This window comes from Methanosarcina sp. DH1 (assembly GCF_020804205.1).
Taxonomy (GTDB): Archaea; Halobacteriota; Methanosarcinia; order Methanosarcinales; family Methanosarcinaceae; genus Methanosarcina; species Methanosarcina vacuolata.
Genome location: NZ_WJBJ01000003.1, coordinates 57672 through 108458, shown reverse-complemented (window position 1 = coordinate 108458; position 50787 = coordinate 57672). Strand labels below are relative to the sequence as shown.

General features: G+C 35.4%; 33 protein-coding genes and 4 pseudogenes. 18 read left to right on the top strand and 19 right to left on the bottom strand.

Going from position 1 to position 50787, the window contains the following annotated elements; genetic code table 11:
- On the top strand, window positions 1–918 hold a 918-nt coding region (locus FXW07_RS01730; protein WP_229393482.1), incomplete at its 5' end, for a transposase.
- Window positions 919–1286: 368 nt separating this feature from the next.
- On the opposite strand, the gene FXW07_RS01725 is transcribed toward FXW07_RS01730, so the two are convergent.
- The 3 genes and pseudogenes from FXW07_RS01725 to FXW07_RS01715 all read right to left on the bottom strand — a co-directional run.
- Window positions 1287–2198 carry a class I SAM-dependent methyltransferase gene (locus tag FXW07_RS01725; RefSeq protein ID WP_229393481.1) on the bottom strand — a complete coding sequence of 304 codons (912 nt, stop codon included), beginning with the start codon at window positions 2196–2198 and terminating at the stop codon, window positions 1287–1289.
- Window positions 2199–2439: 241 nt separating this feature from the next.
- Window positions 2440–3477 (bottom strand): annotated as a pseudogene (locus FXW07_RS01720) (IS66 family transposase); the annotation flags it as partial.
- Between the two features lie 289 nt (window positions 3478–3766).
- Window positions 3767–4192, bottom strand: a pseudogene (locus tag FXW07_RS01715) (DUF6444 domain-containing protein); the annotation flags it as partial.
- A gap of 136 nt (window positions 4193–4328) precedes the next feature.
- On the opposite strand from FXW07_RS01715, the pseudogene FXW07_RS01710 reads away from it, so the two are divergent.
- A pseudogene (locus tag FXW07_RS01710) lies at window positions 4329–5881 on the top strand (IS1182 family transposase).
- A gap of 203 nt (window positions 5882–6084) precedes the next feature.
- Window positions 6085–7262 (top strand): annotated as a pseudogene (locus tag FXW07_RS01705) (IS256 family transposase).
- 801 nt (window positions 7263–8063) lie between these two features.
- Here FXW07_RS01705 and FXW07_RS01700 read toward each other — a convergent pair.
- From FXW07_RS01700 to FXW07_RS01675, 6 genes are all read right to left on the bottom strand, one after another.
- A complete protein-coding gene (locus FXW07_RS01700) occupies window positions 8064–9020 on the bottom strand; it encodes a glycosyltransferase family 2 protein (RefSeq protein WP_229393480.1) in 957 nt (318 codons plus the stop codon).
- A gap of 798 nt (window positions 9021–9818) precedes the next feature.
- Entirely contained in the window at window positions 9819–10802 is a 984-nt protein-coding gene (locus FXW07_RS01695; protein ID WP_229393479.1) for a glycosyltransferase family 2 protein, read from the bottom strand.
- The gene (locus FXW07_RS01690; protein ID WP_229393478.1) at window positions 10799–12016 is read right to left on the bottom strand and encodes a polysaccharide pyruvyl transferase family protein; all 1218 of its coding nucleotides are present in this window, start codon (window positions 12014–12016) and stop codon (window positions 10799–10801) included. Before FXW07_RS01690 ends, FXW07_RS01695 begins: the two co-directional genes overlap by 4 nt.
- Window positions 12017–12034: 18 nt before the next feature.
- Window positions 12035–13426, bottom strand: a complete 1392-nt coding sequence (locus FXW07_RS01685; protein WP_229393477.1) for a Coenzyme F420 hydrogenase/dehydrogenase, beta subunit C-terminal domain — start codon at window positions 13424–13426, stop codon at window positions 12035–12037.
- Window positions 13404–14978 (bottom strand): oligosaccharide flippase family protein, encoded by a 1575-nt coding sequence (locus FXW07_RS01680; protein WP_229393476.1) that lies wholly within the window; start codon window positions 14976–14978, stop codon window positions 13404–13406. Before FXW07_RS01680 ends, FXW07_RS01685 begins: the two co-directional genes overlap by 23 nt.
- A 398-nt stretch (window positions 14979–15376) precedes the next feature.
- Window positions 15377–15553 carry a hypothetical protein gene (locus FXW07_RS01675; RefSeq protein ID WP_229393475.1) on the bottom strand — a complete coding sequence of 59 codons (177 nt, stop codon included), beginning with the start codon at window positions 15551–15553 and terminating at the stop codon, window positions 15377–15379.
- Between the two features lie 1305 nt (window positions 15554–16858).
- On the opposite strand from FXW07_RS01675, the gene FXW07_RS01670 reads away from it, so the two are divergent.
- The 10 genes from FXW07_RS01670 (at window position 16859) to FXW07_RS01625 (ending at window position 30065) form a co-directional block, all read left to right on the top strand.
- Entirely contained in the window at window positions 16859–17827 is a 969-nt protein-coding gene (locus tag FXW07_RS01670; protein WP_229393474.1) for a glycosyltransferase family 2 protein, read from the top strand.
- A gap of 317 nt (window positions 17828–18144) precedes the next feature.
- Window positions 18145–19296, top strand: coding sequence for a UDP-N-acetylglucosamine 2-epimerase (non-hydrolyzing) (wecB, locus tag FXW07_RS01665; RefSeq protein WP_229393473.1), 1152 nt, complete (start codon window positions 18145–18147; stop codon window positions 19294–19296).
- Between the two features lie 51 nt (window positions 19297–19347).
- Window positions 19348–20289, top strand: coding sequence for an NAD(P)-dependent oxidoreductase (locus FXW07_RS01660; RefSeq protein WP_229393472.1), 942 nt, complete (start codon window positions 19348–19350; stop codon window positions 20287–20289).
- Between the two features lies 1 nt (window position 20290).
- Window positions 20291–21289, top strand: coding sequence for an NAD-dependent epimerase/dehydratase family protein (locus FXW07_RS01655; RefSeq protein WP_229393471.1), 999 nt, complete (start codon window positions 20291–20293; stop codon window positions 21287–21289).
- 13 nt (window positions 21290–21302) lie between these two features.
- Window positions 21303–22481 carry a glycosyltransferase gene (locus tag FXW07_RS01650; RefSeq protein ID WP_229393470.1) on the top strand — a complete coding sequence of 393 codons (1179 nt, stop codon included), beginning with the start codon at window positions 21303–21305 and terminating at the stop codon, window positions 22479–22481.
- Window positions 22482–22500: 19 nt separating this feature from the next.
- Window positions 22501–23532, top strand: a complete 1032-nt coding sequence (locus FXW07_RS01645; RefSeq protein ID WP_229393469.1) for a DUF362 domain-containing protein — start codon at window positions 22501–22503, stop codon at window positions 23530–23532.
- Window positions 23533–23553: 21 nt separating this feature from the next.
- Window positions 23554–24702: a glycosyltransferase family 4 protein gene (locus tag FXW07_RS01640; RefSeq protein WP_229393468.1), complete on the top strand. Its 1149-nt coding sequence runs from the start codon at window positions 23554–23556 to the stop codon at window positions 24700–24702.
- A gap of 68 nt (window positions 24703–24770) precedes the next feature.
- Window positions 24771–25913: a glycosyltransferase family 4 protein gene (locus FXW07_RS01635; RefSeq protein ID WP_229393467.1), complete on the top strand. Its 1143-nt coding sequence runs from the start codon at window positions 24771–24773 to the stop codon at window positions 25911–25913.
- Between the two features lie 1062 nt (window positions 25914–26975).
- Window positions 26976–28697, top strand: coding sequence for a hypothetical protein (locus tag FXW07_RS01630; protein ID WP_229393466.1), 1722 nt, complete (start codon window positions 26976–26978; stop codon window positions 28695–28697).
- Window positions 28698–28937: 240 nt separating this feature from the next.
- Complete coding sequence (locus FXW07_RS01625; RefSeq protein ID WP_229393465.1) at window positions 28938–30065, top strand: hypothetical protein; 1128 nt, start codon at window positions 28938–28940, stop codon at window positions 30063–30065.
- A gap of 414 nt (window positions 30066–30479) precedes the next feature.
- Here the strand turns inward: FXW07_RS01625 and FXW07_RS01620 are convergent, their stop codons facing one another.
- The 7 genes from FXW07_RS01620 to FXW07_RS01590 form a co-directional block, all read right to left on the bottom strand.
- On the bottom strand, window positions 30480–31808 hold the full coding sequence (locus FXW07_RS01620) for a polysaccharide biosynthesis C-terminal domain-containing protein (protein WP_229393464.1): 1329 nt from the start codon (window positions 31806–31808) through the stop codon (window positions 30480–30482).
- A gap of 13 nt (window positions 31809–31821) precedes the next feature.
- Window positions 31822–32370, bottom strand: a complete 549-nt coding sequence (locus tag FXW07_RS19180; RefSeq protein ID WP_276573340.1) for a hypothetical protein — start codon at window positions 32368–32370, stop codon at window positions 31822–31824.
- Window positions 32357–33319 (bottom strand): UDP-N-acetylmuramate dehydrogenase, encoded by a 963-nt coding sequence (murB, locus tag FXW07_RS01610; RefSeq protein ID WP_229393463.1) that lies wholly within the window; start codon window positions 33317–33319, stop codon window positions 32357–32359. The genes FXW07_RS19180 and murB overlap by 14 nt, the downstream gene beginning before the upstream one ends.
- On the bottom strand, window positions 33312–34574 hold the full coding sequence (locus tag FXW07_RS01605) for a UDP-N-acetylglucosamine 1-carboxyvinyltransferase (RefSeq protein ID WP_229393462.1): 1263 nt from the start codon (window positions 34572–34574) through the stop codon (window positions 33312–33314). The genes murB and FXW07_RS01605 overlap by 8 nt, the downstream gene beginning before the upstream one ends.
- Before the next feature lie 47 nt (window positions 34575–34621).
- Entirely contained in the window at window positions 34622–35557 is a 936-nt protein-coding gene (locus FXW07_RS01600; protein WP_048118570.1) for an SDR family oxidoreductase, read from the bottom strand.
- Between the two features lie 68 nt (window positions 35558–35625).
- Window positions 35626–36558: an SDR family oxidoreductase gene (locus FXW07_RS01595; protein WP_229393461.1), complete on the bottom strand. Its 933-nt coding sequence runs from the start codon at window positions 36556–36558 to the stop codon at window positions 35626–35628.
- A 32-nt stretch (window positions 36559–36590) separates the two neighbouring features.
- Window positions 36591–38330: a nucleotide sugar dehydrogenase gene (locus FXW07_RS01590; RefSeq protein WP_229393460.1), complete on the bottom strand. Its 1740-nt coding sequence runs from the start codon at window positions 38328–38330 to the stop codon at window positions 36591–36593.
- A 1357-nt stretch (window positions 38331–39687) separates the two neighbouring features.
- Here FXW07_RS01590 and FXW07_RS01585 point away from each other — a divergent pair.
- The 4 genes from FXW07_RS01585 (at window position 39688) to FXW07_RS01570 (ending at window position 42736) form a co-directional block, all read left to right on the top strand.
- Entirely contained in the window at window positions 39688–39855 is a 168-nt protein-coding gene (locus FXW07_RS01585) for a hypothetical protein (RefSeq protein ID WP_229393459.1), read from the top strand.
- A gap of 74 nt (window positions 39856–39929) precedes the next feature.
- Window positions 39930–40967 carry an acyltransferase gene (locus FXW07_RS01580; protein ID WP_229393458.1) on the top strand — a complete coding sequence of 346 codons (1038 nt, stop codon included), beginning with the start codon at window positions 39930–39932 and terminating at the stop codon, window positions 40965–40967.
- 198 nt (window positions 40968–41165) lie between these two features.
- Window positions 41166–41771: a GyrI-like domain-containing protein gene (locus tag FXW07_RS01575; RefSeq protein ID WP_229393457.1), complete on the top strand. Its 606-nt coding sequence runs from the start codon at window positions 41166–41168 to the stop codon at window positions 41769–41771.
- A gap of 404 nt (window positions 41772–42175) precedes the next feature.
- Window positions 42176–42736 carry a hypothetical protein gene (locus tag FXW07_RS01570; protein WP_229393456.1) on the top strand — a complete coding sequence of 187 codons (561 nt, stop codon included), beginning with the start codon at window positions 42176–42178 and terminating at the stop codon, window positions 42734–42736.
- 153 nt (window positions 42737–42889) lie between these two features.
- On the opposite strand, the gene FXW07_RS01565 is transcribed toward FXW07_RS01570, so the two are convergent.
- Window positions 42890–46741 (bottom strand): AAA family ATPase, encoded by a 3852-nt coding sequence (locus tag FXW07_RS01565; RefSeq protein WP_229393455.1) that lies wholly within the window; start codon window positions 46739–46741, stop codon window positions 42890–42892.
- A complete protein-coding gene (locus tag FXW07_RS01560) occupies window positions 46731–48044 on the bottom strand; it encodes an exonuclease SbcCD subunit D (protein ID WP_229393454.1) in 1314 nt (437 codons plus the stop codon). Before FXW07_RS01560 ends, FXW07_RS01565 begins: the two co-directional genes overlap by 11 nt.
- A 321-nt stretch (window positions 48045–48365) precedes the next feature.
- On the opposite strand from FXW07_RS01560, the gene FXW07_RS19175 reads away from it, so the two are divergent.
- Window positions 48366–48488, top strand: coding sequence for a hypothetical protein (locus tag FXW07_RS19175; RefSeq protein ID WP_255678545.1), 123 nt, complete (start codon window positions 48366–48368; stop codon window positions 48486–48488).
- 351 nt (window positions 48489–48839) lie between these two features.
- On the opposite strand, the gene FXW07_RS01555 is transcribed toward FXW07_RS19175, so the two are convergent.
- Window positions 48840–50246, bottom strand: coding sequence for an ATP-binding protein (locus FXW07_RS01555; protein ID WP_229393453.1), 1407 nt, complete (start codon window positions 50244–50246; stop codon window positions 48840–48842).
- Between the last annotated feature and the right edge of the window lie 541 nt (window positions 50247–50787).

Genomic DNA, 50787 nt, shown 5'->3' with positions numbered 1-50787 from the left:
AAACTGTTTGTTGTTAAGTGTTTCAGGCAACTCTCATATGATAAAACCATTTCTTCCTTAACAGAAGAAGAAGCTATCCTGCTTTCTTTTTATGATGAAAATGGCCAGATTAAACTTCCTTCAGGTGGAACCCTTCATCATTTTGTGAAGTATAGACTTGGAGAAAAAGGAGTCAATGAGATAATGATGCTTATAGGTGAGAAAATTCTCAAACTTTCTCAGGAAAAGGAAGCAAAAATTGATTCCACTCCACTTGAAGCTTCAAGATACGACAAACATGCTGATTATAATCCTCATTATGAATGCAAAATGGATAAGGCACATATTACAATGGTTGGAACTTATCCAATTTTCATGACTCATACAAAAGGACTTTCTGGTGACTCTCCAGAACTCATCGACCATATTGAAGCTCTAAAGAACATGAACGCTAATCTGGAATTTTATTCTGCTGACGGAGGTTATGATTCATTCCTCAATCATTCTGATATTTGGTATCATCTAAACGCAAAACCGATTATTTCCTACGCTTCAAATGCAGTAATCAATCAAGAAGGTGAAGAGGAACGAATCGATCACTGGGTGAATAAAAAGTGGAAACTCGGTGGAGATATTCACGCACCAATGGAAAACAAACTCAGATTTCTATATGAAATTGGAAGGAAAGAACAGGTAGGAATGTACCTAAGAAACCAAAATATTAGAGATGAGACTTTTGATGATCAGTATAAAAAGAGAGCTGAATGTGAAAAGATACATGGACATATTAAAGGTACAGTAAAGTTCGATATCAGAAGAGTGAGAAATCAGAGTAGAAAACTCTACTCTCTATTGAGTTTCATAGCATATCAACTACTGGTGTTGACAGAAATGCAAAATAAAGTTGAGGATAAAAATTCGTTTGGGAGATACTTTTAAAAAAGTGAGTATCAAATTAGATTTGAGATTTTAAAAGCTAATTTGAGATTCTCGATACACAGAAGGCACTTGATGAGAATAATAAAAGTACTATATCACCAAAGTACACGGATGCACAAAAGAATATTTATTGGCTCTCAATGATTACAATGCAGCTGGAAAATCCATGATAAATGTTACAAATGGGGAGACATATCCAGACAGTGATAATGATTATACGAAATTCATGACCAAATCAGGTTCCGTTGCAAAAATATTTTCCTCATACTTTAAGGGGTTCTGTAAAGTTGACGGGTGTTGGGCACTTTATAGGCTCAACCGCATATGGAAAAATTCTTAACACCCGTAGACTTGACAGAACCCCTAAATTATCTCGTTTTTACAATCCAGAAACTTGAAGGTTTTACCTTATCTCTCTTGTACGAACTAAATGTTTTTTCTATTTTATCAGGATATGTTAGACACATATAATTTCCCGCCCACAACACTTTAAAACTTTCATTAAAAGTCAGGAATGCTTGGAGTAAATATTGTTCATTCCAAAATCTGTGCATATCTAATACCCAATCTTTTCTATATTCTTCTGGTAAGAATATATCATGTATATGAATAATGACTCCCTTTTTAAGACGTGGTAATACTTCCAGATATTCATATTGTACATCATTACCTATCTTCAGCACATGGCTAGAATCTATAAAAAGGATATCATTTTCCTCTAGTGAATCAAAAAGGGACAAAGGTAAATCTTGAACTTTTTGAGTGATTAGTTGTGACAGTCCAGGAAAGCCTCTTTTCAATACATTGTTTGGGTATGGTTCAATTGACACCATTTCGCATTCATAACCATCTTCTGTCTTATTCTTTAAAGCAGCTTGAGCTGATAAATAAGTTGAATTTCCTGAACCAATTTCAATAATTTTTTGAGGTTTAAATTGCCGTATCATACAATATAGAATATCCCCATCTACTGATTCAAAAGCACCATTATAAGAGAAATACTGATAAGGACATTCAGTTCTGTTTCTAGGAAAAGAGTCTAATTCTTCTTTATACTTTAAACCAAACTCAGAGAGAAGATAAATTTGCTCTTGTTCATTAAAATCAATTCCAACTAACTCAGAACACTTTAACCATAAATTAACATTTAATGTCGAAGTATCGGGGATTGGCTCATAAAAATGATTAGCTGTGATATGCAGCCCTAACGTTTGCCATAAAGAAAAAGTTTTTTTTAAAATTAAGCGTTGCATGTAATTAAAAGCGCGATGGACTTCCATAATTTATTCACCAACTTAATATTTTGACAATATTTAGAAAACATATAAGTCCAACTTATTATATATATCAATCGTAACGGTTCCGTTGTGTTGTATCCTGAAATGATTTCGCAGACTCACAACCATTTGGAAGTCTAATTCATAATACAATCGCAGGAGACGCAAAAGGTTAAATGTTGAATAAATGTAACTATTCAGCTACTGATAAAAAAGTATGTTTTGGAGCAAAATGCTTCAATTCTCAGGCTAATAACGGCGCTCCCTTGAGCGCCGTTAGAATAGCCTCCATAACATTCATTTCATTCTTTTTAATCGATGATATGTATGCCCTAATTCTGCAGAAAGCTACCGCTCCTTCTATACTTCRGAAAGTTCCCGAAATTTTCTGTTGTAGCTTCACCATCCTGATATCCCGCTCTGCTTGATTGTTATCAAACGCAACTCTCAGGTCATTAAGAAACTTCAGAATCTGTTCCTTGTGTGCTATGAACCTATCAAGGAGATTCTTTGCTTTTGTTTGTGCTGTTCTTCCTCTCTTTTTGACCTTCTCTTTTGACGGATCAGGTGGTGGATTTTCTTTAATTCCTTCTTGCATTATTGCATCATATATTTGCTCAAATTCCCTGACTTTTTCAGGATCTATTTGAATTTCCATCTCTCTACATTCATCAGTATACTTCTTCATCTCACTGAGAAGTTCATTTATCTTTTTAGCCCACTGCTGCTCAAAATTCTCTTCAATCCCAGTAAGTTCCCGCTTAAGATGAGCATTACACAGAGCATGTTCACATCCATACTTGTTGTATGAAGAATATCCATCATGAACTGCTACTCCCTTATATTGCGGAAGGAATCCCAGAGCATCCATTGCTTCTGTCCCTCTTTTAGGATGAGGAAAATAATATGTCCACAAATTGTTTGAGACAACATGAAGCCACCATTTAGTCCCCAAAACTCTCATTCCTGTCTCATCACAATGGGCAGAATGGGAAGTTAATAGATGTTCCATAGCAGCTTTCTCGAAAGGTTCCAGGTTCTGGAAACATTCTTTTTCCGCTCTTCTTATGGTAGCTGGGCTGATACGTATACCGTAGAAGTCCTCTACTAAATCACAAGTCCTTTCATATGGAAGCAATTGATAGTTCCTCAAATACAGAATTGAGGCTAAAAAACGAGGTCCATATTGAATCGGGAATTTTATAGACTCTGGAAAAGAACCCTTGTTAACTTTCCCGCAGTGAGGACACTTCTTGATTTCACAACGATATTCAGTATATATTTTACATTTCGACCCCCTCCAAAAAAATACAACTTAATTTTTTTATTCACACAGTTTATTACTAATYTTGCGCTTACTTCCGTATTAATCACGTATTATTTACTATGTGTCTTCATAAATGCCTAAATTTTTAATTTGTTTTCTAAATTTAAACTGGATTTTTTTGAACATTGTGAGATTCAAGTTAAAATCATTGATTTTGTTGAGCATGTGCCCACATCTGATTCAATAAGTTTGTTCAGTTGTTGCGAAAATCACCTTATTTTTGAGAGGGGGGTCGAAATGTAAAATATATGATTTGCACAGGAGGAATTTCAATTTCTTGTCTGCGTTCATAATCCTGAACTTCAGTATTTTCAAGATGATAACCACAATTTTCACAGCAGTCAGGAGAATGGCATATGATCTAATCAGGGTTTTCAATCATTTCAAGAGTCTTTCCAGGATGGCCTTTTTGGCCACCAGCTTTTTTGCCACTACTCTTGCGGAGACCCTTAGGTTTAGGTYTTTCGTTACAAAAAACATCAGTAGAAGGAGGTTTACTGCTATTTTGGCTGTTTTGATTCAAACGAGACTCTAAAACTCTTACACGTTCTTCAAGTTCAGCAATCTGAGAATCTTGTTTCTCTATGATAGACTCAAGTCTCTGGATAACAGCAATAACTGCTTCAGGACCAGATTCATAAATTTCAAGGATCTCTTCACGTGTAAGCATGATATTGAAAAAAGAAGCTTATTTCAGTCGAATGCCCCGCTAGCTTGGAGGCTGTCCGACAATTACCTTAGGTAATTGAGGTTTTTGCTTTGAATATATTAAKTATTATATAATATTTCYACTAATTTTTTGGTTTATGGTTTTCATTAAATCTTTAAAGAATCAAGTTTGGACTTTACCTCCAGATATCCGAGATCTTATTCCTTCAGATCATATCTGCTATTTGGTTGAGTCTTTTGTGGATGAGATGGATTTTAGTGAATTTGAAACCAGATATGAAGGTTCTGGACACCCTGCTTATCATCCTTGCATAATGTGTAAGATTTTGATTCAATCTATGCTTGATAGAGTTCGATCATCGCGAGCKATAGCTCGCAATGTTCGAGAAAATATAGTTTACATGTATTTAGCTGAAAACCTACARCCTGATTTTAGAACAATCAGTGATTTCAGAAAAGAGAATGAAAAATTGATTACTGCAATGTTCAAAAATACAGTTAARGCAGCCARAGATCTAGGAGTAATAGGTCTTGAACAATTAAGTATTGACGGATCCATAGTAAAAGCCTCTGCGTCAAGAAAAAGTACGGTTATGAAAAATGTCTTGGAAGTAATTGAAGAATATGTCAAGAATGAATTAAAAAAAGGTATTGAAAYARACAAAGTTGAGGATGAGCATTTTGGAAAATGCCGTGGTTATGATCAGTTGAATGAAAGTGAAAAAYATAAAGTAAAAGCTGTAGTCGTGAAGTACATAAAGCAAGTCAATAAGGATGAATCTGGAGATAGAAAAAGGGATATTGAAAATACGATTAAAAAAGCACTTAATGAATTTGAAAAAGACAGTATTGATAATGTGAGCTTGACTGATCAAGAATCTCGTTTTATGCTTAACAAAAAAGGAACGATTGAACTGGCATATAATACTCAAATAACGGTCGATCATGAACTAGGAGTTATAGTTGCAAATGATGTATGCCAAGACAGAAACGACATGTATCAATTGAAGCCTCAAATTGAAATGGTGGAAGAAAATTGTGGTTTATTAAAAGTAGGCACTAAGCTATGTGCAGACACTGGATACCAGACACTGGATACTATAGTGGAAACAACATACATTATTTGAAYGATAAAAAATTGGATCCATATATTCCAGAGAAARAAGTAACTAAAACAATAACAGAAAACGTCGAAGATGTTAGGTTCGATATTAGTAATTTTGAATATAATGAAGAAATTGATGAATTTATTTGTCCTGAAAATCAAAGATTGAAGTTTTTGCGTGAAGGTTATGAGAAAGAAAGGAGGAGAAAGTACAGAATTTACAAGGGAACAGAATGTCAAAAATGTRAATTTACCAAAAATTGTACAAAAAGAAAGGATGGAATTAGACAGTTRAAAATAGCTGAATTTTCAAAAGAAAGAAAGCAATTAGCAGAGAAAATGAAAACAGAAGAAGCAAAAGARATATACAGGCAAAGGCAGCAGGTAGTAGAACCTGCAATTGGAAACTATAAAGAGAATCTTGGGTTTAGRGAATTTCTSACAAGGGGAATAAAATCAGTCAGAAATGAATTTAATTTGATATGTACAGCAGTTAACTTAARGAAAATATGGATTTACTCAAATAAAAACGAGATCATTAGARAGGTAAATGGAATAAATGGAACTTTTCACTTTAAGACCTGAGTAATAAGGAATAGAAAAAAATCTCATAAGGAAGTTCTAATTCACAGAAGACGATATTATTTTTATTACTAAAAGTAATTGTCGGACAGCCTCCTTGCAGCGGGGTGCGCCAGCGCAACTTTGATTTTATATGCAATTTTTCCTCGGAAAGAGGAAAAATTGCTTTTAACAAGGCAGTGTAGCGAAAGTTCTGTAAAATATGATTGACTCTATATCCTTTTTCTTCACCACAAAAAAATAGGATGTAGAGTCAATGGTTAATCTATTTTCATTTATAAAAGATTATCTTGTCGATCAGGAAGATGGAATTCGCCAGTTAATTACCTGGTTTTTAAACCTTGTCATGGAGGAGGAAGCCCTCCTCCAATCTTGTGCACAACGTTATGAGCGTACTGCTTCACGGAAAGCCAGTAGAAACGGCTACAAACCCCGAGCTCTCCTTACCAAATATGGAGAACTTGAATTGTTAAAGCCCCAATTCCGTGAATTTCCTTTTGAAACTCAGGTATTTGAAAAGTATTCCAGGGTTGAAAAGTCTATACTAGCTGCTGTAGCGGAATCTTACCTTCAAGGTGTTTCCACCCGACGGGTGGAAAAGGTCATGACTGCTTTAGGAGTAGATGGAATCTCAGCTTCTTCTGTTTCCAGAATTACTAAAGACCTTGATGAGAAAGTTGAAGAATTTCTCTCAAAGCCAATAGAACATGAAATTCCTTACCTTTTTGTTGATGCGACTTATCTTAAAGTAAGAGATGGACTCCATTATGAGAATAAAGCTCTTTTTGTAGTTGCTGGAATCAGAGATGATGGTTTACGTGAGATTCTTGGAGTAAGATTGGCAGACAGTGAAGCCTCTCTATTCTGGGAAGATCTATTCGAAGACCTTAAAGAAAGAGGGTTAAGAGGCGTAAAGTTAGTTGTTTCTGATGGCCATAAAGGAATACAAAAAGCAGTAAGAGAATCCTTTATTGGATCAAGCTGGCAGATGTGTCACGTTCACCTGATAAGACAAGTTCTAAAAAAGGTTCCAAAAAAGAAACAGAAAGAAGTATCAGAGAAAATAAAAGAAGCATTGTTAGACCATCAGATGTTACAGGATTTGATAAGGGAACTGGATAATATGGGATATAAAAGTGCAGCTGATACTCTTGAACATTTTCAGTATGATGTAATGAACTACATGCAGTTTCCACAGAGTCATTGGAGAAGAATAAGGACAACAAATATGATGGAGAGAACTAACAAGGAAATAAAAAGAAGAAGCAGAGTTGTGGGAGCATTTCCGAGTCAGGAATCAGTATTGAGACTGGTAGTCTCAATACTGATTGATATAAATGAAGACTGGATTACAGGAAACAGGTATATAGTAATGGAGCAGTAATCAAAAAAGAAGAATTAGGGGTGTATAGAGTAAAATTTACAGAAGATTAGGCACACTGCCTTTAACAAAGCTATGGCTGAATAGTTTCTAATTATATTTGAATTGTCAAAGTCCAGATTCAACATAAGAATGCATTGGTCATCGGTTAAGGAGAAACCGTTATCAATTGCATTGATTTCCACAAAGTTTGTTAAACCATTCAGTGATATTAAGCTGGAGTTTGATATCAATTTCAGTTTAAACGCTCAAAATTTGGGCTTGATTTTTTGTTGAAATCGAGGTCCGCGGCAAGAGAATTTCTTAACCGGTGACCAATGCATAAGAATGTAGTAGAATCTCTAGTAAAATTAAAGTTTAGATAAGTTTAGATAAGTTACGAGGACAAGAAAGTTTCAAAATCAAAGTTGCGGTGGCGCACCCCGCTGCAAGCTAGCGGGGTATTCGAATGAAATCAACTCGTTTGATTAAAAAACTGCTGCCTGATACAGAAAGGGTTATAGAATGCTTGAGCCGTATGAAAGTAAACTTTCACGTACGGTTCTTAGAAGAGGGAGAGCGAGTAATCGCTCTTTCTTATTCAACGTCTAATTTAAATTTAATAATTTTTGATGATAACGATTTTGAGATATAATGCCCCATGAATATTTGAAGCTATATGGTTTACATATAACCAACTATTAATCTCTCATATTAAACTTCACTAAAAAAATGAATTAATGTTTATTTTCACGCCAAAGTAAACCATTGTGCATAGATGTATACGAATATTCAGAATCTTTTAGGCCAGAATCTTTTAGGCCTTTAGGATTGATGCACACTATTCTTTATCTTTATTAGAAAGATTAACATATTATATGAAACTGTATGAGGCATATATGCAAAAAAATACCAAAATATTTTATTCCATCTAAATAATTTAGTTTTACAATTTTTTAAATTACATTTAGCTAATTCACGATTCCCACTAATTATATTTCGTTTTGCAGAATGTAATTGATATTTTGCAATGCATTCCATCAAGTCATCATAAATTTCTTTTTGAACATCTCCTTTGTCAATAGCGTCTCTAGCAGATTTCACAAAAGGATGCTCCTCTATTTTAGATTCTAACTTACAAGCTCTATTTACAGTATCATTATGATATATAGCACCGATCTCACGACTAAATGCAATTGGGTGTTTTAAAGCAATTCTACCCCATAAATCAACATCTTCTCCATATCTGACACCAACTTTAAACATTCCTATCTCAAAGAATATTTTTTTTGGAATACATACGGCGGACGAACATACCGGATGATCTCCAGTAGCATCAGATAAAAAGTAACTAGGGAGAAAACCTTCCCACGGTACTGGAGGGACTGCACAATATTTTGCAGCTTTTAATCTTCCATTTTTCAAAAAATCATATGCAGTTGCATAAATCCCGGCTTCAGGTAATTTTTCAGTTAGTCTCAACACTGTTTCTAAAAATATTGGAGTCCAGTTATCGTCTGCATCTAAAAATGCGATTAAATCAGCTTTTGCCTCTTTAATTCCTCGATTTCTTGCTGCAGATACTCCCATATTCTCTTGCTGAATCAATCGAATCCTGGGATCTGTGAATCCTTTGACTACCTCGGCACTTTTGTCTGTTGAACCATCATCCACTATAATAATTTCAAAGTCCTGAATTTTCTGAGTTAAAATTGAGTCTATTGCCCTCTTGATGTGGGGTTCTTTATTGTAGAGGGGAATAACTACCGAAATAAGCGGCATCGTTTGTAGCTCCTTTTTAATTTTGATTCTAAGCAGCAAAATTATCATGTGATTACATCGCTTAAAAATCAACTAATTTCGCAGTGTCTGTTACAAATTTGACAGAGAGTTTTTGGAGAATTGCTGGATTTATCCAAAGTCATTGATTTTGTTGAGCTTGTGCCCACGATAAATATAATAAGTTTAATCAGATGTTACAAAAATCATCTTGAAGATATTTTTCATGTATTTTTCATATTTTGATAGCTATCAATTGGCCCAACAGATGCATCTCATATTATCTACGTTCCACTTTTTTAGACACATAAGCTATTCTATGATATAGAATATGTGCTTAAACTTAAGCATAGGAACCGCAAACTATAATTTCAAAATCATAATCATCTGACATCTCAGACTTGTGAAATTAAGTGTCTGTGATTAAAATTTGGTCGTACATTATTACCTAGGTTATATTTCATCCTATAATGCACTTAATTCAATCGAACTCGTTTTCAAGACTTAACTACATACATTCCAAGAATCAAAACCTGCACCGCGTTGAAAATGAGACGTAGAGCGCAAGTATGTGATCTTTCGGTATAAACCTCAGCTCATTATTAATGGGTTATTAATGGGTTACCTAAAATTTGGGAACTTAAGATATTATATTGGTTGTGGGGGGAAGTTATTGAAAAACGTAAGCATAGTAACCCCTTCATTTTTTAAACATGGATAATGTACTCATTTTTGTAGAATTGAAATAACTCATTAACAAGACGTAAGATTCAATGAGCAAATTTTGATTTTTGCTGTAACTCAGCTATTGTAATATTTCAATTTATTAAATGACATTCTATGTTTTAATAATCTTCTAATTTTAAGTATTCTTTGAAATATAGGACTTGGGATGGCAGTAGCTATCATAAAAGTTAGTTTTGTATATCGATGGTATTTTGTTTTATGACCTTTAAGAATTTGCATTGCAACTTCTTTTTTACCAGCACTCAAATGTTTCCCTGCTCTATAGATTTCTTTTATTGCAATATATTCATTTAAATCTTCGACTTTATCTGGAGGAACAAGATTCTCTTTTATTGCTTTTTTTGCTGTTTTTACAAAGGGTTCTTCTTCTAGTGGAGTTTGTCGGTTACAAGCCCTATTTACCGCATCATAATGATATATTCCTCCCATATACCAACTAAAAGCTATAGGGTACTTCAGTGCAATTTTTCCAAATATATCTGCATCTTCCCCATACCATACTTTTTCTGGAAAACCTCCTATTTCATTAAATATATTTCTTGGGATGCACACAACAGAGGTCCAAACTGGATATTCCCCAAGAGCTCCTGATTTGAAATAATTTGGAATCAAGCCTTCCCAAGGCTCAGGAGGAATTGCCTTATATTTTGCCCATCTTAGCCTGCCGTTTTCTTCCTTAATTTTATATGCCGTTGTATATGCTCCTGCGTAGGGATACCTGTCCTTCAACTTTAAAATAGTTTCTAAGTGTTGAGGCTTCCACTCGTCATCAGCATCTAAGAAAGCAATCAGATCTGCTTTACTGGCTTCGACTCCTTGATTCCTTGCTGCAGAAACACCAGTGCCCTTTTGTTTAAAGAAAATGATCCTGTTATCGCTAAAACTTCTTACAACATCTGGTCCATTATCAGTTGATCCACCATCAACTACAATTATCTCAAAGTCCCGAACTGTTTGGTTTAATGCGGACTTTAAGGCTTGCCTAATATGTGGACCTTTATTTAGTAATGGGATTATTACAGATATCTTTGGTTTCATAATCCATCAACTATATTTTTTAGGTATTTTCCCGCATTAAATGCCCGTTCCTGAACTTTTGGGATTTCTCTTGCAAGATTTTTTCGTATATTTGTTTCATCCTCTAGTAGTTCTGCAATAGAGTTACAAATTAGTTCAACTGTGATCTTTTCTGGTTGTAAACAAAAGTTATCAGATCCAAAGATATCAGCATTGATTCCTTTAGCCTTGATACTATATGCAAGAGATAATGTAGGTACACATGAAGATAAAGCTGCAATGTTAGAGTGCATCCGTGAACCCATAAATATGTTCATTTTCCCAATAATCCATTTTGATTCAGCAGCATTAAGATTCGGTGGAATTAAATATATTTCTTTATTAATATCAATTTTAGATAATACGTATTTTAAGAAAGTATGGTCATTATCCGTTGGTACTGGTCTGGTTACGTGGGGAATTAGATAGATGGGTCTCTCAAATGTATCATGTATACGTGTGATCAATTTAGCACTTATCTCTGCCCATCGTTCTTTATCTCCATTGGCAACATACCTAGCCATCAGAGTACTTAAGTTTATTCCAATTGCGTCATCCTCTATTGTTGATGCTAAACCTTCAGCGGGTCTTGATGGATCCATCACAAATGCCGGATCTCCGACATGGTAGATATTTTCATTAAATCCTTTTTTTTCTAGATATTCTATTGTTTCTGGTTCCCTAACAAAGAGACCATCCACTTTTTTAAGATGATCTAGAATATAGTTCTCATATTCAGGGCTCTTATTGAATGGACCTATCGAAGCGCCCCAGATGATTAATGGTTTGTTTTTTTCCATGACAATGTCATCTAAATCTGTATATAATTTAGGGATACCCCAGTCAAGCGCGTATGTGTCACCACCAACCGAAAGCACTGCACGTGCTTCATCAAGGGTTGGAATCATCTCTTTGTATTCGTATCTTTTTCGGATCTTGGGGCTGAAACTATCCAATGCTCGAAAAGCTATTGATGTGATTTTTCTTGGTATATGTATTTGTCTATGCACTACAGATTTATCTGTTTCTTGTAATGATTGCATCCGGAAAAAATCTTCATTCTCGAATGTACTATAGCATTGAAAATTTGGATTTTTAAAATATTTTCTAATTATTTTTGCAGTTCCACGTACAATTGCTTCGCATCCTTTATTTCCATAGGATCCGTTTCCTGCAAGAAGAAATGTTTCACTCATGATTTGTCCTCAATATTTTTAATGTAATCTACTCTTTAAGATTTTGTTTATAATCCTTTTTGGAAGTGATATCACGGTTTGTATTCTATTTATCCGAACAGACTTCTTTAAGTAAGGTTCCATAATTTCTTTGACTTGAACGGCGCTAACATCTTTATTTGAGTGGATACTTCGTGATATCTTCGTACTTTCTTTTTGCATTTCCATTTGAAGTTTTGTGAAATCTCTTCGTAGTGGATTATTTGCTTTTTTTGCATTAAATCTCTTAGTAGGTACTTTTTTGTCGTTATATTTGAGGTTATATTTTATCCTGTAGGGGAGTAGAGTTCTTTTATGATAAATCACTTCTTTTTGGCTTCTTATTACTTGATTGATGGGTATTTCCTTAAGGTGTAATTGATTGTTTTGAATTCCTTTTCTAATTAATTGATTAATAAGTTGAGAGCGAATTATCACTAGATTATTGCCTTCAGGTTCGTTCCAATATTCGGGTAACCATGCATCCATACAGTTAACATCTGCACACTCTGCGAAGACATCATCACAGTAGTTACATGCATTATATGTAAACCAACGATTTAACCAAGCTTCTCCCATGCCTGTACTAATGAATATTCTTTTTCCAATTTGGCTGCTTGAATCTTTACAAACAAAATGATAGTCTGCTGCAGGTTTTTCTGGTAATTTCTGATGATATCTTACCCATATTGGATTTTGTATACCTGAAAGTGATGCTAAATAAGTTGTGTAGTGTTTGCTTTTTAGCTGGCCGCAAGTCAATCCCAAGGTTACTATAATTCTTTCCCTTAATTTTTTGTTAATCTGTTGTGCACACCTAATCGCTTTAATAAAACACGGAAGTCCTGTAATGGCGTATCTCCCTGGCGTTGAAAGTATATAGTTGATTACCTCAGACATCTCTACCGGATAATAAGCCGATCCTGCTCCTTCCCGCACATTATCCGCGGTGTCAAAGACCTTGAATGCGAAGAGTTTCTCAGGGTCATCAACGGGTGAGACGCAAATTACATGGTCAGCTATCCTCTCTGTAAGCAGATTCTCAAGTATCCACGTAGCTATTCCGCCTGAAGCACTTGTCAGGCGGTATTTTTCCGAGTACCCAACGTAGGAAGTAAGGTAGTACCCCGTCTCTGAAGTGTGCATTATTTCTGTGGAGTGTCGATAAAATTTATATCCTATAGTGTCTTCGTTCTCTTCTGTATCTGCGAATGGGCATACTTTTAGACAGAGGCCGCATTCTAATGTGCAGTCTTGTATTTTATAGGCTGCATATTCTCCGCACTCACTCTCTTGAATTATCAGGGACTTTTGTGGGCATATTCCTACGCAAACTCCGCAGCCTATACACAAGTCATTTTTTACTATCTCATCTATTACATTTGACTTCAAGACTCAACCCGCTCCTTAATTTTACTGGTATAGATGATCCTACAATTTGCTTTTCTAATTTATTTAATCCAAATCCCCATATTACTGATAGATAAACTGAAGTCAAAATAATTCCATAAGTTACTAAAGAAATTATTCCTGAAATTTGTAGATAATTCCCAAATAAAAAAGATACTCCAGCAGTCACAACCATTGCAAAAACTCCTGGCACCATAGAGTTCACAAACGTAATTCTAGAAATTCCAAGTACCTTGGTTGCATACCATGGTGTGAAAAATGCATTTTTAAGCGTTAGCATAATAGCCCCTGCCAATGCAACTCCATAATAGTTCCAACCTGTAATATAGGGAATCGTTATTGCCAGCAAAAAGTTTCCAATCCCCATTAAAAATGTGACAATACCTGGAATCTTTACTTTATTGTATGCAAAATTGATTGCAAAGAGAGACATTATTGGCAAATTAATTACAAGATGACATAACATTAAAACCATCAGTAATGAGAGTTTTGCAAATTTCGGGCCTATCCATAACGTAAGAAGTTGAGGAGCAAAACCGCATATGTAACCTATGGGTAATGCCATTGCAAGGCCTATAAGCTTTACAGTGAATTTTGATATGTTTATCAGTTCATTGATTCTACCCGTTGCATAATATGTGTAAATTATAGGTGTAATGACTCCCACTAGCATTCCTGCGACAGCACGTAACATTGTACTCCAAGTCAACACTACCGAGTATTCCCCACCAGCAATAGTACCAAATAACTTGTTTACAACAATTAAATCAATCTGAAGATATAATAATGAACCAATCTGATCAATTATAACCCAGCCGCCCATACTCGTAATTTCATTGACTTTCGATCTACAAAAATCTTTTACATTAACTTTTAGATGGGGATTTATCTTGCGTGAGAAAAATATAGATAAAACAAGAGCAGCTATAGCTCCAATTAAATAAGCTAATCCGATATAAACAAGATTTGGGGAATATAACTTGAATAATATTACTATTAAGCTTGTTTGAACAATAATATTTACAGCATTCACAAGGTTCTGGAGATCGAGTCTATTATAGGCAAAAAGAGAAACTCCAAAATTACTTCCCCACGCCCGCAATAAGAATGAACCTATCACTCCAAGAAAAAGTATTCTTGCATCATTTTCCTGGCTAGTGGGAATTTTAAAGAAGGAAGGCGAATAATATGAAATTAAGACAACAAAAGGAAGCATTATTAATATAATTCCAAGCGTTCCAAAAAGAGCAGTATTAAATGTTATACTGGCTTTTTTGAATTCTCGTTTCTGTAAATCTATAGTCAAATACCTTGACACGGATGTATTGAGTGATTGTACAACTAAATTTACATAACTGGTAATAGAGGTGGCTAAAGGAACAAGTGCGTAACTTGCTACACCAAGAGAATCAATAAAATATGGTACCAGAAGCAAACCAATTATCACATTCAATATAAAATACAAAATATTGGCCAGTAAATTCTTAGGCACTTGCTTGCTGAAAATTTCCTGATGCTCTGTTAAATTAAGCAACGTTTTACCTCTTGAAAAATTATTAAATATATATGATTCTTTTTATCTGCTCTAGTTGGTAGAGTAATTCATTTTCCAAATATGACAAAACAACAGGTACATTTATCTTGTCCCATTATTCTGTTTTATAGTTATTTTTAAACAAATTCCTAATGATCTACATGGCTTCTAAAATGTTTACTCACAAAATATTTTTGTATTTAACTCTTATTATCTATTATCCAAAACCAATTTTTCTCAAAACTCGGTAAGGTTTCAGAACAATTTCTCATAATTTGAAGCTCAATAACTATTCAGAGTATGGGATTCAGAGAAGAAATTTTGAGTTTTGGGACCAGCTCACAAAATCGCCAGTTACAAGCAGTAAGAACATGAAAAAATATTGAATCGTCCAGTTTTCACCCCAAAATAATTAATATTCGTTTTGCTTTTGAAAGACTATCTGCATTCCCAAACCTGACACAAATTCTCCCATTTGGTTTCTGGTCTATATCGAGATTAAGCAGATAAGCAATTATTACACCAGCCATCATAGCAAATGCAATAAAATAATAGTAAATATCACGCAGACCCAATTTTGCCTACTCCTTAAAAAGATCCCTGTTAGAGATCTCTCTTATATCGTTATTTTGCTACTCAGGTAGTATTACCCTGAATTTTTTGCTCATAGTTATCTTACACAATTTATTTCAGTCGAATACCCCGCTAGCTTGCTGCGGGGATGGAAACTTCCCCGGTAACCGTTGATGACTATATAATTATCAATTCCATTTTTCGGTTGTTAACTTCTGCTCAAACTAAACCGTTTAGGGTTACTATTTCCTTTGACGGAATTTCGAGCGGTGGCGCGAACATACCCCGTTGCTTGCAGCGGGGTGCGCCAGCGCAACTTTGATTAAATCGAAGAGGCATAGAGTTTTTAATCTCTGTTTGCAAATTTTTGTAGCAAATTTAAATATCTCAGTAACTTAATTATTATTTAACTTTATATATATGTCGATTCAGTTAGAATCCTCGCTTTAAAGAGACGTATCTGTTGAAAGATTTCTCAGTAAAAGTGGCTAAACTTGTTAGAAATGGCAGGAACTAACCAGTTTGGCTAACATTCCAGCAGAAGCTTTAATTCCGTATCTACCCTTTTGATGATCCCGCTTACTCTGGCCGAGACTTTTATCGCTGTTACAGGAAATCTTAGGCAGTGTTGCGAATTTGCTGTAAATTCAAAGTTCATTTTTTGTGTACTGATTATAATTCCGTTCTTTCGATATTGGATTTTCAAACTACCAACTTTTTAAGAGTTATGATTTTACAGAAAAATCAGCACATTGCCGAATCTTATTGCCTTTAAGATCAGGCTTGATTAAATATGCCATAAAAAGCCGTAATTCCGACTGAAGCTGCCTGACTAATCCTCGTGTTTTTACTCCGGCCTTTACCCTTATATTCATATATTGCCTCAAGCGACCCCGTATCCGACATATTTTGGAGAGACGCCACCAAATGCGAATTTTATCTGCAAAATATAGAAAAACGTGCCCTAAAGTTTACAGGATAGCTTTTTTGGAGTCTTGATTTATGCTTTGCAAGATATCATTCACGGAAAATTTATATTTATGGAGCTATGTATACATGACTTTATCTAAATAACTTAATTTTATATTCATTTGTACAAAAAAGGATGACTAATAAGATTATTCTCCAATTATTTTCATTCATTAAAAGAATTGCAGTAAATTTATATGATAGTTTTTCATATTAGTCTCCAAAAAGTTAATATCGCAGTATATATTAGACACTTATAATATTATCGGAATTAAATGGCCTTTTAGGCTCATAGGCAAATTCACTTTAAATTGCATAATATCCAGGGGTCATCCAAATTGAGCAAAGAAAAAATAGTGGATAAGAGTGCCCAGCGCATAGTCCAAAAACAAAGTGAGTGTGTAAAGAGCACAGCCCCGCAGAATGTCACAGTGATCCTTCCTGCCTATAATGAAGAAATTTCCATAGGAAGTGTAGTCCTGCTTGCCAGATACTATGCCGACAGCGTAATCGTGGTCGATGATGGCAGTTCGGACCGGACAGCCGAGATTGCAAAAAAAGCAGGAGCCGAGGTAATTGTTCATGAGGCAAACAAAGGGAAAGGCGCAGCCCTCAAGACCGGTTTTGCAGCCGCAGACGACCTGGGCGCAGATATTATAGTTACAATGGACTCAGATGGTCAGCACAATCCTGCCGAGATCCCGAAGCTTGTTGATCCTATTATTAAAGGTGAAGCCGAAATGGTCAACGGTAGCAGATACTTAAACGGCCTAGATAAAAATACGCCTTCCTACCGTCGGGTCGGCCAGACTATTCTTGACGGGGCCACCAAGCTAAACTCCGGGCTTCAGATCACCGATTCTCAGAGCGGCTTTCGTGCCTTTTCAGCCTCAACGAAAAATGTTTTCCGCTTCAAAGCTCAGGGTATGGCTATTGAAAGCGAAATGCTTGCAGATGCAGGCAAATCCGGCCTTCGTATAGCCGAAGTTGAAATTGGCGTCCGATACGACGTAGACTGTTCAACTGTAAACCCGATAAAACACGGCTTTGGAGTTCTTTTTATGATTTTAAAAGATATCGAATTCAACAAACCTCTTTACTACCTTACAGTCCCGGGATTGATTCTTGGAATAAGTGGTTTTATTATGGGCGCTTATTTTGTACAGGATTTCACGATGGGAAAAAGTTTGTATTTTGGGCCTACAATGCTCATGATTCTGTTTATTATCGTAGGAAGTTTCATGGCTTTGACAGGTATCTTACTGCATTCCATATCTACAATTTTGAAGGACGTGAAAATAGCGTAATTTCTTTATGTAAGTGGCTGGCAGTTTATAAACTTCATTTTTCAGGCAGTACATAAATTGGAGCTTTATATTTGTTATATAATTCTCTTGAGATACCAATACTGTGCTGGATTTCAGTCTAATAATGTGTTAGTTCGATCCACAATATGGCGAATACAAACGACATGATATTCTTCGAATAACATGCACAACCAATGAAAGTGCTTGCAGATGGCAGCATTTTCATGCTAAATATGGTGAATAATACTTGAGAATTTATGTTGAATTGGTTGCTAAAGTAATAAAAACTAAGATTATTAAAAAAGGTGTTAATAGCAATGATCGGTATTATTCTAGGTACACGACCGGAAATTATCAAAATGTCTCCTGTCATAGCAGAATGCGAAAAACTAAACCTGAAATATTTCATACTTCACACTGGTCAGCATTATTCCTATGAAATGGATCGTATTTTTTTTGATATGCTAAATCTCCCTCAACCTGACTACAACTTAGATACAGGTTCTGGAACCCACGCTTCACAGACTGGTAAAATCATGCTGGGTATTGAAAATGTTCTCTCCATGGTACAACCTGACATTGTTCTTGTACAGGGAGATACTAATACCGTTCTTTCTGCAAGTCTTGTGGCAGCTAAATTAAATATTAAAGTTGGGCATGTTGAGGCTGGTCTCAGGAGCTTTGACCGAAATATGCCAGAAGAGATAAATCGCATTGTCTCAGACCATATTTCCGATTATCTTTTTGCTCCAACTGAAACTTCATATCAACAATTAGTAAAAGAGGGAATTGATCCTGAAAAGATCTTTGTCACGGGAAATACCGTTGTCGATGCAGTATATCAAAATATCAAAATTGCAAAAAATAAAGTAGATATACTGAAAAAACTGGGCCTATTTCCTAAAAAATATATCCTTGTTACCTTTCATCGAGCTGAGAATGTAGATATCAAAGAAAGGATGGAAGGAATTATTACAGGATTAAAATTGATTAAGGATTATTTTTCACTTCCAATCATTTTTCCGATTCATCCCAGAACTGAAAAAATGGTAAAACAGTTCGGCTTTTCTCTAGAAGGAATTAATATTATCCCCCCACAGGGATTTCTTGAGTTCCTTCAACTGGAAGCTAATGCCAAATTTGTATTAACAGATTCCGGAGGCTTACAGGAAGAAACCTGCATACTGGGAGTACCTTGCATTACTTTAAGGGATAATACTGAGCGTCCGGAAACTCTGGAAGTCGGGTCCAATGTTCTTGCAGGTGTGAACCCGCTTGTAATACTCAGCCATGCTAAGAATGCAGTTAGGGAAAAACATTGGAGTAATCCCTATGGCAATGGGACTGCGGCAAAATTAATCGTAGACATATGCAAGAATGCAATCAAGGAGAAAAATTGGAGTAATCAATATAAAGATGAAGCTACGGAAAAAATTGCTTTAGATATATGCGGAGAAGTTTCGAAATAATACCGTCAGTTAAATATTAATAAATTATTATTAAAGACCCGGAGAAAAAATATGGAAACCCAAAGAATACTTGTTACTGGTGGAGCAGGTTTCATCGGTACAAATCTTGTTAATGAATTGAAAAGTAGAGGTCACGAAGTAATCGCGGCTGATCTCTATAACACCAGGCGTGAAAATTACATTAGAGCTGATGTCAGAAACTATAGACAAGTTGAAAGAATTTTTGAACAATCAAAATTCGACTATGTCTATCATTTAGCAGCCGAATATGGCCGATGGAATGGAGAGGATTACTATGAAAATCTCTGGCAGACTAATGTGATAGGCACTAAGAATATGCTTCGGCTCCAGGAAAAACTCAAATTCCGCATGATTTTTTATTCCAGTGCAGAAGTGTATGGAGATTATAATGGGGTTATGACCGAAGATGTGATGGAAAATAACCCCATTAAAGATACTTATCAAATGAATGACTATGCCATCACTAAATGGGATGGGGAACTTATGTGTATGAACTCTGCGAAGATGTTTGGAACAGAGACTGTCAGGGTTCGTCCCGTAAATTGTTATGGTCCCTATGAACATTACACACCTTATCGAGGTTTTATTCCTAAATTTATCTATCTGGCCCTCCATAATAAACCGTACACGGTGCATGGCGGACATAAACGAATAATCGACTTCGTTGAAGATTCCTGTAATACCTGGGCAAATATTGTTGATAATTTCATTCCTGGAGAGGTCTACAATGTAGCTGGAAGGCCTGAATGGGAGAAAGATATTAAAGAATATTCAGATCTTGTGTTGAAAGCCGTAGGTATAGATGATTCCCTTGTTACTTATGAAGGGGCAGAAGAGTTTACAACAAAAGTAAAAACAATTGATTGTTCTAAAGCCATAAGAGACCTTAAACATAATCCAAAAGTTTCTCCAGAAAAAGGGATAAGCAGAACAGTAGAATGGATGAAAAAATATTATAGAATAGGTGAATAAAGTGAGAGACTATACAAGTGATTATGAAGGAAAAACTATACTTGTTACTGGAGGAGCTGGTGCTATTGGAGGAAATCTCTGCCGAAAACTCTCAGAGATGAACGCACATAAGGTTATCATATTAGATGATCTCTCCTCTTCTTATGAGTGGAACATACCAGAAGCAGATAACATCTTTTTTGTTAAAGGGAGCATTTTGAATGATGAAATGCTCAAGCGGGTCTTCAAAGAAAAACCTGATTATGTATTCCATCTAGCTGCCCATTTTGCAAACCAGAATTCTGTTGACAACCCTGAGAAAGACCTCATGATCAATGGTATAGGGATTCTCAAAGTTCTTCAGTACGCTCAACTTGTTAATGTAAAGCGGTTTGTTTATTCTTCATCCGGATGCGGAGTTTATGGGCTTGATTCCAAAATGCCATTCGAAGAACATGATATTTCAATCAGTCTTCACACACCTTATCAGGTAACGAAACTTCTTGGTGAACTGTACACCAATTACTTCCATAATCTTTACAATATGCCCATTGCAAACGCTCGCTTCTTCAACTCCTATGGGCCAGGGGAAGTTCCAGGAAAATATAGAAATGTAATCCCCAACTTTTTCTACTGGGCGATGAAAGGACTGTCACTCCCAATTACTGGTAACGGCACAGAAACAAGAGACTGGACTTATGTAGGAGACATTGTCAATGGTCTGGTTGCCATGGGTATAGAAGAAGAAGCCATTGGCGAGGCTTTTAACCTTGGTTCAGGGATAGATCATCAGGTCATTGAAATGGCAACAATTGTCAATGGATTAACGAATAACGAAGCTGCAGTTAATTTTAAAGAACGCAGGGACTGGGATGTAAAGACAAAACTTCTTTCCTGCGTTGATAAAGCGAATAGGGTACTTGGTTATAAACCTCAGATGAAATTTGAGGACGGCCTGAAAAGTGTACATGCCTGGTTTGAAGAAAATTGGGAAAATATTGAGAAGAGTGCAGAGTTCTGATGTGTGATGCTGAATGAATATCTTAGTGCTTCAGGAAACCGATTGGATAAAAAGAGGGCCTCATCAACAGCATCATTTAATGGATAGAATGGCGTTGAAAGGCCATAAGATAAGAGTAATTGATTACGACTACCTATGGAAAGAAGGCAAAGATAAAGAAATTATCACCGGTCGGAAAGAGATTAATGGAGCTTACAAAATATTTAAGGAAGCTGATATTACCCTTATCAGGCCAGGAATGATTAAAGTTCCTATTCTTGATGTAGCATCTATCTTTTACTTCCATAAAAAAGAAATTAAAAAACAGATTCAAGAGTTTAATCCAGATGTAATAATTGCATTTGGCATTCTTAATGCATATATTGGTATGCATCAGGCTAAAAAGCACAATATTCCCTTTGTATATTATCTCATAGACCATTTACATACATTGCTTCCAGGTGAACTCAAACAAAAAACCGCAGAACAGTTTGAAAAATGGACAATTAAAGGCGCAGATAAGGTATTTGTTATTAACCAGGGTTTAAGAGACTATGCTATAGAGATGGGTGGAAACTCCAATAAAATATCTGTAGTACCTGCAGGTGTTGATCTTGAAAAATTCAATCCTCAGGTAGATGGTTCATTGATCAGAGAAAAATATGGGATCAAAAAAGATGATATCTTATTGTTCTTTATGGGGTGGATATACGAGTTCTCGGGAATGAAAGAAGTTGCAGAAAGTATTTCTACCACTAAAAACGAACACTTTAAATTAATGGTAGTCGGAGAAGGAGATCTCTTCAAACCTTTACTCAAAATGAAAACTGAAAAAAAAATGGATGGAAAATTGATACTAACAGGAAAAATCCCGTTTGAAGAAATTCCAGAACATATTGCTGCTGCCGATGTTTGCCTTTTGCCAGCTTATAAAAATGAAATTATGATGAACATAGTGCCGATCAAGGTCTACGAGTATATGGCTGTAGGAAAACCTGTAATAGCCACTAACCTTCCTGGTATACAAAAGGAGTTTGGATTGAATAGTGGAATTAACTATATTGAAGACTCAGCTGATACGTTAGAAAAAGCAACATGGCTTTACAAATCACATAAAGTTGAAGATGAAGGTGAAAAAGCATACTCCTATGTTCATAATTTAAGTTGGGATAAAATTACTGTTCAGTTTGAAAATCTCTTGAGCAATTGTTAAAAAGAAGAGAGAGATGAATATGCCAGCTAACAGCCCTAAAGTCTATATTAACACAATTAATGAACAAAATCTTTTAGAAGAAATTCAAAAAGGATTAGAATTCATACAAGTAGATGAAATTATCAATAGGAATTCTGTAATTTTTATCAAACCGAATTTAACTGATTATATTCACAAACCTGGAATAACCACAACTCCACAAATGATTAAAGCAGTAATAGAAACGTTTTCTCCACGCGTAAAAAAAGTATTTGTGGGAGAATCAGATGGAGGAAACTATTCTTACTCAGCGGATACTTCTTTGAAGAACCATGGTATTTTTGACGTAGCTAGTCATTTTTCCAATGTAGAGGTTGTCAATCTTTCAAAGTTGCCTAGAAAGAAAGTTATCGAAAATGTATGTGGAAAAGAAGTGTGGGTTGATCTTCCAGACTTATTACTTAACGAAATAGATTGTCTTGTTTCAGTACCTGTCCTGAAGACTCATGCAATGACCCATGGAACTTTTAGTATTAAAAATCTATGGGGATGTTATCCTGATCCAATGAGGCTACTTTACCATAAAAACCTTGACTATAAACTGGCTCTTATCAGCAAATTAACTAAAAATAAGATTCAAATAGTCGATGGCTTCTGGGCACTGGACGGTCACGGTCCTATGGAAGGAACTCCTGTAAAAACAAATAAGATTTTAATTTCGAATAACCCTGTTGCAGTTGATTCTTCAGCAGCATACTTAATGAATCTAGATAAAAGTAAAATAAAACATCTGGGTATAGCTGAACAATTTGGCCTGGGAATATCTGATATTAATAAAATTCAATATAATAGAGATGTGCATAGAGAGAAGTTACAAAGTTTCAAGCCTTATAAAGTAAGACTTGACTATCTTTCAGTTTTACTGTTTAATAGTGAAATCCTTTCAAAAATTGTATTGTCTTCTCCAATTACGCCTCTTATTTATAAAATCGTGAATGTTTCAAGGCCAAAAAACAAAAGGACATACTGTGCAGAGCATAATAAGGCTAAAAATGAATTTCGCGGTAGGTAAAATACTTCCATATGTGGTACTATGAAAATACTACAGGTCATTCAATTTTTTTCTTCAAACCATGGGGGTTCAGCAGTAGTTCCCTATGAATTATCAAAAAATCTTCAAAAAAGAGGACATGAAGTCACAGTCCTGACAACTGATTTTCAACTAAATAATGATTTTATTGATTCATTAGAGGGAGTAGAAGTTATTCCTTTTCATTGTCAATTGAATATAGGAGGCTTATTAGTTTCTCCTTCTATAAACAAGTACTTAAATGAAAATATTGCTAAATTCGATATTATCCACATGCATAACTTTAGAACTTATCAAAATATTATTGTTTATAAATATGCAAAAAAATATAATATTCCTTGCATTCTCCAGGCGCATGGTTCGGTATCTCGAATTGTCGAAAAAAAAAGTTTAAAATACATTTATGATGTGTCTTGCGGAAATCGATTGCTAAAAAGCGTATCAAATGTTATTGCTGTATCTAATGTCGAAGTTAATCAATATTTACAAATGAATGTCCCTCTTGAAAAAGTGGTTGTTATCCCAAATGGTATAGATATTGGTTCATTTTCTAGCTTACCTAAAAAAGGTAGTTTTAGAGCCAAGTACCATATTAACCAGAAGCATATGATATTGTATTTAGGCAGGCTGCACGAAAGAAAAGGTATTGAGTTTTTAATCAGATCATTTGCAGAGCTATTAACTGAAATGGATAATGTTATTTTGGTACTTGCAGGTCCAGATGATGGACATCTAAACAAGGCAAAATCTATAGTTGAAGAATTAAGCCTAAATGATAAAGTCAAGTTTACTGGTTTTATAAGTAGTGCTGAAAAACTCGAGGCATATATGGATGCTGATGTCCTGGTTTATCCCTCGGTTCTTGAAATATTTGGTCTTGTTCCATTCGAATCTATAACATGTGGGACTCCAGTGATCGTAACTGATGATTGTGGTTGTGGTGAATTTATAAAAAAGGCTAATTGTGGATACTTGGTAACATACGGGGATATAATTGATTTGAAATACAAAATTAGGCAGATACTTGAGAATCCTGATATTGGAAGCAAATTTGTTGAGAATGGGAATAAATATATTACAAATAATTTAACCTGGCCATTGATTTGCAAAAAAATAGAGACGCTTTATGAGGATTGTATTCATAAAAAGTGAATGTGTTACAATCCATTTCGAGATCCCCGGAAGACCAGGAAATATATTTTTAAACATATTTTTAGACAATGCTAATAGACGAAGGAGCATATATGGTTATCAAAAGAAAAAGTATTTGCGTAATCACTTTTCCACCCATGAAAGCAGGGCTTACTCCATTATCTAATCTTATTGATATTTTAACTTCTTCTTTTGAAGAAATACATCTTATTACTGGAAATGATGGTTATAATTATTTTACGAATAATAAATATATTCATTTGTATGGTATATTTCATTCCCAGGGTACTGGCAAAATTAATAGGATTAAAAATTATATCTTTACTCAGTTGAAAATAGCTCATGTACTTCTCAATATAATTGGCAAAATAGATGTATGCATATTTTTTTTGGGAGGGGAAACGCTGACTTTGCCATTAATACCCGCAAAGCTATTTAATAAAAAAACAGTTATTATACTTTCGGGCTATTCGATAAAATACGAAAAAAATACTCTATCGAAAATAGTTGCAAAATTATGTACTATAAACTTAAATCTTGTCGATAAAATAATTTTATATTCCCCACGTCTTATTGATGAATGGAACTTAAAAAAGTATTCTCATAAAATTTTGATAGCTCCTCGACACTTTTTGAATTTTTCCAATTTTAAATTAAATACTGAGTTTACTCTAAGAAATGATTTAATCGGGTATGTAGGTCGTTTGTCTGAAGAAAAAGGCATTCTCAATTTTGTAAAGTCAATTCCTCTTCTTTTAAAGCAAAAGCCATTTCTGAATATTTTGATAATAGGTGATGGAGATTTGAAAAATAATGTTAAAAATTATCTTTCCAATAATAGTCTTGAAAACAATGTAAAACTTGTCGGATGGAGTTCGAATGAAGACCTCCCTAAATATCTAAATTTATTAAAGTTATTAGTCATACCTTCGTACACAGAAGGTTTGCCTAATGTCATGTTAGAAGCAATGGCTTGTGGCACACCTGTACTTGCAACAAAAGTAGGGGCAATACCTGACATAATTAAAGACGAAGAAACCGGTTTTTTAATGGAAAATAATTCCCCAGAGTGTATCGCAGAAAATATTATTCGTGCTTTGGAGTTTCCAAATCTTGGGAACATTGCGACTAAATCCAAAAAGTTAGTGGAAAATAATTTTACTTATGAAAAAGCAGTCGAAAGATACTCAACAATATTCAATAAGATTTGAAAAAAAGATCAGAGCCTATCTAGAAACTCAAAATCTGATATTTTATATATGGATTTGGAATAGTCAAGCGAATACTTAATCATGGAAAATGATCCTGAAAACTCCTGATAATTGGAATAGGATAAGTTTGGAATTAGTTTTACATGTATATAAGTATAACTTTAGTTGACATTACCAACAGTTTTAAATCTCATCATAGCCGTAATAGCACGGAAATTTATATTGGTGACTTATATACTCTGATTCCTTATACATATATAAACTACTCAAATATTATATTTTATAATTAAATATTTTGCAGCATTAATTTTGCTATTAAAACAAAATGTCATTATGGCATAAAAGTCAACTGTAGTTAGTAGAAATCATTACATCTTCAGGGAGTGACTGGTACTTGAAAATTTAGTTATTGGTCACATGTTAACTCTGAATCGCTATCTGTTGATGAAAAGCTATCAACGATTTGCTCAATAACTAAATTTCCATGATACTAGTGTCATGGCAACTTAGTTATGACACTTCAATACATAGACAATACTTCATCTGTAGTCCCGTTCTTAATTATAATGATCCATAACTAAATTGCTTAGACACTAGTGTCACGTCAACAGCAAAATGTTGTATAATATCGATTACAACTATGCAGAATCATAACTACGCAGAATCATTCAATCCTTATGAATTTACGCGACACTATATATTAGTTTGACATGTCCTGCTAATTTATATTATCATCTTACAAAAATTCATTGTTTCAGCATAGTATCTTCCAAAAACTAAAAAATTTTGAAAGTCAACATGTAAAGAAGATAAGAACTTGAACCGTATTGAAAAAGAATAAAGCATACGGACCACTACATTAAAATATGTGATTTTAACATATGTGATTTATCACATCAGGCTATATAAAAAGAAATATTATAAATAAAGTTACTAACAGGAACATAAACTAATGAACGAAAAATAAAATATTACGGATTTCAGTGTGGTTGTCAGATGTTTTCCAAAAATGATCATTTTAGTATTTCCAGATTTAATAAAATAATGTCAATATTTGGATTCATGTTAATACTTTCGACATTATCTATTATTATTCATAACTCTTCTGCAAATGTCTATACCTTTTCAATATATGAATCATATCCAGAATACTTTTGGTTACTTATTATTATAGCTCTCTTTATAGGTCAGATTATACTACTGAACAGTGCATTTTCTAAATCTAAAACTAATTCCTGGATAGCTGGATTTCTAATTATTATTATCTCAGACTTAATTTTGTTACTTATGCCAATTATAAAAGGTTATTTTGTAAATGGTAGGTATGATGCTTTAACTCATATTGGTTATATGGTTGATATCAGGAAATATCATAATATTGGTTCGAACCCCTATCCCATACTTCATATATGGGGTTTTGTACTAAATTATATGTCCGGTCTGAGTTATAATGATATATCTATGTTAATACCTGCTTTTCTTTCATTATTCTATATTTTTTCATGGTATTTATTAGGGAGATTAGTATTCAAAAAGAATAATATGATATTATTTATGTTATCGATGTCTTCAATATTATTATTTGGTAGTAAAAATAGTATGCTTAGTCCAAACGGAGAAACACTTCTTTTTGTTCCTTTTTTTCTTTACATTTTTTTCAAATCAAGAGTAGCCAAGAAACCTATACCCTACGAAATTTTATTAATATTAATTAGTTTTTTTGTTGTGTTTTCTCATCCATTAATATCAATTTTACTTATAATGACTCTTATAATCTCAGATTATCCAATTTTCGCTACCGTTAAATGGAGGAAATCAAATTATATTGTTTTAATAATCTTATGTTGTTTTTTAATGTGGTCTTCTTATATTCCCATTTTAACTAACAATATAAAACTAATATTAGATAATATGATTTTATATGATGGAACTGGTTCCGAATTAGGAAGATATTCTAATTCTCTCAATTCTGTTCATATTCCATTTTTATATATAGTTATAATAGGTTTGAGACTTTATGGTTTAGAGGTTTTGTTAGGTGTTCTTTCACTTATTTGCATATCCTTAGTATTTATCTTTTGGAAAAAATATCATGTAGAAATAGACTACTATCATAAATTTTCAATAGTAGGCTGGCTATTTTTTGTACTTCTTTCATTGTTAATCTTAATTTTTGCTGATTCATTTGGTTTTATAAGAATTTACCAATATTCTATACTTTTTTCTATTATGCTTATTCCCTTATCAATAAATATGTTATTAGAAAGAACTGAAGTAAAAGAAAAAAAGCATCATTTTAAATTGTTGCCGCTATTGTCTCTTTTTTTACTACTAATTACATATTTTTCAACATATAATTTGTTTTTCGCTCCAATTAACTTAAATATAGACCAACAAACTCCAGAAAGCGAATTTTCTGGAATGGAAGTATTTTATCACGTAAAAAATAATTCACAACCTACCTTAGAACTTGGAATTACAAATTTTAGAGTTTATGACGCAGTTTATGGTGTGGCAGAAGGCAAAAAAGAAAAGATACGCTATACGAATCCCGTTATCGAGCACTTTGACTACACAAGTAACTCTTCGATAAACAGTTATTATAATGAAACATCATACCTTTTAATTAGCGATGTAGGTAGATATCAAAAACAAAAACTGTTTCCAGATCTTAAAAGCGAATGGGATTTTACTCCTAAGGATTTTAAGAAATTAAACAATGATGCAGGAGTTACTAAATTTTACTCAAATAAATTCTTGGAAATGTATATAATTAACCATTAATAATATATTAATTTCAATATACGTTGTATATCTCGGAATGTATTCAGGACTTATGCACTTGAAGAACAAAATCAATTACGTCAAAGACTGTGGATTAAAGTAAAGTTTTAAACAGTTGGCGGTCTAATGCTGTTGATTCTTCAGTTCAACTGCGTAAGTCCTAATATTTTTAAAAATGTTTTAATATCGTATATATATTAATGAGGGCTTTCCATTAAAATATTGTATCTAATCTCGGCAATGGCATATAATTCCGGAAAAGGTGGCCATTATTATAGTTTAAGAACAACTTCTGAAGCAATTAGTATGAAGTTTGACTGTACAATAGTTGTTATTGGAACTAAAGAATCCCCAGTGATAAATCAGTCTAAACTAAAAGTATATAACTTAGTATACAAAAACCTAGGTTTTTTTCAAGTAATGAAAGACCTGAAAAAAGTTGTTGATCTTGAGTGTCCTGATGTTATTCACAGTTTTGATGAGGATGCTTTCTTTTTTGGAAGTTTACTTAGTTTTGTTTACAAAAAACCATATATACATACGAAATGTGGGGGTGCCAATCCAAGAATAGCTCTCCCAAAAGTTAATAATTTAATACTATACTCCCAGGAAAATTTTAAATATTACCAGTCTTCAAGAAGATTTAAAAAAGCAAACATTCAGTACATTCCAAATAGAGTAGGGACAATTAATCAAAATTTTTATAAAATAAATAATCTCAAGTCTTCAATAGGCAGTGATAGCTCAAAAATCTTCTTGATAATCTCAAGGATCGATGAATCTAAAAAAAATGACATATTACAGACAATAAACCTTGTAAAAAGATTAAATATTGAGGGCGTAAAAGCTAAATTGATCATTGTCGGAGTTATTCAGGATGAAAAAACTGGTGAAGAAATTAAAACCACTGTCGATAGCAACATATATCTATTTACAGATGATGAATATGCAATCAATGCCAGTCAATTAATTGATGTTGCAGATTTTGTTGTGGGGGGAGGAAGAAGTTTTATGGAAGCTGCATCAAGAGGTAAGATAATGTTATGTCCCTTAAAGAATTCAAAGTATCCTTTACTAATTACCGAAAAAAATTTTGACAAAGCATTTAATCAGAATTTTTCAAGTAGGATAACTATTGACGACTTTGATCCAGATGAAAATTATCAACAAATATCTCAGGCATTAATAGATGAAAAGTATGCAAATGAAATTACAAAATTTATAAAATCGGCCTCGAATAAGTACTTTGAGATTGACAGTCAACTCGCGAAATACTATGAGATTTATAGTAAAATAAAATACAAGCCTTGTTTCAATATCTTTGATCTGACAGTTCAGTTTTTTAGACTAGTGTCGAGTCAAACGTGAAACGTCGTGTAAAATTGATTGCAATTATTCGGAATTATTAAATCCTTGATGATTGACTCGACACTAGTGTTATAGCAACTTAGTTATGACGCGTTAATACATAGACAACATTTCATCCTTAGTCCCGTTCTTAATTATAATGATCCATAACTAAATTGCTTAGACACTAGTATTCTGTAATAAATTAATGTTTTAATTTTTAGTTCCGCATTTTTAAGCACGTAAATATCGCCTGATATCGATACATGTGCTTAAACTTAAGCACATCATATGCAAGGTAACATTTCTAAATAGCAATCATCTGACCTCACAGAGATACGGAAAAGCATATATGCGCCTAAAAAGCCGGAAGTTGGGTTTAATATACATTGACTCGTACTATGAATCGCTTTTAAACATGAAAGCAGAGAAACTTTAGTTCGATTTTGATGATACATTTTTTCCCTTAATAATTTTCAAAATTACATTTAACAGAAAATCAAAATCATTTTTATTACAAATAAATAACTCTCTTAAACTCAACTGAGTAATTCGTAGATAATAATATAAAATTGATACCGATGCAATTGTATAACTAACGGTTGAAGCAAAAGCAGCACCACAACCTCCAAAATCTGGTATTAAAATTATATTAAGCACTATATTGATCAAAACGGCTGGTAAAAACAATTTTATAGTAATATCAGGTTTCCCTCTACCAGCCAGATCCATGTTAATAATTTTAAAAAAACTCATCATAACTATTCCAGGTAATAGTATTTTTAGCATTTTGATACTTGGAATATATTCTTCTCCATACAAAAAAGGAATTATATACCCACTTGCAAAATACAAAAATACTGATCCGAAAAGGACAACAGGGAAAATAATCCTTACCATTTTTGCAATATCTTGAGAGAATTTATTTGAATCCTTTGCGTTTGCACTATACGCAAAAATAACTAGCCCAAATGCAGCTGGTAGCTGCCATAATAATTCAGCAAAACCAACTCCTATTGTATATTGACCTATTTCTGCAACATTACTCAAGTGTTCAAGTATGATTATGTCCACTCTATAATTTAAATTCAAGATAAACAATGAAAGAGCATATACAGAGCCTATAGACACCATCTTTTTAATTATTTCAGATTTACAGCATATTTTCAAAGAATATTGACTATTAATTGACAAGACTGCATATATAGCAAGCCCAATTTTGGCAATCAGTGTGGCTAAAACTGCGCCTAATATATATAATTTTATAAAAAATACAAAAAAGATAATGAGTACAAAATTAATTATAGGTACTAAATACGTTATTTTATTGAATTTATTTATTTTTTGTTTGCCAATTAAAATTCCAGTAAAGTAATTTATAGTCAGATCTGCAGGAACTGTAAGCGAAGCAAGTAATATTAACATCAGGTTATAATCTGGATTTTTAGTGTACGCAATTATTGCAACTGAAGTTAAAACTCCAATTATGCTCGATGAAATAAGTAATAATAATGTTACACCTACAATGTCTGACTCTGAATACTTTTTCCTACCAAGATAATAAACAGTTGCCTGACGCATTCCCATACTTAAAAGGCTAATCAAAATTGTAGGATAAACTAAAAGAGCCGTGAAGGCTCCTCTTCCCGCAGGTCCAAGCCATCTCGCAAGTAGTACTCCTGATACGAAACCTATAATCAATGTTAACATCTGAGTGCCAAAAACAGATATACCATCTTTTGCCAAACTGTAGTTCTTTACCATTTTATACCCTACGTTATTCAATTGTTTTTGCAGGAATTCCTACGGCGGTTGTGTTTTTAGGTACATCAGTCAGTACAACTGAATTTGCACCAATTACAGCATTTTCATGAACAGTTATTCCACCTATAACTTTTGCCCCAGAATAAATTATTGCTCCTTGTTTTATTGTGGGGTAGGACTTTGGTTCGTCTTTATGCCCATGGCTTCCAAATGTAGTTTGTTGAAAAATTGTAACTTCATCTTCAATAATTACTCCCGCTCCAATTATTACGCCTGAAGGATGAGTAAATTTTATTCTATTACCTAACTTAGCTCTATAATCGATTTCATTGCCGCCAAAAATATATTGTCGATATTTAATAAGAGGAAGAGCTCTCCTGGCCATTTTTGATTTTAGATAACAATATCTAGAAATACGATACCAAAATATCAGTTTAAAAGAAATATTCAAAGAAAAGATCACAACCTTACCCAATAAATTTTTGCCACCATAAAAAATTAAATCTTGATTTATATCTTTCAAGCAGTTCTTTAAACTGTATTCAGGCTCATCTTTTTTCAATTATTCCAACCTCATGCAACGATCTGAGACTTCCCAGCTCTCCTAAATACTTTACTTCGCTTTCTAAACAAATTCCATAACGTTGATATACAATTTTTCGAATATATTGGGCAATAGAAATCACATCTTTAGCTGTAGCATTCCCCAAGTTTACTATAAAATTGGCATGCTTTTCCGAAATTTGAGCACCACCTATTTGATAACCTTTTAAACCTGCTTCTTCAATTAACTTTCCAGGAGGTGCAACAGTGTCGTTCATAACAGGATTACTTAAAAAAACAGATCCACAATTTGGATAATTAAGTGGAAATTTGTTCTTACGTTTATTTAGTATATCTCTCATTTCGGACTTTATTCGTTCTTTTTCTCCAATTTCACATTCTAACTCAATTTTACAAATTATATAACCAGAATCCTGAAATACTGATTTTCTGTAAGAAAAATCACATTCTTTTTGAGAAAAAGATATCAAATTATAATTCCTGTCAATAACCCATATTTTTTTGACAATATCTCCTATGCATTTTCCACCGCTTCCTCCGTTCATAAAAATAAGTCCGCCAAGAGTGCCTGGAATTCCAATAGCATGTTCAAGACCTGATAAACCATTATCTGATAATATTTTTGCAAATTTTGGAGTCCAGATACCTGCTTCTGCGCAAACCCTGTTACCTTTAATAGTATACTTGGAAAAATTATTTCCCAACTTTACAATGATTCCACGAAAACCTTCATCAGAAAAAAGTAAATTTGTTCCATTTCCTATAATGGCTGTGGGAATTTTCATTAAATCAGCGTATTGTATAATTTCGATTATCTGTTCGATATTATATGGTTCAATTAAAACGTCTGCAGGACCACCAATACGCCAGCTACTATGTTTTGAAAGAGGCTCTTTTAAATAAATATCTCCTATATTTTTATTAATCAAATCATTTATTTTATCCATATCTCACATTTCCCCCCAATGAAATTAATTTTTCCATAAAATTGTCGTATCCTCTTTCAATCTGCCAGGCATCTGAGATCCGGGTCTCGCCTTTTGCCACCAGACCAGCTAACGTTAATGAGATACCAGCTCGGAGATCAAGAGCTCTTACTTGAGCACCATTAAGGGGATTCCCACCGATGATTTCCAGTATATTACCATTGATATTATATTGCAAGCCCATTTTGGCCAGTTCACTTGCATAACAATATCTACCAGGAAAACGCAGGTCAATAATTTTGGAACTACCTTTTGCACAGGCGCCATAAACGGCAAATAAAGGTTGCATATCCGAATTAATTCCCGGGTAAGGGCCGGTACTAATCTCTATTGGATAGGGTGTCCCTCCTCTTACGATCAGGCTATTTTCACCAATATAGTACTTTGCTCCACTTTCACGAAGATGTATTAATGGAACTTCAAGATCTCGGAAAGGAAAATTAATAATTTCAATATCTCCACCTGTAATTACTGTAGCAATTAACCAGGTAATCGCTTCCATATTATCAGGAATTACAGAATATTTAACCCCATATAATTTTTCTACCCCTGTAATTTCTATATGTTCCTGTCCAAATACCTGGATTTTTGCACCCATCTTATTAAGAAAATTAATTAAATCTAATATTTCAGGACGAATATGAGGGTTCCAAACTCTAGTTATACCTTCAGCCAAACATCCGCATATTATTGCATTTTCAGTAGCACCTGTCGAACGAATAGGTAAGAATATATCGGTGCCTTTTAGCCCATCTTCTGCTTTGGCACAAAGCATATCATTTTCAACCCAAACTTTTGCCCCCATGTTCCTGAGAATCATTTCGTGCAAATCGAATTTTCTCTCTCCGAGATCACACCCTCCGGGAAGGGGGACTTTCGCTTCGCCTATACGGCTAACTAATGCACCTAATATAAGTAGGGTGTTACGAATTGAACGTTTTTTCCAGTTAAGAACTGATAAGGGAGTTTCTTTCTCATAAATGATTATTTTGTCTTCACTTATATCACAGTTTTTCCCAAGAACTTCCAGCATACCAACGTGAATTTGAGCATCAAGTAACTTAGCAGGATAATTTGTAAGTTCTATTTTTTCCTTTGTTAGCAATGATGCTGCAAGGAGCCTTAAAGCGCTATTTTTTGCTCCACTTATTTTTACTTTCCCTTGAAGTTTAGATGGTTGAATAATATATTCACATGTTGGCACATTCATTTTCATCACTTTCTTATTTAATGACCTTTTAAATCTGTTGTAGATTATTTAAATCAATTTTCATTTATGAACCACTTTGAATACATTTCGAGCCCTTCATCTATTTTGATTTTTGGTTTCCATCCGATCTCGTTCCATGCTTTTTGATAACTTGCAAGGGTATGGTCTGCATCACCTTTTACAGGAGATGTGTAGACAACTTCCGATTTGCTATTATTTATTTTTATAATTTTTTGTGCAAGTTCATTAATGCTGATAGAATGCCCACCACCAATGTTATACACACCTTCTCCTTTTTTCATAAAGATCAAATTTGCCTCAATTATATCATCAATATAAGTGAAATCCCTTGTTTTTTCACCATTTCCAAATATAGTTATAGTTTCATTATTCAAAGCTGACCTTGTAAATATGCTGATTGCAAGATCTGGTCTCATTCGTGGTCCGTAAACAGTAAAATATCTTAAAGATACACTTTTTAAACCATAAAGCTCGTCGAAAACCCGGCAGTAGTGTTCTGCTAACAGTTTCGAAACTCCATAGGGAGATAAAGGTTGATTTGGATGTTCTTCATCGAAAGGGAGGTATTTTACCTTTCCATATACAGAAGAAGAAGAAGCATTTATGATCTTTTTTACATTAGAGTCCATGGCCGCTTTAAGGAGATTCAAGGTTCCAGTGGCATTTACGTCGTGAGATTTCATGGGATCAGTAACCGAGGTCCTAACTCCCGCTTGAGCAGCCTCATGAAAAACATAATCTACTTCATCTAATATGCTTTTCAACAAATGTTCATCCCTTATATCTCCTTCAACGAGTTCAAAATTCTTATTTTCCATGAAAAAATGTATATTTTTTCTTTTTATTGAAGGATCATAGTAGCTATCAAAATTGTCCAGACAGATAACCTCATTCCCCAATTTTAATAAACGGTCAATAATATGAGAGCCTATAAATCCTGCTCCACCAGTTACCAATATTTTTTCCATTTATACTCTCCCTTGCACATTTCAAAATCCAACAATTTCCGTTTATGTTTTTATTTTTTTAAGTTTATTTACTGGACATTTTTAAACCACTCTACTGTTGCAATTAATTCTTTTTTAAATTCATTTTTCGGATTATATCCAAATTCTTTAGCTTTTGATATATCTGCCAGAGAATGTTTGATATCTCCAGGTCTTGGTTCTGCATGTATTGATTTTATTTCCTTTCCCAGTATTTCATTAATGTAATCGGCTAGTTGATTAATTGTAATTCTTCTACCACATGCTATATTGAAAATTCCAGTTTTCTTAGACTCACAGGAAAGAATATTCGCATCAACAACGTTTTTGACAAAAGTGAAATCTCTGCTTTGTTCTCCGTCTCCGTATATCACGGGACTCTCATCGTTTAAAATTGAAGTTATGAAGTTTGGGATTACAGCTGCATATTGAGAATTTGGGTCCTGACGTGGGCCAAAAACGTTGAAATATCTTAAGCTGACTGTTGGAAGGCCATAAAGGTCTTGAAAAACCCTGCAGTACATTTCTCCGGTTGCTTTTGTAATTGCATATGGAGACATCGGGTTTATTGGCATATCCTCTCTTTTTGGGAGAGTTGGAGTGTCACCATATACCGAAGAGGACGACGAAAATATTACTTTCTTAATTCCAGAGTCTTTTGCAGCTATCAGAACATTCAGTGTTCCTGTGACATTCGAGTTATTTGAACTAAAAGGATCTTTCACGCTTCTTGGAACACTGGGAATTGCTGCAAGATGGAAGACATAGTCCTTGTCTTTGAAAATTTCTGTTAAGTTCAAGTCTACTATACTACCTTTTATTACAGTTAAATTTTTGTGGTCTAGTAGATGTTTTATATTTTCAATCTTACCTGTAGATTCATTATCAATAATTGTTACTTCATTATCCTCAAGTAGTTTCTCAGCAAGATGGGAACCAATGAACCCCATTCCACCTGTGACTACTACATTTTTAGTTTTCAAATAATCCCCTCTGTAAAATTGTAATTGTAAAGTTATGAAAGCTGTTGCAATTTTCTTTTCTGGACTTCTTTTTTGATTTGCTGAATATGGCCTCTTCCAAGGGCTTTAACTTCACAGCCAAGTTCGAAATATCTTTTGATATTCTCATCCGATAATATTCCAAAACAGTCAATAACTGCAATAGGCCCGCCTGCCATCTCTACAATGGTTTCTGGCTCAAAACTAAGATATTCCTTATGTGGAACTGCAAGGATCAGGGCCTCTATATCTTTAATTGCTGATGGAAAATCACTTTCTATTTTTAACTCTGCCAGACCTTCCTGGTTTCTAAAGAAATGTTTCCAGGAATGACCAGATGCTGGATATGTATCCTGGTTTTCCATCTCGTACCAGTGATCTACGTATGGATCATGAACACGAATCTCAGCGCCCATTTCAGTCAGTTTTCTGACTACAATTTCACTTCCACTGTATCTTGTATCGCCAACATCCTGCCTGTAACTGGCCCCGCAGATAAGAACATCTGCTCCGGCTATATAGTGCCCCATATTCCGAAGTGCATCTCGAGTAAGTTCGGCTACGTGAAGAGCTCTTGTGTCGTTTACATCAATTGCTGTGGGGGTGATCTTGAAGACCTCATCTCCATCCTCAAAGCCCAGAATATGCTTATAAGCCCAGTAACCCAGACCTCCGTCTTTTGGAAGGCAATAGCCTCCAATCCCTGGGCCTGGGAAGATTATATTACTGTGAGTTGGGCGCATTTTGATTGCATTAATAACTTTTATGAGATCGACACCGTTTCTTTCTGAAAAAAGACTCCATTCATTAAGGAAAGCAAGTATTGTTGCACGGTAGGAGTTTTCAATGATTTTTGCGGTTTCAGACTCAATAGGCCTATCCATTATAGTCAGAGGGTAATCTTTAGTGTTTATTACTTCACTGAGAAACTTTTCAACCTTTTCTCTTGCTTCGTCAGTACAACCTGCACAGACTCTCCAGAAGTCACGTACACTTGCCACATAATCTCTTCCAGGCATTACACGTTCAAAACTGTGTGCAAGTAACGGGGTTGAATCAATTCCACGCTTCTGGAATGCTTTTTTCAGGAGAGGAAGTGCAACGAATTCGGTAGTCCCTGGAGCAACAGTTGTTTCTATTAGCACAAGACAATCGGGGCAGATGTTTTCTCCAATTATTTTCATGGAAGCTTCAAGTGCTGCCATATCGGCTTCACCGGTCCTGACATTTCCAAGTTCACACTTTACATAATCGCACTGGATATCTACCACAACAACATCGGCAAGTTTTAGACATTCGTTTGTGTATGTAGCTACAAGCGTTTTTGTTTCAAGAACACAGCGTTTTATAATCTCATCTACTTCTTTATCTTCTGATTTAACAGGAGATTGTCCTCTGTTTAGCAGTGGTATTTTCCAGTAACTGCGAGTACTTGGTCTCTGACAACCGATTACAAATTTACTATAATTCCCGTTTTCGTCTTTCGTATCTGCAATAATCGCAGCCATTACAGCTCCAACAAACCCGACACCCATCACAACGACAATCTCTTTCCCTTCTTTACGAGCTTTGTCCACAAGACCTTTAATTCTTTTAAACTCTTCTTTGTATTCTTCAGGTTCAGGTATTGAAAATTTTTCTCCTTCCGGACTAACTGAATAATTTATAATGTTAGAAGTAAGGTCAACGGACCCACTCTTTTCACCCTGAAAGCTTTCCTGAACAGCCGAATAATTGTTTATTTGAGAAGACATCACTCATCTCTCCAAAAATTTTCAATAAAATTAATTATTTTCTAGCCAAGTTTCGTATTTTATCTGGCCTTGTGCCAAGAATAATTACAAGCTTCATATTTTTACCTTGTCTGTGCCGGAAAATCTCATTATCTCAACTAATTTTTATCGAAAAACACTTCATAGTTATTTAACTTCTTTGATTGACATTTATGCCATATCCCTTTGAGATATTTAGGATTTCTTTCTCTTGATTTATATTCTGCTTTGTTTTTATATAAATTATTTTTATGAACTCTTTTGCAATATAATTTTTAAATAAATCCTGTTATACATAAAAAAACTTTCCTAAATTGTACTAATATCAATGCTTTAAAGGTAAAATAAGAGTTATTAATGTAGAACTGTCTACCTTTGAACTTGAGTCTTCCCATAAACGGTTTAATATTTAGGAAATTTTTTATAATTATGGGAGACCTGAAATATATCCTATTGACCATAATAATTCTCTTGAAAAATTTGACTGGCCCATAGAGAGACTGAAAAATAAAACAAATCCAACAAAATTTATACTTTGTCCGAACTAGTCACAATTGCCAAAACAGTTCTTTTACCGATTATGAAGTATATTGAAAAGAGCCCCTTTGAACTGGCAGTCCGACCCTCTGCCAAATTGGAATAATAAGCACTTGATGCTGGCCATTTTGCTAATGGATTACTACCATAATTATACTTTTGTGATTTGAAATTATACAAAAGTATCAAAGATCGAAATATGAATTTGAACGAAGAATTATTAAAAATAATTTAGCATGAACGTACGGAATAAAACTGGTTCTCCATACTCTTTTTTGATTTTCTGCTCCTTATCACATCTAAGCCTTGTATGGTAATTCATGGATTCGTTTAGCATGGTTTGAAAAACCAAAACTAGCGTCATGACAATTTAGTTATTGATTATATGTTAAATTTGAATCGCTATCTATTGATGTAAATCTATCAAAAATTATGCTCGATAATTAAGTTGCCATAACACTAGGACAACCTTACTACCTAATGTAATCATGCGATCGATAGTCAAAAAGGGTGAGGTGAAACGTACTTTCATTTCTTTGTGCCTGTAATTTGAAGAATTTCATGTGTGTTTAATGAAATAATTATATATTTTCAAACTATACTACCGAAGAGTACAGATAAATACAAATGTTCGTATCATAAAAAGACAGTGTTTCAAATTTGCTGTAAATTTTAAGTAAAGTTTTTGCGTACGATGGAGAAAATTAATTTCTCAATATGTAATTTTCTACACAATAACTTCTTGAGATTTGTGATTTTACAGAAAACGCACATGAAATTTTCCAAATAGCAGGCACAACCAATGAAAATTCTTGCAGATGGCAGCATTTTCATGCTAAAATTGGCACACTGCCTAAAAACCTATTCTAATTTCATAACACTTAGTATATTTATGCAAAAAGATTTAATTCTCACAAAAAACACACATGAAATCCTTCTAATCACAGGCATTAAAAATGAAAGTACTTGAAAGAACTTTCATGCTAGTATAATGAAATAAATGATAGCTGCACAGAACTTATTACTAAAATTGGAGATTAGATTATGATCTCTCGGTCCTATTCAGAAATAAAAGACAAAATTACTTTAATTGATGGTATTAGTATTATTTTTATCGTACTCTTTCATGAGTTAGGCGGGATAAATCGGCCAGATTCTATATTTTTGTTAAAATATCTTGCCACATTTGGTCTAGTTTTGTTTACGTTTTCATCTGGACTTAAGATGGGGATAAATCATTCTGCAGAAATCAACGACAAATCATTTGTAAGTAAGTATTTTGTGAAGAGATTTACTCGGCTGTATAAAGCGTATATTGGGTATACACTGCTGGCATTTGTTCCTCTATATTGCATTAGTTATATCTCAATTAATTACCTTAACCTAAATTTTGAAGGTATTGCAAATTTTTGGAATAATTTAAACATAGACGGTTTATTTAAAACTCTGATTGGAAATAATATCGTTTCTTATCAATTGTGGTATCTGATTGCACTAATTGTAATAACAACTATTTGTTTTACAATTATATACTATTTTCAGATTGATACTTTATTTTATTTAGGAATACCACTACTGGCATTTGACATTATGTATAAGGACACTTTAAAACTGTACCCTAGTATTTTGTTTAATATCATGATGTATATGCCAGCTTATATTTTTGGGATAGCCTATGGCTACAAGCAATTAGAACAAAATAAACTCTCTATTTCATATATTATTTCAATAGTTTTTGTCGCAATATTTACGGTCTCCATAATTTACCCACAATCGTTTGCATCTAAATATGCTATTTTATTATATGGAATAACATTTCCACCATTTATGATGTTATTTTCTAGACTACTACTAAGTTGCAAATATTTAAAAAAATCATTATTACTGTGTGGAAAATATTCATTCCAAATTTATTTATTTCATTGGCCGATTATTTTACCTGTGTTGAACAGATTTATTATTAGTATTCTCAATATCAATTATTTTTTCACTCCATATGGGGTAGCAATCCTTACAATAATTGTCTGTGTCTATGTGTACAAAGTATGTAAAATATTAAAATTAAATCAGATATTTGAGTAATAGAACCCAGGCAGTGTCTCAAATTTGCTGTAAATTTGAAGTCAAGTTTTTGAGTACTATGAACAAAATTGATTCTTCCGATTTGGAATTTTCTACCCAATAACTTATTTAGATTTCTGATTTTTTCAGAAAAATTGACACACTGCCTTTAATGGAAGAGATTCACTGGAAGATATTGAGTCTCATAGGGGAGAAAATATGAAAAAATCTATCTATAATTACGTTGACCTGCCGAATCCAGGTAAAATGCCGAAAATAGATTTAAAAAAAGAGAATAAAGAACTTTACAATCCATCTGCAAAAGAAGTGTCAACTGTAGACGTTCCTGAAATGAGTTTTCTAATGATAGACGGCGAAGGCGACCCCAATACATCACAGGAATATCAGAACTCCATAGAAGCATTGTTTTCAGTATCTTATAAAATTAAATTTATCTCCAAAAAAGATAGCTCGCAGGATTATGTAGTAATGCCTCTTGAAGGACTCTGGTGGGCTGAAAATCTGGCAGATTTCAACATTCTAGATAAAAGTGGCTGGAAATGGACTGCAATGATAAGGCAGCCCGACTTCATCACGAAAGACATGATGAAAGAGGCCATACAGGAAGTAGAAAAAAAGAAAAAACTACCTGCGCTTTCCAGAATAAAATTTCAAAGCCTGCATGAAGGCTTATCAGCCCAGATAATGCACATTGGTCCATATTCTCAGGAAGGCCAACCAGTAGAGAAATTACATAATTTTATTGAAGAAAAAGGATCTGAGTTTAATGGCAGCCTGGTGAAAAACACCATGAGATATACATAAGTGATATGCGCAGAACAAAACCGGAAAAACTTAAAACTATCATAAGACAACCCATGAAAAGAAAAAAGTAAAATACTGAACAGATAACAAAATTATACACAGATAACAAAATAACGAATAGATAACAAAATAATGAACAGATAACAAGAAATTAATAGAGATCGAAACTCATTGAGAACTGCTTAAGATACTTTTTTGTTTGGATTGTTCAGATTTGTGTTTTTCCTTATTTTTCAATAATTATTAAATTTCAGGAAAATTTATTCTATTATATTTATTTAGTTTCCAACTGTTTAATAGATGCACATTCCGGAGTAAAATTTGTTTTTATCATAATATAATATCTGTTGAAGTTAAGTTATATACAAAATCTCAATAAGTTTTGACAATTTGAAGGAACTGAAATGTTGACTGAGGATGAAATCTTTTCCAACGAAAATTATATTCTGGATCTCTTAAATGAAGTGAAGAGAGAAGGGATCAAAGATTACATCCAGTACATTGAAAATTCCGATTTCTTTTCGGCACCTGCAAGTACAAAATATCATAGAGATTATCCTGGCGGACTTGCGGAACATAGCCTCAATTTATTAGAGCCACTGAAATTATCGAATTCCCGCCTTAAGAAAAAAGAGCAACTTCCTGAGGATTCTCTAACAATTATTGCTTTGTGTCACGACGTCTGTAAGGAAGGGTTATATGTTGGAGACTATGGAAATTATCGGGCGTTGCAAGGCCATCCTGCAAATAATAAACATTCAGTTCTTTCTATTGAAAAGATTAAGAAACACATAAAACTGACACGCATTGAGAGAGATATAATCCTGTATCATATGGGGCTGTTTTCATGCTATGAATATGGTATGGAATATACCCCAGAGGATTTGATGAGAGCTATAAAAAGACACCCTCTTATACAGATTTTTGCGGCCATTGATATGGAAGAAACCCATTGGCAAAGATAAAAATCAAGTTTTTTCAGACAAAAAATCAAGCTTTTTAAAACTAGCTTTTGAACTTTTTAATACAAGTCATATTTTAAGTTCAAAGCTCCTTTTCATAACAGAAAGGACGTACATTTAAATTCCCATCAGGCTCTTTTAAGCTTTAACTCCCTTTTATACCGCATCAAGATCTACAGCCCTGGTTTCAGGAAAACTTTCTACAAGCATCTGTACGGTTTCGGGATGGCAAGTGAAATAAAAAATCTGATTATCTGATGCAAGGTCTTTTATGGCTTCACAGGTACTTTTGCAGCGTTCAGGGTCAAAATTCACCAGCACGTCATCAAAAACAATCGGAAGAGATTCCGAATGCCTGCCGAATTCCCTGATGAAACCGAAGCGCAGGGAGAGATAAAGCTGTTCGGCCGTTCCCCTACTAAGTTCCTGAATGCGCTTCTGGCGTCCGTTCCGGTCTTCAACATAGATTTCGGTAGAGTTGAGTGGGGAATAAATCCTCGTGTACCTGCCTCTGGTAATCTTTGAGAAAAAGGCCTGTGCTTCCACGATAACTGCAGGCTGCCTTTCCTTTTCATATACTTTGACTGCTTTAGCAAGTATCTCACGGGCTAAGACCAGAGAAGCCCATTCCCTTGACTTTTCGTGAAGCTCTTCCAGCAGGCTTTCCTGCATTACTCTTGCCAGAGAACCTTCACTTCCTTGTTCGAGCTGTTCAATCTGATTTCTTATTGCTCCGCGCCTATCTATAGTATCCGAGGTCTCCTGTTCCAGTGCTTTCAGGCATTCCTCCAGACTGTGGTTTTCTTCTTTCAGGCCTGAAAGATCAGAAGCTTGCAGTTCTTCTATGAAAACCCCGTAATCCTTTTCGCCTACGGAAATCCTCTGGATCTGCTGTTCAGCTTCTCTTTTTCTGTTTTCCAGTTCGATCCGCTGAGCCCAGAGCCGGGCGTTTTCATAGAATTCTTCTTCGGTCTCTGCAGAACCGGAGTCCAGAAGAACTGCAAGCTCTTCAGCAGCTTCTTTGTATTTATCCAGGGCTGCCTCAAGGTCAATTTTAAGTTCTTCATATCTGGTTTTCAGCTGCTGCAGGTTTCTTGTCTCATAGGATGCCTTTTCAATGTCTGAACGAAGTTTTTCAACCTGGGAGTCAAAAGAGAGTCCGGAAAGTGAACGTCCACATTCCTGCAGTACCCCGGCTACCTTTGTTTCATAGGCTTCTATCGATGTTCTGCTAGAAGCTATCTGTTCTTCAAGTTTCCGGATTGCCCTCTGCCTGTCAAAGCACGTCCGGATTACCGAAAAGATTTCAAGCACACTTTCTACTGAAAGTGATGGGTCAAGCCCGTAAGTCCCAAGCCAGCCAGTCCACTTTTCTGCCAGTGCATCACGTGCCTTTATCTCCTCAAGGAGCCGGGTTTCAAGCTCTTCTTTTTTACGGTTAAGGCCTTCGGACTCAGCTTCAAGTTTTCTCACTCTTTCAGCCTGGTTAAATGCGAAACTAACATCCTCCCTGAGCTTTGCGATTTCACTTTCGAGTGCAATTCCTACAAAAGGTCTTTCACAGGCCTCCAGAATACTACAGGCTTTTTCTTCGTACTTTTTAACAGTGGCTTCTTTGAGCGTTACCTGCTTTTCCAGTTCGTTTATATTCTTTTGTTTTTCCAGGCAAGCCCTGATTGCAGAAAGGATCTCAAGCACATGCTCAGGAGAGAACTCCGGGCTGAGCCCTGAAGAAATAAGCCACCCTTTCCATTCCTGGAGAACTTCTTCCTGCTTTGCCTCTTGTGCCCGGATAGTATCTTTAAGTTCTATATAACTTGCATTTAACTTATCCAGCTTCTTCTGGAGCTTTTCCTCCCTCTGGCGCAGCTCCCAGGCAGTTTTCAACTCAACCATGACCCTCTGCAGCTCATCGGCTTTCTGTTCCCGTACTGAGGGGTCAGGAATGTCTTCAAAGCCACACTTTTTTGCACGGGTTTTCATGGATGCTTTCAGTGCATTAATCTCTCTGAACAGCTTTTCTTTTGAGTCCTTTACGTTCTGTTTTCGGGACTCAGCGTCTTGGTGCTCTTCCCCGGCAGGGTGGGCTGAGGACTTATTAGTAGCTTTTAAAAAGTATACCGCAGAAGTCGCGAAAAGGAGTAAAAATATGACAAGTCCGGAAAACAGGGTGCCACTAATGCTTTCGTATACCAGGCCAATGCAGCCTGCAAGCAGAACCATTCCTGCAGGCCAGAGGGGTAGCCCATCCTTAGTTTCGTTTTCCCGAGGTCTTAAAGCTGCAAAAAGCATCTCTTCTTTTTCCAGGCTTTTGAGTTCGCCTTCTTTTTCCCTCAGGAGAGGTTGGGCCACCCTGAGATAACTTACAGCTTCAAGCTCCTGCTTTACCTCTTCGGGCCTTGGAAGAGTCGAGTATACCTCAAGTTTCTCTTTTAGGGCTTCGAGTTCCTCACAGACGTCTTTAATTTCCCCAAGGGCAAGTTTGAGCCTGTCGCGGTATCTCTCAATTGTTTTTTCTGCCTCATCCATTTCCCTTCGTTTTCTGAATACAGTTTCTTTTGAAGGGATTGAGTGCTCGAAAAGATCAAGGGCGTTTTCGTCCCATCCTTCCCCAAGCCCTGACAGAGTTTCCCTGAGTTCTGCTTTTCTATCCTGAAGTTCCTGAGTTCCGGAAAGGAGAAAATCTTTATCGGCCTGGTATTTTTCGATTCCGTTTCCAAGTTCGATAACCTGGTCTCTGTGTACAAGGAGGCTTTCTTCAAAAAGGTCGTTTTCCTGAAGGACCCTTTCAATACTGTTAAGGATCTGCTGGAGTTCGTTTCTGGTCTCTTTTATTTTATCCTCAATTTCGTCTACTGACCTTCGCATCTGGATAACGGCTTCCTTTGCAGGAATAGAACGGTCAAAACGCTCCAGAGCTTTCTCATCCCAGGCCGGACCAAGTTCCAGAAGAAGCTCAGAAAAGCCAGTTTTTTCCTGCCTGAGGTTCATTTCCAGAGAAGGTAGCAGTTTTTCTTCAGACCTGTACTTCTCAATTCCGCTTCCCAGTTCCAGCACCGCATCTTTTTGCTTCAGAAGGCTTTCGTCCGGGGAAAGGCTTCGTTCTTTAACGGCATTTTTATCCAGGTCCTGCTGCAGCCTTGAAATGGTCTCCCTTATCTCTTCAATTCTTTCCTGGAGCCTCGTAAGCTTCTCTTCCCCTTTTTCGGGGAAACTCTCAAGCCCAGGTAAGCTTTCAAGGGCAGTTTTTGACTCACGGAGGATCTCCCAGTCTTCCCAGACGGAAAGCAGGTTTTGAATGTGGTTTAATTTTTTCCTTATATTCTGAGACTTTTCTTTTAGTTGGTCAATCTCCAGGGTTTTCTGTTCCAGTTCAAAATGAAGCGAATCGTATTTCTTCTGGGCTCCTTCAAGTTCGGTAATTTTTACTTCAGTTTTCCCTATTTCCCTGAAAAGCTCATTTATAAGAGGTTTACTACCTCTGGGCCTATACAGGTTGGTTTCAATGCTGCTGATCGAGTTCATCAGTCCTGAAATCGAAACTCCAACTCCAGTGCCTGCACTGTAGAGTTTACTGTTGATGCTCTGGTCATTCAGGGTTTCAAAACTCTGCAGTTCTTCAAGGCCAAAAGCATAGATATTTTCAAAGACATTTCTGTCTGCGTGGCCCAGCAGTTTAATAAGTTCAATTTTACCCCCTGTATTCCCATCTGGGAGCACAACCTTTACATCTTCTTTTTTGCCCGCATTTCTTTCTATGACCCATCGGTCTCCAGTAGAATCGATGACTGCAAGCCTTCCCCCATGCTTTCCTCCTCCAAGTGGAGGATAGAGGTTGCAGAGCCTTGTGTTAGGGATGCCGAAAAACATCCTCCGGATAAAAGTAAATAATGTCGATTTTCCTGCTTCGTTTGCTCCCATAAAAATGACCAGGCCGGAGGGCAGATCTTCCATCGACAAGCTGGAAAACTTGCCGAAACCATCAATATGGATGGCATTAATTTTCATTATCTTCCTCCGTGAGTAAAGCATCAAGCAGGATATTTTCAGCGCGCTGAAGCAGGTAGTTCATTTCTTCATCATCAATTCTGGCAATGTGCTTTCTCCCGTTTCTGGAATCAAAAAGAGGGGATAGGACTTCACAAAACTCATCCAGGGCTTTTTCATCGGTCTTCAAGCCCTCTACGATTTTTACCAGATCTCCCACAAAATCTTCCCTTTTCAGAAGGAGCTCTCTTTCTACGGGAAAGAGTGTATCATCCTCTATTCGGTCTACCCAGATGAACTGCCGGCCCCAGGTTTCGCCTTCCCTGAGCAAACGCAGGAGGTCTTCAAGAAATCCCTCCTGCCTGAGAATGTGATGCAGCGGTCCCCTCCCTTTAAGGGCAAAACTGCAAATCACAGACCTTCTCCCGGAATTTTCCCTTATGGCATCAAGCTGGCTTTGAAGGCTTTCTATTAGCTCCCCCTCTTTTTCCAGGCCTTCTATGGAAATTTCCCTGATATGCCAGCGGACAGAGTCGGTCTCTATGAATCTGGTAGAAATATCTCCTCCTGGGGAAACATCCACAACAAAGCACCCCCTGGCACCGTTTTCACCGGAATGCCTTCCCTGTGGATTTCCAGGATATATCACAACCGGAGCCTCTTTGCAAACGATAGAAGGAGTATGGATATGGCCAAGCGCCCAGTAGTCATAATTGAGCTCCCTGAGGTCCTGCAGTGTACAGGGTGCATAAGGTGCGTGTTCCGGGTTGCTTCCCACGCTGCAATGCAGCAGTCCTATAGTAAACGGCCAGTTACCTTCTTTTTTTGGAAAGTTTTTCACAAGATTTTTCATTATGTGCTGTGCTGGATAACTCATCCCCACTATAACAGCAGCAGTTTCTCCGTCTTTTTTGAATTCCACAACTTCGGCCCTGTTCCCTTTCATGATATGTACGTTTTCGGGCCATGTAAGGCTTGCAGACCAGCCGTCAAGAGGGTCGTGGTTCCCATGGCATATAAAAACCTGAATTCCGGCAGTTTCGAGCTTCCTGAGCCCCTCTATAAACCTGACCTGAGCATAAAGGCTCTTGTCGGCACTGTCATACACATCCCCCGCAATAAGCAAAAAGTCGACTTCTTCTTCTATACAGAGCTCTATAATTGCCTCATAAGCCTGAAAGGTAGCTTTCGCAAGCCTTTCCCCAAGTTCAGGATCAATTCCTGAAATTCCTGTAAATGGACTGTCAAGGTGTAAATCCGCAGCATGGACAAAACTCAAAGTCCCTGCCTTGCCAGAATTTGCCGACATTTTTGTTTTTTTCATTGGAGATACCACTAACATATTTATAATATTTATACCCCCAACGGTATATAAACCCAATTAAATGTTCTGGTTTGAGGGCTTCAGAAACGAATGCTTAAAAATTAGTATTCATTTCGCAGGTGTTTCTTAAATGTTTAAATCTTGAACTCGAAAATGCTCAAAAATACTATGAAAAATCTCTCGGAATAATCGAAAACCTGGTGCAAATGTACCCGGAAAATGACATTTACAGGGAAAATCTCATCTGTACACTGAAGGACGTTGAAGCCTTTGCTGTCAGGCAAAAACAATACTACAGAATATTCAAAGTTACTCACAGATATGGGCAAAGAAGAAGCAGAAGAATACGCTGCAAAAGCTGACAAAATAAAGGAGAAACTTGATAAAATGTGCGGGCCTGATGGAGTTATGCTGGAAGATCAGGAACCCGGAAAAGAAGTTTGAAATCCAAAAGAACACAGATTTTCATAAAAACAAATTCCATGACAGGGTGTAATAACACCCTTATGTTTTTCCTGGCAGACCGTCAGTAATAAATTAATGTTTATTCAGGTTCTTCGTGGTTTTGTGGGGATATCCACATAATATTCTCATAAAAACCAATGCGGTCTTGAATTGAAAATCATCTTATCACAGGGAATGACAAAGAGCCAAATTAAAAAGAACATGAAATTTTGTCCCCTTTATGTTCTCATTGCCCTTTTTGGATTGATTTCTCCTTTCACAAATGATTAATCAAATTAGATTAATAATCCCAAAGACATTTCTTCTTTGGCAAATGCTCAACTCAAAAAATCAGGGAATAAGCTCTTCCAGTTCCCATACAAGGAATCCATCACCTTCCAGGTGTTTTCTGCCTTTGACCTTTCTGGCCACTATTCCTACTTTCAATTCCTGACCAGATATTCCTCTTACTAATTTTGCTTTATCGAGTGTTAACTCCAGGATCTCTCTTGCCTCGCTTTCACCCAGTTCTTTATTCTTTACTTCAATTGCCAGGACTTTTCTCCCCTGGCGATTTACTCCAAGAATATCGATCTCATCCCCCTTCCTATTCCACCAGCTCCCAATATCCGGATAATCGCTGATCATCTTTTCAACCAGCAGTTCACGAACAATATCCTCGAATATCTTGCCTGTGTAACTCTGCCATTCTTTCCGAACCTTTTCCAGCATGGGAGAATAATTGCCTGCCACATATTGGCTGTACATAGGATATACGAAGCGGCCATAGAACCTGAAGAAATTATCTTTCAGGAAATACCGTCCTCTTTTGCTTTTTTCAGGACTGTCCGTGACAGGTATCCGGTGTTCCACGACTCCTAGCAGGTCTATGAGGTCGTAAAAATATGGTGACAATGAGTTAGAAGAGACATGTGTCAGATCCGATATCTCGCTCATCGAGCATCTTCCCTGCGATATTGCTGAGATTATCTCATAATATGTGGAGTGTTCCTTCCCAAATTCTTCAATTAGAATGTCCCTCACTTCATTTTTAAGCGGTGCAAACTCGCTGAATATCAGCTTTTCAAGGGCATCGTCAAATCCTGTGCACTGATACTTTTCAAACAGGCGATAGTAATAGACAGTCCCTCCGAAAAGGAAGTACAGATTCAGTTTTTCTTCCGGATCTTTTATACCCATGTCACCGAGCATCTCAAATGTCTCAAGGACCGTAAAGGGCTTTATAGTCAGAATATTGTCAGCACGTTTGAAGAGTGGAGCCTGTTCTTCAATGAATATTTTTCTTATCATGCCAATGGAAGACCCGGAAACGATAAGAAAGACCCTGCAATTGTCTGGCTTCATGTCCCAGTACCGCTGAAGCTGAGTAATGAAGGATGGGTATACTTTCTGGAACCTCTGGAATTCATCAATCGCTATTATCAGGTCCCTGTCATAAGAGGTTATAAACTTGAGGAAATTCTCCGTTTCATCGACTTTTATGTAATCCGGCAGGTCCAGTTTCTCCTTTAAAAGCTGGTCGAATTCGTCCATCAGAATGTCGATGCTCTTGTTGCTGTCAACGAAAAGATAAAGTGCTTTCCTGTTCCCTGTGAACTGCTTGATCAACTCGGTTTTTCCTACCCTTCTCTTCCCTGTTATAACAAGAAAAGATGGTTTCCCCTGATCGAGCAGTTCCATAAGTTTAAGTTCTTTCTGCCGGTTGTAGAATTGCATAATGATTATTTTTGTAATCATTATATTTAAAATCATTCTTGAGGGGATTTCGGATTCATTTTAAAGCACAAAAAACGTTATGCGGCACGCTTACAACCTGACTGTACTTGCAAGTTTCCTTGCCCGTTTAAACATTTCTGTTTGCTGTTTTTGAGGCATTGGCGTGTTTGTGGCGTATTTATCCGGGTTTATACTTTGTAGTATAAAACCACATCAAGCGACGCATGAAATGTAGTGTATAACAAAAAATTAATTTTGTTTGGCACCAATTCAAAGCAACCAATTCAAAGCACTTTATTATGAAATCGATAAATTTATGACTATTATATAAACTAGTGATAACAGAAATAGCTAAATTCCCATTATGTAGGATATCACACTAATCCCTATAACAAGATGCTCCCTATTGTTTTCCTCTATAAGGAAGGGGAAAACACATAAGTACCAATCTTTGGGCGAATTCAAGATGTAGTGACGCCAAAATTGAATTAAATGGGATTGGAACTTAAGTAATTTTTAGTTATACTGTGAATAATCATAGCCGTGAGCCTTTATTTTTTGA

Coding starts and splice junctions, on each gene's coding strand:
- FXW07_RS01645 (WP_229393469.1), top strand. CDS start 22,501: ATGCCAGCTAACAGCCCTAAAGTCTATATTAACACAATTAATGAACAA.
- FXW07_RS01605 (WP_229393462.1), bottom strand. CDS start 34,574: ATGAAAATGAATGTGCCAACATGTGAATATATTATTCAACCATCTAAA.
- FXW07_RS01575 (WP_229393457.1), top strand. CDS start 41,166: ATGAAAAAATCTATCTATAATTACGTTGACCTGCCGAATCCAGGTAAA.
- FXW07_RS01650 (WP_229393470.1), top strand. CDS start 21,303: ATGAATATCTTAGTGCTTCAGGAAACCGATTGGATAAAAAGAGGGCCT.
- FXW07_RS01580 (WP_229393458.1), top strand. CDS start 39,930: ATGATCTCTCGGTCCTATTCAGAAATAAAAGACAAAATTACTTTAATT.
- FXW07_RS01630 (WP_229393466.1), top strand. CDS start 26,976: ATGTTAATACTTTCGACATTATCTATTATTATTCATAACTCTTCTGCA.
- wecB (WP_229393473.1), top strand. CDS start 18,145: ATGATCGGTATTATTCTAGGTACACGACCGGAAATTATCAAAATGTCT.
- FXW07_RS01725 (WP_229393481.1), bottom strand. CDS start 2,198: ATGGAAGTCCATCGCGCTTTTAATTACATGCAACGCTTAATTTTAAAA.
- FXW07_RS01690 (WP_229393478.1), bottom strand. CDS start 12,016: ATGAGTGAAACATTTCTTCTTGCAGGAAACGGATCCTATGGAAATAAA.
- FXW07_RS19175 (WP_255678545.1), top strand. CDS start 48,366: ATGGGCAAAGAAGAAGCAGAAGAATACGCTGCAAAAGCTGACAAAATA.
- FXW07_RS01620 (WP_229393464.1), bottom strand. CDS start 31,808: ATGGTAAAGAACTACAGTTTGGCAAAAGATGGTATATCTGTTTTTGGC.
- FXW07_RS01635 (WP_229393467.1), top strand. CDS start 24,771: ATGCTAATAGACGAAGGAGCATATATGGTTATCAAAAGAAAAAGTATT.
- FXW07_RS01570 (WP_229393456.1), top strand. CDS start 42,176: ATGTTGACTGAGGATGAAATCTTTTCCAACGAAAATTATATTCTGGAT.
- FXW07_RS01640 (WP_229393468.1), top strand. CDS start 23,554: ATGAAAATACTACAGGTCATTCAATTTTTTTCTTCAAACCATGGGGGT.
- FXW07_RS01700 (WP_229393480.1), bottom strand. CDS start 9,020: ATGCCGCTTATTTCGGTAGTTATTCCCCTCTACAATAAAGAACCCCAC.
- FXW07_RS01660 (WP_229393472.1), top strand. CDS start 19,348: ATGGAAACCCAAAGAATACTTGTTACTGGTGGAGCAGGTTTCATCGGT.
- FXW07_RS01590 (WP_229393460.1), bottom strand. CDS start 38,330: ATGTCTTCTCAAATAAACAATTATTCGGCTGTTCAGGAAAGCTTTCAG.
- FXW07_RS01560 (WP_229393454.1), bottom strand. CDS start 48,044: ATGAAAAAAACAAAAATGTCGGCAAATTCTGGCAAGGCAGGGACTTTG.
- FXW07_RS01625 (WP_229393465.1), top strand. CDS start 28,938: ATGGCATATAATTCCGGAAAAGGTGGCCATTATTATAGTTTAAGAACA.
- FXW07_RS01585 (WP_229393459.1), top strand. CDS start 39,688: ATGAAAATTCTTGCAGATGGCAGCATTTTCATGCTAAAATTGGCACAC.
- FXW07_RS01695 (WP_229393479.1), bottom strand. CDS start 10,802: ATGAAACCAAAGATATCTGTAATAATCCCATTACTAAATAAAGGTCCA.
- FXW07_RS01600 (WP_048118570.1), bottom strand. CDS start 35,557: ATGGAAAAAATATTGGTAACTGGTGGAGCAGGATTTATAGGCTCTCAT.
- FXW07_RS01555 (WP_229393453.1), bottom strand. CDS start 50,246: ATGATTACAAAAATAATCATTATGCAATTCTACAACCGGCAGAAAGAA.
- FXW07_RS01565 (WP_229393455.1), bottom strand. CDS start 46,741: ATGAAAATTAATGCCATCCATATTGATGGTTTCGGCAAGTTTTCCAGC.
- murB (WP_229393463.1), bottom strand. CDS start 33,319: ATGGATAAAATAAATGATTTGATTAATAAAAATATAGGAGATATTTAT.